57 protein-coding genes and 2 riboswitches (1 of these 59 only partly in view) are annotated in these 57671 nt (G+C 43.0%); of the genes, 24 read left to right on the top strand and 33 right to left on the bottom strand.

Features of this window, described 5'->3' with window-relative positions; all coding sequences use genetic code 11:
• On the bottom strand, positions 1-151 hold the 5' end (the start) of the coding sequence (locus tag LX99_RS07385; protein WP_109607274.1) for a YncE family protein. It extends 908 nt beyond the left edge of the window; 151 of the gene's 1059 nt are visible here — the first part of the coding sequence; the start codon lies at positions 149-151; the stop codon falls past the left edge of the window.
• Positions 152-161: 10 nt separating this feature from the next.
• Positions 162-2135 (bottom strand): TonB-dependent receptor plug domain-containing protein, encoded by a 1974-nt coding sequence (locus tag LX99_RS07380; protein WP_170122652.1) that lies wholly within the window; start codon positions 2133-2135, stop codon positions 162-164.
• A 156-nt stretch (positions 2136-2291) separates the two neighbouring features.
• Positions 2292-2487: riboswitch (cobalamin riboswitch) on the bottom strand.
• A 138-nt stretch (positions 2488-2625) separates the two neighbouring features.
• Between LX99_RS07380 and LX99_RS07375 the strand changes: the two genes are divergently transcribed.
• Entirely contained in the window at positions 2626-3360 is a 735-nt protein-coding gene (locus LX99_RS07375; protein ID WP_109607272.1) for an SRPBCC family protein, read from the top strand.
• Between the two features lie 75 nt (positions 3361-3435).
• Here the strand turns inward: LX99_RS07375 and rplT are convergent, their stop codons facing one another.
• From rplT to LX99_RS07335, 8 genes are all read right to left on the bottom strand, one after another.
• Entirely contained in the window at positions 3436-3780 is a 345-nt protein-coding gene (gene rplT, locus LX99_RS07370; protein ID WP_022829871.1) for a 50S ribosomal protein L20, read from the bottom strand.
• An 81-nt stretch (positions 3781-3861) separates the two neighbouring features.
• Positions 3862-4062, bottom strand: coding sequence for a 50S ribosomal protein L35 (rpmI, locus tag LX99_RS07365; RefSeq protein WP_022829872.1), 201 nt, complete (start codon positions 4060-4062; stop codon positions 3862-3864).
• Positions 4063-4156: 94 nt separating this feature from the next.
• Positions 4157-4723 (bottom strand): translation initiation factor IF-3, encoded by a 567-nt coding sequence (gene infC, locus LX99_RS07360; protein ID WP_109607271.1) that lies wholly within the window; start codon positions 4721-4723, stop codon positions 4157-4159.
• 1 nt (position 4724) lies between these two features.
• Positions 4725-6650 (bottom strand): threonine--tRNA ligase, encoded by a 1926-nt coding sequence (gene thrS, locus LX99_RS07355; protein ID WP_109607270.1) that lies wholly within the window; start codon positions 6648-6650, stop codon positions 4725-4727.
• Positions 6651-6855: 205 nt separating this feature from the next.
• Complete coding sequence (locus LX99_RS07350; RefSeq protein ID WP_109607269.1) at positions 6856-7611, bottom strand: menaquinone biosynthetic enzyme MqnA/MqnD family protein; 756 nt, start codon at positions 7609-7611, stop codon at positions 6856-6858.
• 5 nt (positions 7612-7616) lie between these two features.
• Positions 7617-8243: a histidine phosphatase family protein gene (locus LX99_RS07345; RefSeq protein WP_109607268.1), complete on the bottom strand. Its 627-nt coding sequence runs from the start codon at positions 8241-8243 to the stop codon at positions 7617-7619.
• A gap of 262 nt (positions 8244-8505) precedes the next feature.
• Positions 8506-9699 carry an aminofutalosine synthase MqnE gene (gene mqnE / locus LX99_RS07340; protein WP_109607598.1) on the bottom strand — a complete coding sequence of 398 codons (1194 nt, stop codon included), beginning with the start codon at positions 9697-9699 and terminating at the stop codon, positions 8506-8508.
• 82 nt (positions 9700-9781) lie between these two features.
• Positions 9782-10303: a hypothetical protein gene (locus LX99_RS07335; RefSeq protein ID WP_109607267.1), complete on the bottom strand. Its 522-nt coding sequence runs from the start codon at positions 10301-10303 to the stop codon at positions 9782-9784.
• Positions 10304-10399: 96 nt separating this feature from the next.
• On the opposite strand from LX99_RS07335, the gene LX99_RS07330 reads away from it, so the two are divergent.
• The 5 genes from LX99_RS07330 (at position 10400) to LX99_RS07310 (ending at position 16457) form a co-directional block, all read left to right on the top strand.
• A complete protein-coding gene (locus LX99_RS07330; protein ID WP_109607266.1) occupies positions 10400-11515 on the top strand; it encodes a trans-sulfuration enzyme family protein in 1116 nt (371 codons plus the stop codon).
• Between the two features lie 331 nt (positions 11516-11846).
• Positions 11847-12089 carry a hypothetical protein gene (locus tag LX99_RS07325; protein ID WP_109607265.1) on the top strand — a complete coding sequence of 81 codons (243 nt, stop codon included), beginning with the start codon at positions 11847-11849 and terminating at the stop codon, positions 12087-12089.
• Between the two features lie 224 nt (positions 12090-12313).
• Positions 12314-12424, top strand: a riboswitch (SAM riboswitch).
• 242 nt (positions 12425-12666) lie between these two features.
• Positions 12667-13980 (top strand): O-acetylhomoserine aminocarboxypropyltransferase/cysteine synthase family protein, encoded by a 1314-nt coding sequence (locus LX99_RS07320; protein WP_109607264.1) that lies wholly within the window; start codon positions 12667-12669, stop codon positions 13978-13980.
• Between the two features lie 186 nt (positions 13981-14166).
• Positions 14167-15222, top strand: coding sequence for a homoserine O-acetyltransferase family protein (locus tag LX99_RS07315; protein WP_109607263.1), 1056 nt, complete (start codon positions 14167-14169; stop codon positions 15220-15222).
• On the top strand, positions 15222-16457 hold the full coding sequence (locus LX99_RS07310; RefSeq protein WP_109607262.1) for a homoserine dehydrogenase: 1236 nt from the start codon (positions 15222-15224) through the stop codon (positions 16455-16457). Before LX99_RS07315 ends, LX99_RS07310 begins: the two co-directional genes overlap by 1 nt.
• A gap of 69 nt (positions 16458-16526) precedes the next feature.
• Here the strand turns inward: LX99_RS07310 and LX99_RS07305 are convergent, their stop codons facing one another.
• Complete coding sequence (locus LX99_RS07305; protein ID WP_109607261.1) at positions 16527-17009, bottom strand: hypothetical protein; 483 nt, start codon at positions 17007-17009, stop codon at positions 16527-16529.
• Positions 17010-17097: 88 nt separating this feature from the next.
• Positions 17098-17787, bottom strand: coding sequence for a 2,3-diphosphoglycerate-dependent phosphoglycerate mutase (gpmA, locus tag LX99_RS07300; protein WP_109607260.1), 690 nt, complete (start codon positions 17785-17787; stop codon positions 17098-17100).
• Positions 17788-17988: 201 nt separating this feature from the next.
• On the opposite strand from gpmA, the gene LX99_RS07295 reads away from it, so the two are divergent.
• Together LX99_RS07295 and LX99_RS07290 are read left to right on the top strand one after the other, a co-directional pair.
• Entirely contained in the window at positions 17989-18576 is a 588-nt protein-coding gene (locus LX99_RS07295; RefSeq protein ID WP_109607259.1) for an acetate uptake transporter, read from the top strand.
• Between the two features lie 23 nt (positions 18577-18599).
• A complete protein-coding gene (locus tag LX99_RS07290; protein WP_109607258.1) occupies positions 18600-18986 on the top strand; it encodes an SRPBCC domain-containing protein in 387 nt (128 codons plus the stop codon).
• A gap of 68 nt (positions 18987-19054) precedes the next feature.
• Here the strand turns inward: LX99_RS07290 and LX99_RS07285 are convergent, their stop codons facing one another.
• From LX99_RS07285 to LX99_RS07265, 5 genes are all read right to left on the bottom strand, one after another.
• On the bottom strand, positions 19055-20428 hold the full coding sequence (locus tag LX99_RS07285; protein WP_109607257.1) for an OmpA family protein: 1374 nt from the start codon (positions 20426-20428) through the stop codon (positions 19055-19057).
• Positions 20429-20734: 306 nt separating this feature from the next.
• Positions 20735-21574, bottom strand: a complete 840-nt coding sequence (locus tag LX99_RS07280) for a maleylpyruvate isomerase N-terminal domain-containing protein (protein WP_109607256.1) — start codon at positions 21572-21574, stop codon at positions 20735-20737.
• A gap of 19 nt (positions 21575-21593) precedes the next feature.
• Positions 21594-22022 (bottom strand): OsmC family protein, encoded by a 429-nt coding sequence (locus tag LX99_RS07275; protein ID WP_109607255.1) that lies wholly within the window; start codon positions 22020-22022, stop codon positions 21594-21596.
• A 92-nt stretch (positions 22023-22114) separates the two neighbouring features.
• Entirely contained in the window at positions 22115-22531 is a 417-nt protein-coding gene (locus LX99_RS07270) for a DUF3052 family protein (RefSeq protein WP_109607254.1), read from the bottom strand.
• Positions 22531-22965 (bottom strand): DinB family protein, encoded by a 435-nt coding sequence (locus LX99_RS07265; RefSeq protein WP_109607253.1) that lies wholly within the window; start codon positions 22963-22965, stop codon positions 22531-22533. Before LX99_RS07265 ends, LX99_RS07270 begins: the two co-directional genes overlap by 1 nt.
• Positions 22966-23029: 64 nt before the next feature.
• On the opposite strand from LX99_RS07265, the gene LX99_RS07260 reads away from it, so the two are divergent.
• The 3 genes from LX99_RS07260 (at position 23030) to LX99_RS07250 (ending at position 25212) form a co-directional block, all read left to right on the top strand.
• A complete protein-coding gene (locus LX99_RS07260; RefSeq protein WP_109607597.1) occupies positions 23030-24277 on the top strand; it encodes a nucleoside recognition domain-containing protein in 1248 nt (415 codons plus the stop codon).
• 91 nt (positions 24278-24368) lie between these two features.
• Entirely contained in the window at positions 24369-24788 is a 420-nt protein-coding gene (locus LX99_RS07255) for a hypothetical protein (protein WP_109607252.1), read from the top strand.
• A gap of 7 nt (positions 24789-24795) precedes the next feature.
• The gene (locus tag LX99_RS07250; RefSeq protein WP_245927864.1) at positions 24796-25212 is read left to right on the top strand and encodes an OsmC family protein; all 417 of its coding nucleotides are present in this window, start codon (positions 24796-24798) and stop codon (positions 25210-25212) included.
• 287 nt (positions 25213-25499) lie between these two features.
• Here LX99_RS07250 and LX99_RS07245 read toward each other — a convergent pair whose 3' ends face one another.
• Positions 25500-26117 carry a TetR/AcrR family transcriptional regulator gene (locus LX99_RS07245; protein ID WP_109607251.1) on the bottom strand — a complete coding sequence of 206 codons (618 nt, stop codon included), beginning with the start codon at positions 26115-26117 and terminating at the stop codon, positions 25500-25502.
• 179 nt (positions 26118-26296) lie between these two features.
• On the opposite strand from LX99_RS07245, the gene LX99_RS07240 reads away from it, so the two are divergent.
• Entirely contained in the window at positions 26297-27421 is a 1125-nt protein-coding gene (locus LX99_RS07240; RefSeq protein WP_109607250.1) for a mechanosensitive ion channel family protein, read from the top strand.
• On the opposite strand, the gene LX99_RS07235 is transcribed toward LX99_RS07240, so the two are convergent.
• The 5 genes from LX99_RS07235 to LX99_RS07215 form a co-directional block, all read right to left on the bottom strand.
• Positions 27418-27903, bottom strand: coding sequence for a DUF4126 family protein (locus tag LX99_RS07235; RefSeq protein WP_109607249.1), 486 nt, complete (start codon positions 27901-27903; stop codon positions 27418-27420). The genes LX99_RS07240 and LX99_RS07235 overlap by 4 nt on opposite strands.
• A gap of 140 nt (positions 27904-28043) precedes the next feature.
• Entirely contained in the window at positions 28044-31466 is a 3423-nt protein-coding gene (locus tag LX99_RS07230; protein WP_109607248.1) for an efflux RND transporter permease subunit, read from the bottom strand.
• 24 nt (positions 31467-31490) lie between these two features.
• A complete protein-coding gene (locus LX99_RS07225) occupies positions 31491-32594 on the bottom strand; it encodes an efflux RND transporter periplasmic adaptor subunit (RefSeq protein ID WP_109607595.1) in 1104 nt (367 codons plus the stop codon).
• Positions 32595-32625: 31 nt separating this feature from the next.
• Positions 32626-33975, bottom strand: a complete 1350-nt coding sequence (locus LX99_RS07220) for a TolC family protein (protein ID WP_109607247.1) — start codon at positions 33973-33975, stop codon at positions 32626-32628.
• 81 nt (positions 33976-34056) lie between these two features.
• Positions 34057-34668 (bottom strand): TetR/AcrR family transcriptional regulator, encoded by a 612-nt coding sequence (locus tag LX99_RS07215; protein ID WP_109607246.1) that lies wholly within the window; start codon positions 34666-34668, stop codon positions 34057-34059.
• Between the two features lie 208 nt (positions 34669-34876).
• Between LX99_RS07215 and purB the strand changes: the two genes are divergently transcribed.
• From purB to LX99_RS07200, 3 genes are all read left to right on the top strand, one after another.
• Positions 34877-36220 carry an adenylosuccinate lyase gene (gene purB / locus LX99_RS07210; protein ID WP_109607245.1) on the top strand — a complete coding sequence of 448 codons (1344 nt, stop codon included), beginning with the start codon at positions 34877-34879 and terminating at the stop codon, positions 36218-36220.
• A 246-nt stretch (positions 36221-36466) separates the two neighbouring features.
• On the top strand, positions 36467-37018 hold the full coding sequence (locus tag LX99_RS07205; RefSeq protein ID WP_022832498.1) for a NifU family protein: 552 nt from the start codon (positions 36467-36469) through the stop codon (positions 37016-37018).
• Between the two features lie 155 nt (positions 37019-37173).
• Positions 37174-37992, top strand: coding sequence for a hypothetical protein (locus tag LX99_RS07200; RefSeq protein WP_109607244.1), 819 nt, complete (start codon positions 37174-37176; stop codon positions 37990-37992).
• Between the two features lie 20 nt (positions 37993-38012).
• On the opposite strand, the gene LX99_RS07195 is transcribed toward LX99_RS07200, so the two are convergent.
• From LX99_RS07195 to mtaB, 4 genes are read right to left on the bottom strand one after another with little or no spacing between them, the layout of a single operon-like run.
• Positions 38013-38804 carry an inositol monophosphatase family protein gene (locus LX99_RS07195; protein WP_109607243.1) on the bottom strand — a complete coding sequence of 264 codons (792 nt, stop codon included), beginning with the start codon at positions 38802-38804 and terminating at the stop codon, positions 38013-38015.
• Positions 38770-39258 carry a GtrA family protein gene (locus LX99_RS07190; RefSeq protein ID WP_109607242.1) on the bottom strand — a complete coding sequence of 163 codons (489 nt, stop codon included), beginning with the start codon at positions 39256-39258 and terminating at the stop codon, positions 38770-38772. The genes LX99_RS07195 and LX99_RS07190 overlap by 35 nt, the downstream gene beginning before the upstream one ends.
• Positions 39251-40420, bottom strand: coding sequence for a prolipoprotein diacylglyceryl transferase (locus tag LX99_RS07185; RefSeq protein ID WP_109607241.1), 1170 nt, complete (start codon positions 40418-40420; stop codon positions 39251-39253). Before LX99_RS07185 ends, LX99_RS07190 begins: the two co-directional genes overlap by 8 nt.
• A 28-nt stretch (positions 40421-40448) precedes the next feature.
• Complete coding sequence (gene mtaB / locus LX99_RS07180; RefSeq protein ID WP_109607240.1) at positions 40449-41768, bottom strand: tRNA (N(6)-L-threonylcarbamoyladenosine(37)-C(2))-methylthiotransferase MtaB; 1320 nt, start codon at positions 41766-41768, stop codon at positions 40449-40451.
• 171 nt (positions 41769-41939) lie between these two features.
• On the opposite strand from mtaB, the gene LX99_RS07175 reads away from it, so the two are divergent.
• The 3 genes from LX99_RS07175 (at position 41940) to LX99_RS07165 (ending at position 44532) form a co-directional block, all read left to right on the top strand.
• On the top strand, positions 41940-42704 hold the full coding sequence (locus tag LX99_RS07175; RefSeq protein WP_109607239.1) for a hypothetical protein: 765 nt from the start codon (positions 41940-41942) through the stop codon (positions 42702-42704).
• A gap of 97 nt (positions 42705-42801) precedes the next feature.
• A complete protein-coding gene (locus tag LX99_RS07170) occupies positions 42802-43410 on the top strand; it encodes a hypothetical protein (protein WP_109607238.1) in 609 nt (202 codons plus the stop codon).
• 9 nt (positions 43411-43419) lie between these two features.
• Positions 43420-44532 (top strand): hypothetical protein, encoded by a 1113-nt coding sequence (locus LX99_RS07165; RefSeq protein WP_109607237.1) that lies wholly within the window; start codon positions 43420-43422, stop codon positions 44530-44532.
• Positions 44533-44537: 5 nt separating this feature from the next.
• Here LX99_RS07165 and LX99_RS07160 read toward each other — a convergent pair whose 3' ends face one another.
• On the bottom strand, positions 44538-45266 hold the full coding sequence (locus LX99_RS07160; protein WP_109607236.1) for a (Fe-S)-binding protein: 729 nt from the start codon (positions 45264-45266) through the stop codon (positions 44538-44540).
• A 9-nt stretch (positions 45267-45275) separates the two neighbouring features.
• Positions 45276-46601: an MFS transporter gene (locus LX99_RS07155; protein ID WP_109607235.1), complete on the bottom strand. Its 1326-nt coding sequence runs from the start codon at positions 46599-46601 to the stop codon at positions 45276-45278.
• Between the two features lie 258 nt (positions 46602-46859).
• On the opposite strand from LX99_RS07155, the gene LX99_RS07150 reads away from it, so the two are divergent.
• Together LX99_RS07150 and LX99_RS07145 are read left to right on the top strand one after the other, a co-directional pair.
• Positions 46860-48167, top strand: a complete 1308-nt coding sequence (locus tag LX99_RS07150; protein WP_109607234.1) for a cytochrome ubiquinol oxidase subunit I — start codon at positions 46860-46862, stop codon at positions 48165-48167.
• An 11-nt stretch (positions 48168-48178) separates the two neighbouring features.
• Positions 48179-49189: a cytochrome d ubiquinol oxidase subunit II gene (locus LX99_RS07145; RefSeq protein WP_109607233.1), complete on the top strand. Its 1011-nt coding sequence runs from the start codon at positions 48179-48181 to the stop codon at positions 49187-49189.
• 87 nt (positions 49190-49276) lie between these two features.
• On the opposite strand, the gene LX99_RS07140 is transcribed toward LX99_RS07145, so the two are convergent.
• On the bottom strand, positions 49277-50935 hold the full coding sequence (locus tag LX99_RS07140) for an alpha-L-rhamnosidase-related protein (RefSeq protein WP_109607232.1): 1659 nt from the start codon (positions 50933-50935) through the stop codon (positions 49277-49279).
• Between the two features lie 138 nt (positions 50936-51073).
• Between LX99_RS07140 and LX99_RS07135 the strand changes: the two genes are divergently transcribed.
• Complete coding sequence (locus LX99_RS07135; protein WP_109607231.1) at positions 51074-52102, top strand: GntR family transcriptional regulator; 1029 nt, start codon at positions 51074-51076, stop codon at positions 52100-52102.
• 141 nt (positions 52103-52243) lie between these two features.
• Here LX99_RS07135 and LX99_RS07130 read toward each other — a convergent pair whose 3' ends face one another.
• The 3 genes from LX99_RS07130 to LX99_RS07120 all read right to left on the bottom strand — a co-directional run bounded on the left by LX99_RS07130 (position 52244) and on the right by LX99_RS07120 (position 56044).
• Positions 52244-53605: a 3-keto-disaccharide hydrolase gene (locus LX99_RS07130; RefSeq protein ID WP_022830409.1), complete on the bottom strand. Its 1362-nt coding sequence runs from the start codon at positions 53603-53605 to the stop codon at positions 52244-52246.
• 362 nt (positions 53606-53967) lie between these two features.
• Positions 53968-54786: a peptidoglycan-binding domain-containing protein gene (locus LX99_RS07125; RefSeq protein WP_109607230.1), complete on the bottom strand. Its 819-nt coding sequence runs from the start codon at positions 54784-54786 to the stop codon at positions 53968-53970.
• Between the two features lie 226 nt (positions 54787-55012).
• Positions 55013-56044 carry an aldo/keto reductase gene (locus LX99_RS07120; RefSeq protein WP_109607229.1) on the bottom strand — a complete coding sequence of 344 codons (1032 nt, stop codon included), beginning with the start codon at positions 56042-56044 and terminating at the stop codon, positions 55013-55015.
• 136 nt (positions 56045-56180) lie between these two features.
• On the opposite strand from LX99_RS07120, the gene LX99_RS07115 reads away from it, so the two are divergent.
• The 3 genes from LX99_RS07115 (at position 56181) to LX99_RS07105 (ending at position 57632) form a co-directional block, all read left to right on the top strand.
• Positions 56181-56414 (top strand): hypothetical protein, encoded by a 234-nt coding sequence (locus LX99_RS07115; protein ID WP_146203076.1) that lies wholly within the window; start codon positions 56181-56183, stop codon positions 56412-56414.
• Between the two features lie 98 nt (positions 56415-56512).
• Positions 56513-56737, top strand: coding sequence for a CDGSH iron-sulfur domain-containing protein (locus LX99_RS07110; protein ID WP_109607227.1), 225 nt, complete (start codon positions 56513-56515; stop codon positions 56735-56737).
• Between the two features lie 97 nt (positions 56738-56834).
• A complete protein-coding gene (locus LX99_RS07105) occupies positions 56835-57632 on the top strand; it encodes a tRNA pseudouridine synthase A (protein WP_109607226.1) in 798 nt (265 codons plus the stop codon).
• Positions 57633-57671 lie beyond the last annotated feature (39 nt).

The raw sequence follows: 57671 nt of genomic DNA, 5'->3' as shown, positions 1-57671 counted from the left end.
TGTTTGGTAAGCCAAGATTACCCTGGTTTAAAACATACAGGTCGGCCGTGGGTTTGTCTTCGGGAACTACCTTTTTATCTTTATGGCACGCTGTTAAACTTAACGCTACGGCACATGCTAAAAGTAAATTTTGGAGTTTGATTGATTTCATGAATTTTATATTAAATAGTTATTTGAAATGTAAGCCGGTATGACCTGCCGGGCATCGGGTAGCTGTTTATTACAGCGTAACTCTTATTAAACAGGTTATTTACTTCTACCGAAAGCATAACAGGTTTGCTTACAGCTATGAAATTATACACTAACGACGCATCGCTTACCGAATATCCGGGCAAATAATATTCGGGTACGTTGTTGCTGTTTTGGTATCTTGATGATGAAAAGATTTCATTATAATAAATACCGAACTGCTTGCGCGTAAAACCGGCATTTAAAGCAAGCGTTTGTTTAGGCGTATATGGAATCTGTTCAAGGTAATACAGATCGGTTCGATTGGTTACATCAAGCGCCTGCTGATAGGTATAGTTAACGCTCAGTACCCCCTTCCAGTTATCAATGGTTTTAAAACCTGTTTTCAATACGACATCAATGCCTTTGATATCAACCTTACCAAGGTTAACAACCGAGGGTGTTTCGGGAGAACGTGTAGGGATATACGATATTTTATCCTTTACATGATTATAGTACGCATCTGCGCTGATATTTACGAAATCAATAATCCCTGCAAAGCTTTTGGTATAGGCCGCGCCAAGATTATATTGATTGGTATACTCAGGCCTCAGCGGGCGGGGAACAACGGCATAATAATACTGCTCGGCAAAGGTTGTGTTACGGAACGTCCTTTTATAATAGGCCCTGAAAAGCAGGTTTTGCCCAATAAAAGGTTTAAACGTAGCAATGACCGCAGGTGTAAATGCTGATCTTGAATCCGCCGCAACGCCGCTCTTTACCTCATCGTGAATGTAAGTGTTTAACAAATTGGCCTGCAGCCGCCATTTACCGGCGTTAAAATCGGTTGCCAATACATTAAACAGACTTGTGCGCGTTGGAAAGGCATATTGATAAACATCAGATTTCAGGTTACTGATATCCGCGTCAGACGAATAGGATATCTTCCAGTTTGATACAATGTCATAGGAAACAGCCCCCGAAAAATAAAAGTCGTTCTGGCGATAATGCTCGTCAATAAAACCCGAGGTGTTGTATACGCCAGTGTCGAGGTACCTAACATAACTATGGGCGTATTTAGCATTGAATAATAAGCTTACGCTGTTTTTGTATCGATGCAGATACCCTGATTGCAAAAAGAAGTCGGTGTTTTGTAAACGCTGACTGGTTGGTGCCGCGTAGTAAACAACCGGCCCGGGCAGCCCCCGTTTTGAATTATAAAAATTAAACAGAATATTGAATTTGTTGCTATCTGATTTAACCCAGTACAACCCGCCGTCGGCCTGTTGAATATGCACATCCCCGTTTCTTCTTATCGCAAGCGTATCTGATCCATCGCGGCTTTCATGATATTTGTACCTGCCATCGGCCTGCTGCACATTACTGTTGATTACCAATCCCCAGTGCTTGCTAAAACTTTGCTTCCATTGCAGGTAAGGATTAAATAACCCAAATGAACCTCCTTTTATGCCCAAAATCATGCCGGAATTTTTTTTGGAATCATAAACCGGCCGGATAGTTTTAACGGCAAGTACACTGGCTGATGCATAAGCCCTGGCAGTCTGCAAAAGTTCGGCTGGTTGGGCATTATACAATAATACCTCTTCAACATTGTATAAATTGAACTTACTTAGATCTATTTGTCCGTTTTGTGCATCGTTAAGCTGTATGCCATTGTATAACACAGCGGTATTATTAGCACCAAGGCTGCGTACTGACACCGTTTTTAACCCGCCTATGCCTCCATAATCTTTGATACTAACCCCCGAAAAGTTTTTTATTGCATCTGCAAGGCTGTAAGATGAGGTTCGTTTAAAATCGGCGGAGGTAATTGATTGTATTGGTGTAGCGGATTGTCTTTGAGGGATAAGGGAGGATGATACCCTTACCTCGTCGAGCTTTTTGGTGGTATCAGATTGCGCAACTACGTTGCTGGTGAAAATTGGTAGTGTAAAAAAAAGAAACAAACCGCTCTTTTTAATAAGAGACAATTGACTGCGAAAGTTTACACGTAGAAATTTCACCATTCTTGATATAATCAATTGATAACCGGAAGATTTTGAAATGAAAATACACCAAAAGATGAGCATTCACATTCAAGCTTCAATCCGCGAAAGCTTTGAATAACATATAACGCTAAGGCAGGTATTCTGACTTACTCCCCGTTTAGCCGGCCTTCCCCCCTGCTTTTATAGAGAGTGACCATACAGATTTGGCAACGGTTACAGAGCTTACAGCTGCGGGACAGTTACGGATTTACACCGTATTCCCTTTTAATTCATTAAACAGTTTAATGAAACCTAAAGCGGTTCAAAGGTATGCCAAGTATAGCACATACACAAATTTGATGTCAACTATCTGTAAATGGCATTATCTTACACTATAAAGCAATAAAATTCACTTAAAAAAAACCTTAACTATAGCTATACTGTTCTGAAAACATAACTTTTAAAACCTATGGCAACTACAATAGTAAAATATACCGACAATTATCCCGTACTGTACGGCGATGACCGCATAAACCTGAACTGGCCCGAACGCCTTACCTCGATAGCCGGGGGAATGAAAATCGGTTTTTCAGGTTTTAAAACCCTCTTCAGTAACCCGCTTGCAAGCATTGTAAAAATTGGCGCGGGTGGGTATTTATTAAACCGCGGCATCACCGGCCATTGCGAATTATATAAACGCATCGGCAAACTATCAACCCACCCGATCAACGTAAATATTCGCTCATCTTTCACGGTTAATAAGCCGCGCGAAAAGGTTTATCAATTTTGGCGCAAGCTTGATAACCTGCCGTTATTTATGAAACACCTGGAAAGCGTGGAGGTGATTGATTCCAAGTATTCGTATTGGGTGTTGAAGTTACCGCAAAATGTAGCCACGGTAAGCTGGCATGCCGAAATTGTTCATGATGAACCAAACGAGGTGATTGGGTGGAGTTCCCTTCCCGATTCTATGATCAACAATGCCGGGAAGATCCGCTTCCAGGATAGCGTTGATGGTACAGGGACCGTGGTGGATGTGGTAATCAGCTACCAGCCCCCGGCCGGCGGCATTGGCGCTGGGATAGCCAAAGTATTAAATCCTGTATTTAAAAAAATGGTTGATAAGGATATCCAAAACTTTAAGCAATACATGGATATTAACAATGATGCGGATGAATTTACCGAGGTGATTATCATTGAATGATAAAAATATCATCGACCGTCATAGACTAAAAAAGGCCGCAATTGCGGCCTTTTCTGGATATTATCTAAACGATATTTATTTTACTGCATCAACAACTGCTTTGAAAGCATCCGGGTTGTTCATTGCTAAGTCGGCTAATACTTTGCGGTTTAGGCCGATTTCTTTAGCAGCTAATTTACCCATTAACTGAGAGTAAGAAATTCCGTGCTGACGTGCACCGGCGTTGATACGCTGGATCCATAAAGCCCTGAACTCTCTCTTTTTGGTTTTACGGTCGCGGTAAGCGTACTGTAAACCTTTTTCAACTGTGTTTTTTGCAATGGTATAAACCTTGCTGCGTGAACCCCAATAACCTTTGGCGAGGTTCATGATCCTTTTCCTGCGTCTTCTCGACGCTACTGCGTTAACTGAACGTGGCATCTTGTTTGTTTTTTGGTAGTGAGTGCCTGCATTTTAAATGCCGGACTTAAAACTCTAATACCTGGTTTTAAAATTTGTGAATTACTTTCCGATACAAAGCATACGTTTTACGTTACCCATATCAGCATCAGATACTAAGCTGGTGTGACCAAGGGCACGCTTACGTTTAGTTGACATCTTGGTTAAGATGTGGCTTTTGTATGCGTTTTTTCTTGCGATTTTACCGGTTCCAGTAAGCTTAAAGCGCTTTTTTGCACTGGAATTGGTTTTCATTTTTGGCATAACTCTATTTATTTGTGTTTAGATAATTAACGTTTCTCAACGTTTTATTTTCCGGCATCCGCACATCTTTAATCTGTACATCTGCAACTATAATCTACTTTTTAGCTGCTTTAGGAGCAAGGGTTAAAAACATCCTTTTTCCTTCAAGCTTTGGCAATTGCTCTACTTTACCTACTTCTTCCAAGGCCTGTGCAAAACGGAGCAGCAAAATCTCGCCTTGCTCCTTGTAAACAATGGCACGACCTTTAAAGTGTACATAAGCCCTTACCTTCTCACCCGATTCCAGGAACTTGATGGCATGCTTCAGTTTAAACTCAAAGTCATGGTCATCAGTGTTCGGTCCGAAACGGATCTCTTTAATAACCGTTTGCTTGGCATTACTTTTTATCTCCTTAAGCTTCTTCTTTTGCTCGTAAATAAACTTATTGTAATCAGTTACTTTACAAACGGGAGGTACTGCGTTTGGAGATATTTCAACCAGATCCAACTCAAGGTCGGCGGCAATGGCCAGTGCGTCTCTTAACGAGTATACGCCCTGTTCAACGTTATCACCTACAAGGCGAACTTCCTGGGCCCTGATGAATTGGTTAATGTTGTGTTCAGCTTCTTTCTTCTTAAAAGGAAGCCTTGGTCCTCTATTGAAAGGTTTGTTTAATGCCAAGTTATACTGTTATTTCTTTTGTTATTTGTTCTTTAAATTCTTCTATGCTCATACTTCCCAGATCGCCGGCGCCGTGTTTACGAACAGAAACCAACCCTTCGGCCGCTTCCTTCTCACCTACAATCAGCATATAAGGGATTTTTTTAACTTCAGCATCACGTATCTTTCTGCCTATTTTCTCGTCCCTGAAGTCGATTAGCCCGCAAATATCGGAATCTTTTAATATATCAGAAAGTTTTTTTGCATATTCTTCATATTTTTCTGATATAGGTAAGATGATAAACTGCTCGGGCGATAGCCACAGCGGGAAATTGCCGGCGCAATGCTCAATCAACACCGCAATAAAGCGTTCCATCGACCCAAAAGGCGCCCTATGGATCATTACCGGACGGTGCTTCATGTTGTCGCTGCCGGTATATTCCAATTCGAAACGCTCCGGCAGGTTATAATCTACCTGGATAGTACCCAACTGCCATTTACGGCCCAAGGCATCTTTCACCATAAAGTCAAGCTTCGGGCCGTAAAACGCTGCTTCACCGTATTCCACTACAGTTGGCAAGCCTTTTTCGGCCGCAGCTTCAATAATCGCGTTTTCGGCTAAAGCCCAGTTTTCGTCTGTACCAATATATTTAGCACGATTTTCCGGATCGCGCAATGATACCTGTGCTATGTAGTTATCAAAGCCTAAAGCTTTAAATACGTACAGTACCAGGTCAATCACTTTTTTAAACTCATCCTTTACCTGATCCGGACGGCAGAATAAGTGCGCGTCGTCCTGGGTAAAGCCACGTACACGGGTTAAACCGTGCAACTCTCCGCTTTGCTCGTAACGGTATACGGTACCAAACTCGGCAAAACGAACCGGAAGGTCCTTATACGAGCGTGGTTTTGTTTTATAGATCTCGCAATGGTGCGGGCAGTTCATCGGTTTCAGGAAAAACTCCTCTCCTTCCTGCGGTGTTTTGATCGGCTGGAACGAATCGGCACCATATTTTTCGTAGTGGCCCGAAGTTACATACAGATTTTTGTGACCGATATGCGGGGTGATCACCTGCTCATAACCTGCTTTAACCTGTGCTTTTTGCAGAAAGGTAACCAAGCGTTCCCGCAAAGCAGTTCCCTTAGGCAACCACAATGGTAAGCCCATCCCTACTTTTTCCGAAAAGGCGAACAACTCCAATTCTTTACCTAACTTACGGTGATCGCGCTTTTTAGCTTCTTCGATCATGTGCAGGTATTCAGTCAGTTCGCTGGCTTTGGGGAAAGTAACACCGTAAATACGGGTTAACTGTTTGCGTGTTTCATCGCCGCGCCAGTAGGCACCGGCAACACTCATCAGTTTAACCGCTTTAATAAAACCTGTGTTAGGGATATGTGGTCCGCGGCACAAATCGGTAAAGTTACCTTGCGAATAAAAAGTGATAGCACCGTCTGGCAGATCTTTGATCAAATCCAGCTTGTACTCATCGCCTTTTTCGGTGAAATATTCAATCGCATCGGCTTTGCTTACCGGCTTGCGGATAAATTCTTCTTTGGTTTTAGCAAGCTCGATCATTTTATCCTCGATCTGTTTAAACTCATCAGAAGATAAAACCTTGTCGCCAAAATCAACATCGTAATAAAAACCGGTTTCAATAGCCGGACCAATACCGAATTTGGTACCCGGATACAGCGCTTCCAATGCTTCGGCCATTAAGTGGGCCGATGAATGCCAGAATGTTGATTTGCCGTCGGCATCGTTCCAGGTTAACAGTTTTACATGCGCGTCCTGTTCAATAGGCCTGCTTGCATCCCAAACCTGGCCGTCAACTTCGGCCGCTAATACGTTACGTGCTAATCCTTCGGAGATCGATAGGGCGATCTGCGCGGAAGTGATTCCCTTGTCGTACTGACGAACGGAACCATCAGGAAGTGTAATGTTAATCATCTACAACTATGATTTTTAATTTATAAAATTACGTTTAACCGGTCACCTACAAAGTGACCTTATTTTTTGTGGATACAAAAATAGAATTTTTGTTGATAGCTGAAAGCAAAAAGCTTAAGGCAAAAAGCCTAATGCAAAAGCGTAAAGCACAAGGCTGAAAGCTTTTTGCATTAGGCTGACAAATCCCTTAAAAAGCTTTAGGCTTTTAGCTTTCAGCGTTAAGCTTTTTAATGTAATCCAAAAACATATAAAGCGCTTTCTTCTTATCCTCGGTCAAATCATAATCTATCTTCACCATTAAATAATCCACCAGATCAAAGTCATTGCGCATGTCCATCTCTTTAAAAAGATCTTCGCGATGATCCAATCCATATTTAAGGGCCCGATTAAACTCATCCATAAACTCCTGCGGGATGGGCTTGTTGGCTATCCAGGCTGCAAAAGTAAACGGCAAACCGGTCATTTTTTGCCACTCTTCGGCAAGATCATAAACATATTTGTACTGATCTTTTTTACCGAATGTGCGGTCGCCTATTTGCACAAAAGCGGCGTGTTCATCGGTTGATTGCGAGTAGTCGGGAGCGTTAACGATCTGTTCCGGGTTTACCTGCCAGTGATTTTTCATCAGCACACGGGCAAGGTTATTGGACGAGCGCGACTCCGGATCGAGCTGGATGGTTTTCACATCCTTAATATCACAATTACTAAAAATGAAAACCGAATTGACAGCGCCAACAGCACCGATGCAATAGTCGGAAACTATTTCCCATTGGGGCAGGTTCAAAGCGGCTGCTACGGGGATGAGGCCGATATCAACCACATCGTCAATGAGCTTCTGTGCGCAATCGGCCGGCATATCGAGGCTCAGGTCGATCTTGTTAATAATGTCGGTATGTTGGATGCCGTATAAAAAGGGTTTGGTATTAGTGTAGCTTACCGCTGATATTCTGATCTTGTTCACAATAGCTATTTCTGTTCTTCAGAGTGTTTTAAATGTTCGGCGTTGTTAAAATCGATGATCTCGAATTTTTCGCCGTTATAAATTACCTTATAAAGCACAAGGTTTTGATGCGGGAAGGTATCCATTTCGGACAGGGGTTTACCTGTTAAGATACAAAGCAGCAAACGCATAGCCCTGCCATGCATGCAGATCAGCACTGTTTTTTCTTCAGGATGACTCATGATCACCTCCAGGGCCTCACGCTGACGTTTCTCTACCTCCAACGGACTTTCGCCTCCCTCAAATTTGCTGTCCAGTTTGCCGTCCAGCCAATCACGCATAATTTGCAAAAACGCGGCTTTGTTATCAGTTGTAGGTGCCTGCCCTTCATGCACCCCCCAGGCCAGCTCGTCTAAACCCGAGAGTTTTTCGAACGGGATGCCCAGATCGATAAAAGGCTGGATGCTTTGTTGCGTACGCTTCAGCGCCGATATGTAGATCTTGTCAAACGGCACTGTTTTGTAAGCTTCAAAAAACTGGCAGGCCTGTTTACGGCCCTCGTCGTTCAGGTCGGTATTAACTCCCCTACCTTGAATAATGCCTAACTTGTTAAACTCCGTTTGCCCGTGGCGTACTATGTATAGGGTTTTCATATCTGAGCTGAAAGCTGAAAGCGTAAGGCCGAAAGCTATCTTGCGTGTTTTTTCTGTTTTGCTTTAAGCTTTGAGCATTCGGCTTTCAGCTTATTTTCAAATTGGTTTAAGCGTTGAGACTTTTGCTTTAAGCTTATTCCTTTCCTGCTTTAAGCTTTCGGCCTTCGGCTTTCAGCTTATTTTCAATTTGCTTTAAGCGTTGAACTCTTTGCTTTAAGCTTATTACTTTCCTGCTTTAAGCTTTCGGCCTTCGGCTTTTAGCTTAGTTAATAACCGGTAACTTGTAATACTGAGGTTTGGGTTCGTTTTCAAACTCAAAATTAGTGTAATCGGTCACTACATTATATAGTGTATCGCGCTCTATGGGTTGACGGCCTACGTGCTTAATCAACTCAACCAATTGTTTGGTGCTCATGCCCGGGTGCTGTTCTTCGGCGCCGGCCATCGAGTATATCTTAGTGGTATCATCTAAAGTACCATCAATATCATCTACACCAAAATTAAGTGAAAGCTGCGCGGTGTTACGACTGATCATCGCCCAGTATGCCTTGATATGGTCAAAATTATCCAGATAGATCCGGGCAACGGCATAGTTGCGTAAATCCTCAATAACCGAAACTTCGGCCACGTGCGACATCTGGTTATCCTTATTCCTGAACTTTAAGGGGATAAAAGTCTGGAAGCCGCCGGTTTTATCTTGCAATTGGCGCAGGCGTTCCATGTGGTCGATACGGTGCTTAAACTCTTCGATATGCCCGTAAAGCATGGTAGCATTTGATCTTCCGCCTAATTTATGCCACTCCTCGTGAATAGCGAGCCACTGATCGGCGGTGCATTTATCTTTGGAGATCTGATCCCTAATTTCCGGATCGAAGATCTCGGCACCACCGCCGGGGATGGAGCCCAACCCGGCCTCCATCATAAGGCGCATGCCTGTGGCGTAATCAATTTTGGCTTTTTTGAAAATGTAATGGTATTCAACCGGAGTAAGCGCCTTGATATGCAATTCGGGCCTGTGGGCACGGATGCGGGCGAACAACTGCTGGTAGAACGGCACATCATATTGGGGCAATACCCCGCCTACTATGTGTACTTCGGTAACCGGTTCGCCATCATATTTGGTTACCATATCAAACATCTCATCCATGGTGTACTCCCAACCTTCCGATTTTTGTTTCAGCAGGCGCGAATACGAACAAAATTTGCAATCGTAAACGCAAAGGTTGGTCGGCTCGATATGAAAATTGCGGTTGAAATAAGTTTTGTCGCCGTGGCGCTCCTCGCGGATAAAGTTGGCTAAAGCGCCAAGATATCCAAGCTCGCCCTGCTCATAAAGCAAAACGCCTTCATCAAATGTGATGCGTTGTTTATTTAGTACCTTTTGGGCAATGTGCTTTAAGTCGGCAGATAAATTCGGATCGTTGATTAAAACCTGTAAATTATCTGAATTTTGCATCATTATAAATTTCTGCCAAAGTTACTAAAAAGCACAATACGAATGTGCGTTATAACGCATATCGGCCAAAATTACAATAAGGTTACAGTGCCTTGATCTCAGTGATGCGGATACCTACCGAACAATCGTCCTGGCAACCGTTAGGTACATAACCGGCATCTGATATCACCCCGTTGTTATTGGCTTCAAAGTAAATACTGTTTTCTTTTTTATTAACGGCAAGCCATTCGTTTTTGGCTTTTTGATAAACCTGGTCGAGGGTAAGCAGGGCAGCGCCGGAATGGTGTTGCCCCAACAACGTCTTATTCTCCTGCCATTGTTCGGTTGTGGTTTTAACCGGAGGCGTGGTTGAAGATGTGTAATCTAATTTATAAGCATAATACTCGCGGGCTATCACACTTCCGTTTTGAACGGTGATCTTTGTTTCAGAACCAAATCCGAATACCGAACCCGAGCTCACGGTATAGATGTATGAATTTTTACTTTCAATTTTAAAACTTTGCCAGGCTTTATAGCTTTTATCGTAAGCGGTATCATTAGCGTCTTTTTTGCAGGCAGATAAACCAGCGATAACGAACAGGATCAGTGCAATGGCTTTTTTCATAATGACGAGGTTTATAGCCTATTCGGTTAAAAATCATAAAACGCTACAGCTAATCACAATATTCTTTTTTATTTTGGGCGCCATCACACGATAACCATGAAAACAGAAACTATAGCCATACACGCCGGCAACCATGTTGATGAAGCAACAAGGGCCGTAATCCAACCTATTATTATGTCCACAACGTTTGAGCGTGGCGACGACGGTGGTTTCCCGGCCGGTTATATTTACAGCCGCTCGGCCAACCCCAACAGGCATGCGCTGGAGCATGTTTTAGCAAAATTGGAGGGCGGTGTTGAAGCAGCTTCATTTTCATCGGGTAACGCTGCGGGCATGTCGGTATTTCAATCGCTTCAGCCGGGCACACATATTATCGCGCCCGATGATATGTATCATGGCTTGCGCAACCAGCTTAAAAATCTGTTTGCGGGCATCCTTAGCTTTGACTTTATCGACGTGAATGACGAAGCAGTTTTGCAACAACACATCAAACCCGAAACCGGATTAATTTGGGTTGAAACGCCATCAAACCCGCTGCTTAAAATAACCGATATTAAAAAGGTTGTAGCTATAGCTAAAGCAAATGGCATTAAAGTTTTGTGCGATAATACCTTCGCCACCCCTATTTGCCAGCGTCCGCTTGACTTAGGTGCCGATATGGTGATGCATTCGGCCACTAAATATTTTGGTGGGCACAGCGACTTAATGGGCGGCGCGTTAATTACTGCTGAGAAAAGCGACTGGTGGGCAAAAATACGCCAGGTACAGGAAATGGGCGGCGCCATCCCCTCGCCTATGGATTGCTATTACCTGGTTCGCAGCATTAAAACGTTACCATACCGCGTAAAAGGTCACGTATGCAACGCCCAATTACTGGCCGAATACCTGGAACAACATCCCAATGTAGAAAAAGTGCTGTACCCCGGCTTACCATCTCACCCGCAGCACGATATTGCTAAAGACCAGATGCTGGCTTTTGGGGGGATGTTATCTTTTATTGTTAAGGGAGATGAGAACGACACACATAACATCATCAATAAATTAAAACTGTTTATCAAAGCTACCAGCCTGGGCGGCGTGGAAAGTTTGATTGAACACCGCGCTACCGTGGAGGGACCTGATACTAAAACACCGCGTAACCTGTTGAGGGTTTCGGTTGGATTGGAGCATATTGATGATTTGATAGCTGATTTGGAACAAGCCCTGGCTTAATGAGGCGAAAGGATAAAGGTAAAAGGCGAAAGGTAGAAGCACTTGTGGAGTTTAAAATACTCGTCTCATAAAAACCTTTTGCCTTTGACCTTAAAGCCTGTGGTCGGTGTTTTCACCGTACCACATGATCTAAAGAAATTACACCAATTGAAACGACAACATCATGGCCCGAAAGTGGTACGGTGAAAACACCGACCACAAGCTCCCAAACCGCAGTCTTTATAACTAATTTACAAATTAACACGATGAAAAGCCGATAATCAAAGAAGGGCGTTTTGCCAATTTGATAACGAATGATATTTATCTTATGTTTATATAAAAAGCGAATTATATGACAAATTTTATAACAACATTAGAGAAATTAGGGTTTCAAAATATCCCGAACGGCAACATGGATAGAAATGAGTGGGGGTTTGAAAATTTTAAATTAGTATTAACTAAAGACTCTTGGTATCTGATGAAGGGTTATGATAACAAACGTATTCATATAGAATCAGGATTTGATCCACACAATTTAATTGTTGCATTTTTAGACGCACGCTCAAGTCAGGCCAATGAACAGGGACAAGCGTAGAGATTTAAAACACACCCACGAGCGTAAAATTAAATGCGAAAGATTAGAGGAATTTTTGGTAGGATGAAATATCAGTCTTACAAAGACCTTTAATCTTTCGCCTTTAACCTTTCACCTCTAATAAAAATAAAATTTGGTACATATCCCTATAACCACTTATATTCGCAACATTATTTGGTAGCGATACCAATATCGATCAATACTCCGCACGTAGTTCGGGTTTTGATTTATAAAGAAGCGGCGAGAGATCAGGCTCAATGACCCGCTGGCAACCCTTCAATGTTGAAGAAGGTGCCAATTCCTGTCCCGGCAAATAACACCGGGGAATATAAATTTATAACCATGAAAAGTTTAATTAAATTTACGCAACGCAACACTTTTTATACCGCAAACGGTAAAGTACAACATATTAGCTCTATTGCCAGCTGTATTTGTATGTGTTGCTGCTGTTAATGCACGGCACGCCCCTATTTTTCAATCTCCTGAAAAAGGCGTGTATTGTTAAACCGGTTATTTTCTGAACCGGTTTGTCAAAATTCAACTAACATTTAAAATCTAAATTAAACAACAAAAAACTATGTCTGCTTTAAAATTCGAAACACTACAGTTACATGCCGGTCAGGAAGTTGATCCAACAACAGGTTCACGCGCTGTGCCGCTTTATCAAACTACTTCGTACGTATTTAACAGCGCCGAGCATGGCGCTAACCTTTTCGCGCTAAAAGAGTTTGGCAATATTTATACCCGCATCATGAACCCCACTACCGATGTGTTTGAAAAACGCATCGCAGCTTTGGAGGGAGGTGTTGCGGCCTTGGCTACCGCATCAGGACAGGCCGCGCAATTCCTGGCTTTGAATAATATTTTACAGGCCGGCGATAACTTTGTTACTTCTCCCTTTTTATATGGGGGCACCTACAACCAGTTTAAAGTTGCTTTTAAACGCTTGGGGATTGATGTGCGTTTTGCCAAAGATGATACAGCCGAAAGCATTGAAGCGCTCATTGACGATAAAACCAAAGCCATTTATTTAGAAACCATAGGCAACCCGGGTTTTACCATTGCCGATTTTGAAAAAGTGAGCGCCGTTGCCAAAAATCATGATCTGCCCTTAATAGTTGATAATACTTTTGGCGCCGGCGGTTACCTCTTCCGCCCTATCGAGCATGGCGCCAACGTAGTTGTAGAGTCGACCACCAAATGGATTGGCGGGCACGGCACCAGCATAGGCGGCGTTATTGTTGATGCCGGTAATTACAACTGGGGCAACGGCAAGTTCCCGCAGTTTACCGAGCCGTCTGAAGGTTATCATGGCCTGGTATTTAACGATGTATTTGGAATCGGCGGCCCATTTGGCAACATCCAGTTCATTATTCGTGCCCGCGTTGAGGGCTTGAGAGATTTCGGTCCGTCGCAATCGCCGTTCAATTCTTGGTTAACCATCCAGGGATTAGAAACGCTGTCGCTCCGTGTGCAGCGCCACGTGGATAACGCTTTGCAACTGGCCAAATGGCTGGAACAGCACCCACAGGTGGCCAATGTTAACTATCCGGGCCTGGAATCATCGCCATACCATGGTTTGGCAAAAAAATATCTGAAGAACGGTTTCGGCGGTGTGTTATCGTTCGAGATTAAAGGTGATAAAGAACAGGCCAGCCAATTCATCAATAACCTGAAACTGGTAAGCCATTTAGCCAATGTGGGCGATGCAAAAACATTAATCATTCAGCCATCGGCAACAACACATCAGCAATTATCTGATGCCGAGCAACTATCGGCAGGTGTTACACCGACGTCATTGCGTGTAGCAGTAGGTATTGAACATATTGACGATATCAAGGCCGATTTTGAGCAGGCCTTCGCAAAGATCAGGGAGGGTGAATTAGTTTAACAATGTATATTTTTTAAAGTGATATAGTAAACGTTGGTTGTGTTTAAGTCTTAAGTTATAAGCCCAAAGTTAAAAGTCCAAATTTTAAGTCGAAAGTCAAATAAACCTTGACTTTCGGCTTAAGGCTAAAGACTTAAAACTTAAGACTAAAAACTTTTGACTTAGCACAATACAACAAACAAAAGAATGAACGCAGAGATATTTAAATACACTGATACTTTTGAGTTTGAATCGGGCCAAACGCTGGATGGTTTAGAGATAGGCTTCCATACTTACGGCCGGTTAAATAAAGAGAAAAACAATGTGGTTTGGGTTTGCCACGCGCTTACCGCCAACAGCGATGTGTTTGACTGGTGGAAAGGCCTGATTGGAGAGGGTTACTTTTTTAACCCCGAAGAGCATTTTATTGTTTGTGCCAACATTTTAGGTTCACCATATGGTACTACCAGTCCGCTAAGCATTAACCCCGCTACCGGCGAACCTTATTATCTTACCTATCCGCAGTTTACTACGCGCGATATGGTGAAGGCGCATCAGCTACTTGCGCAGCACCTGCAAATTGGCAATATCAGTGTATTGATAGGCGGCTCATTAGGTGGGCAGCAGGCCATGGAATGGGCAATTATTGAACCGGAGCGCATCAAAAACCTCATCCTGATCGCTACCAACGCCAAACACTCGCCATGGGGTATCGCCTTTAATGAGTCGCAGCGCCTGGCTATCAGTGCCGACCCCTCGTTCAATAATAACACGCCCGATGGTGGCCGAAATGGTTTAAAAGCGGCACGGAGCATAGCGCTGCTAAGTTATCGTACTTATAAAACCTATGGCCTTACCCAACAGGAAGAAAGTGATGATGTAAAGGATAATTTCCGTTCGTCATCCTACCAAAACTACCAGGGGCAAAAACTGGTGAACCGTTACAATGCCTACAGCTACTGGTACCTGACTAAAGTAATGGATTCGCATAACGTAGGCCGGGGCCGTAACGGGGTTGAGAAGGCTTTAAGCCAGATCAAGGCTAAAACCCTGGTGATCGGTATCTCATCCGACGTGTTGTTCCCTATTGAAGAGCAGCAATTCCTGTTCAGGCAGATTCCTAAAGCCGCATTTGCCCAACTGGATTCGTTTTATGGGCACGATGGATTTTTAATTGAAACAGAAGCATTAACAAACATATTCACCTCGTTTTTTAAAACCGATGTGAAAGGAAAAATTATAGAACTGCAACGTACAGCGTAATGAGTAAAAAGTTAAATATCGGCCTCTTCGGATTTGGAGTTGTAGGCCAGGGTTTATATGACATCATCAAAACAAAAAACTTAAACATCGAGATTGTAAAATTCGCCATTAAGGATCCAAACAAAAAGCGGTCGCTACCGGCCGAATTATTTACTACCGATAAAGAAGAACTGCTTAACAACCCCGAGATCAATACTATTGTTGAGCTGATCAATGATACCGAAGCTGCTTTTGAAATTGTTTCAAGGGCTTTAAAATCGGGTAAAAACGTTGTTTCGGCCAGCAAAAAAATGATTGCCCTGCATTTAGACGAACTGATCGAGATCCAGCACCAATACGGCACTTCATTATTGTATGAAGGCGCGGTTTGCGGCAGCATCCCAATTATCCGTAACCTGGAAGAATATTATGATAACGAGTTGCTGCACTCTATCAGCGGTATCTTCAACGGGTCATCCAACTATATTTTATCAAAAGGTTTTATTGAGGGCCTGGATTACGATAGCGCCCTTAAACAAGCGCAGGATTTGGGCTTTGCCGAAACCGACCCAACCAGTGATGTAGGCGGTTTCGACGCCAAATACAAACTGGTTATCGCAGCAGCCCATGCCTACGGCGTAGTGGTACAGCCGGATGAGGTATTTAACCTCGGCATCCAGAACCTGGCCGCAGCCGATCTGCAATACGCCCGCGAGAAGAACCTGAAAATTAAGCTTGTGCCGGTAGCTAAAGAATTAGACGATCGTAACGTAGCCTTGTTTGTGTTACCTAAATTTGTAAACGATACGGAGTTTTTATACAATGTAGAGTACGAATACAACGGCGTAACCGTACAGGCGGCCTTTGCCGATCAGCAATTCTTTTTCGGAAAAGGCGCCGGCGGCCACCCTACCGGCTCGGCTGTATTATCAGACATTGCCGCTTTACGTTATAATTACCAGTACGAGTATAAAAAAGCAAAGGAAAAAACCGATCTCAGCTTTACCAACAACATTGAATTAACCGTTTATTTACGTTATGACGACGAGGACTTGGTAGAGGCGCTGAACTTCGAGCATATTAACGAGCGCTATTATTCAGGAAGTTACAAATTTGTTATCGGAAAAATCAATTTGCAAAATCTGATTGCCAATCAACAACGTATATCTGATAGCAAGGCTTTCGTAGCCTTTGCCGATCAGCTCACGGGGGTCAGCTTAGCATCGGCAGCTAAACAATCAGCCGAAGTTTTTTAGTAGATTCTTCGGCTAATAACCAAAAAGGCTTCTCAGTTGGGAAGCCTTTTTTGGTTGCAATAATTCGCGCTATTTGGCAAAATAAGCGCCTAACCGTTTTGCAAAAACAACCGTGATAATACCAATAAATATTTTTGCCCCCGCCGAGATCACGATGCTTTGATCATTAACACTGATGAGGTTATATAAATGGTATAAAAAATCGGGGATGGTGCCAACCAGCAGCAAACCGCCAATGATCATTAAAGCTATTTCAAATATTACCTTGCGTTCGGCAAATAGTTTCGCGTTTTCCTGGTAGTCTGACGGGTGGGTAAGCCATCGGGTTATTGTTTTTGTGTAGGCTATAAGGAATATAGCCAGTACAATCAGGAAAATGAAATTAAGGCCGTTAACCAGCAATAAATTACCTTGCTCGCTGCCCTGTTCTGTTGTTGAAGCCACATGGTTGCCCATAAACGTGAGCAGCCCCGGCAACTTGGAAATATCGGCCACCAGCAGATAGATGCCCAGGATCTTGATAGCGACCTCATAAATGTCGGATTTTTTCATTCTTTTTAATCAGGGTTAAAATTGGTTTATGGCTTACAAGATAAACAATTGTACCGCAACTAAAAGAGAAATAAAGCCTGCAGCGTTATTATTCGAGATAGTAATGCCTAATCCTGTTTAAACCCTCGTCCAGTTCATAAACCAGTGGTACCGCTGTAGGTATCTCCAGGTTGGTAACCTCATCATCGCTCAAATTATCGATATATTTTATCAAAGAGCGCAGGCTATTGCCATGAGCAGCCACAATAACCTTTTGATTGCGGCGCATAGCCCTCACTATCCTTTCATTCCAAAAAGGCAATACCCTGTCCATGGTTTCGCTTAGGTTTTCGGTTAAGGGTAATTCACGTTCAGTTAACTCCTTGTACCTCAAATCATGTCCGGGGTAACGCGGATCTTCTTTGGTTACTGCAGGTGGGTGCTCGTTCGGATCGCGCCGCCATTTCCTTACCTGTTCTTCGCCATATTTGGTTATAGTTTCATCCTTGTTCAAGCCCTGCAAAGCTCCGTAAAAGCGTTCGTTCAGGCGCCATGATTTCTCCACCGGGATCCAAAGGTGATCAAGTTCTTCTAATATGTAGTGGAGCGTTTTGATGGAGCGCTTTAAATATGATGTAAAGCCTGCATCAAAGTTATAACCATTTTTATGAAGGATTTTCCCCGCTTGCAGGGCTTGTTCAAACCCTTTGTCGGATAGGTCTACATCTTCCCAGCCTGTAAACCGATTTTGTTGATTAAAAATGCTTTCGCCGTGGCGGATCAATACTATTTTGTGCATAAGCCCCCGTCCAAATCTCCCCAAAAAAGGAGAGACTTCTTTTGTTAGTTGTGTAATTTGTTAATTGTCCGTTAAAAGCCCTCCCTTTCAGGAATGGTTAAGTAGGCTTAACGCAAAAGTAAACTATAGGTTGTAAAAAACTTGCTTAACATTTATAAATCAATTAGATTGCAGTTGAAACCAATTAAACCAAAGCTTATTATGAGTATTCCTGATGCACCGGCTAAGGATGGCGTTGCCAATCCCGCTCCGCTTGGGTTATGCGCCTTTGGCATGACCACCGTTCTGCTCAACATTCACAACGCAGGCTTTTTTGAAATGAATACCATGATCTTGGGCATGGGTATTTTTTACGGCGGCCTGGCGCAGGTTATTGCCGGGGTTATAGAGGCTAAAAAGAATAATACTTTCGGCTTAACTGCCTTTACCTCTTACGGCTTTTTCTGGCTTTCATTAGTAGGATTACTGGTAATGCCCAAACTCGGCTGGGGGACAGCGCCCTCTGAAGGTGCTATGGTTGCCTATTTAAGTGTGTGGGGAGTATTCACATTGTTATTGTTTTTTGGCACATTAAAGCTAAGCCGCGCTTTACAATTTATTTTCGCATCGCTAACCATACTATTTTTCCTGCTGGTAGCCGGCGATGCCACAGGTAACGCAACCATTAAACATTTTGCCGGTTATGAGGGCATTGTATGCGGTGCTTCGGCCATTTACGCCGGGATAGCCCAGGTTTTGAATGAGCTTTATGGTAAAACTGTTTTGCCATTAGGCCCGGTAAAGGATTAAATTAATTGTGCTAAATTGCACCGGTGAAAGATTACAAAAAATATTACAGCATACCGGCCACTCCCGAAGAGATATACATGGCCATTACCAATCCCGTTACTATCGAACTATGGACAGGTGAAGTAGCCGAAATGTCTACCGAGCCGGGCAGTGAATTTTCGATGTGGGACGGCAGTATAGTTGGTAAAAACATCGAATTCGAACCCAATAAAAAAGTAGTACAGCAATGGTATTTTGAGGGCGCGAGCGATAACTCTGTGGTAACCATTAAACTTCACCCGGATAAAAACGGCAGCACCTCGGCCGAATTGAGACATACCAACATTCCCGACAGCGATTACGATGATATTGTTGCAGGATGGAACGACAGTTACTTTGGCGGCCTGATCGATTTTTTTGAAGGATATTAAACCGCAGCTTATTAAACAACAAAAGCCGCACAATCGTGCGGCTTTTGTTGTTTAAAGCGACTTACCTATTAATATAAAGTAAACTCAACCCTGCGGTTAGCCTGGCGGCCTGCCGCTGTTTTGTTGGTTGCAATAGGTTGTGTTTGACCATAACCTGTTGCTTCAATACGTGATGGGTTAGCACCTTTGCTTACCAGGTACGATTTAACTGATTCTGCACGATCTTTTGATAAACGCATGTTCAGATCGGCTGAACCGGTATTATCGGTATGACCGGCCAGTTTAAGGCTGAAGTTTTTATCAACCAATAATTGTGCTACCCTATCCAGACTTGCATATGAGTGTGCGCGGATTGTGGCTTTGCCTAAATCAAATTCAAGATTTTTGATAGCGTCTTTAACTACTTTCCTGTCTTCTTCGGTAACTACAATTACCGGTTTAGCTAATGGACAACCAGAACCGTCTACCTTTTGACCGGAAGGTGTATTTGGACATTTATCATTTACATCCACCACGCCGTCACCGTCGCTATCGGTAGTTAGCTTGGCAAGATTAGCATTGGTCGCAGCCAAATCGCTTGCCAGTTGAGCATTTTTAGCTTTTTCCGCATCAATTTGCATTTGCAGTTCGGCACGGGTACGTTGATTTTCAACCATGTATTCGGTACGCATTGATGATACCGGGTTGTGAACCGCCATTTGTGGTTTCTTCCTGCTACCCAAGGCAAACTCTAAACCTACGTGGGCATATGAAAACCTGTCATCGCCCGAGCCGAAGTTGTAACCGTCAAAATTATCTGATTGAACAAAATTAACCTGATAGCCCATATCAAGGTTTACACCAGGGGCAAGGTTAAATTTCAAACCCAAGCCAACCGGGATAAATACTTCGCCTATATGACCATTATCAGTTTGCTTAAAATTTTGCTGCTGACCACCGGCTGGCGTGATCCTCGGCGTGTAGTTCATGTAGCCTGCACCTGCGGTCAAGTACGGCTGGATAAACGGCCTGTCGTGACGCCAATTGATATTAGCCAATGTGAAATTGGCACTCAAAGCCGCCGACCAGTTTAATTTTGTAGAGTAAGAATCATAAGTGTTGGTACCCAACGAGGTTACGTGGCTATTGGAAGCAGACACTTCGCCGCGAAGGAAATCGGCTTGTAAGCCAAATGATGGTAAAATTTGTTTTTTAATGTAAGCGCCATATCCAAACTCGTTATTTGGATGTGTAAAATCCTGACGGCTATTGCGGCCGAAAATAGTATAAGGCGTTAATAAACCGCCGTGTACACCTACCGACCAGGTGCGAAATTGATCTCCACCCGAAAATGGCTTAACATAATCTTTAGTTAACAATGTATCGGGCGATTGAGCGAATAACTTGCTGCCTACCAAAACTCCGGTAAGGAGTAGCGAGGCTTTCTTTAAATTTGTTTTCATATTATTAATTTAATTATACGTTTAACTTTCATTAAAACGTACAACCTTTAAGTCAACATTGATGCCATCAAATAAAAACATGCTTAAACAAGGCTAAAAGATGCCTCCCGATTCGAAAAAACAAAGGACTTTGAATTTCATATAAAATGCTGATACACTATGCTAAACTATCGTGTTTTTATGACACAATTCAGGTTAATTAGCATTGGATTTGAGCAAACGAGATTTGACTTTTTGTACAGCCAGGTCAGTGCGTTGAAAAGAATACAGTTTTGTACTGTTATGGGATAAATAAACAAAAATGTTTTAAGCCATTACAGCTACCATATTGAATAAATTTTCTCCAAGGTTAAAATTTCCGCTGATTTTTGAAACATCAATAGCAAGTTGAGGGGCTATAGCTTTGGTGAATACCTTCCAGGCGGTATCTGGCGAAAGGGTTACAATAACATCGGGAGTTGAAACGGCTGTTTTGCCAAGCACCCATTTGCCTGGTATTCTATTCAGAAACCAGGCGCCGCCTATCTCCCCGGCAACATCTATTTTAATCAACGCGCCTGTATCCGCTTCAATATCTCTGTAAGCATGCGGTAAACCTTGCATAAAAGTATCTAAGCAGGGATAAAATAATTCGGCGGTCATGATGCCGGGTTTTCCTACCGCATCACGAATTTGTTGCTGATGATGAAATTTCTCTGTGTATTCGCGGGCTACATGAAACCAGTTTAACGATTGCTCCTCTCCCGCCCAGGCCACCGAATATTGGGCTTGCGCAAAGGGATTGAGCGAAGCCATCACTTCGGCGTGTTGTTTACCCGTTGTTTCCAAAAAACCGGTCAACAATTGCGGGCTTACCCTTTTCATCGCCTGCACCCAGGTAGCATTTAAGCCGTTTAAAAAATCAACCAAATCGGCATAACTGTTTATGGGCGCTGAGGGCGGAGGTTCCGTGAAATTTTGGGAAGCCGATATGGCGCGCACGTTGGTATCTAACAGATGTGCCGCAACATCTTTAACGGTCCACAGGCGGGCAACTGTGGGTTTGTTCCAGTCATCAGTTGATAGCGAGCTAAGCAACTCTATCAGCTTTTGATGTAAAATGGCGAAAAGGTGAGCTGTTTTGATAGGTATCTCCCGTTCCGCCATTTATAAAAAATTAAAAGTATTATTGAGCAGGGTGAACTACTACTTTCCACTTGATTTCAGCGCCGGCTTTGGCAAGCGTAGCGGCTACCGAACAGTATTTATTGATAGAAAGTTCGGCCGCGCGGATGGCTTTATCCTCATCTACATTGCCGTAAATATGAAACTCAATATCTACATCCTGCCATAATGATGGCTCAACACCAGCTTCGCGTTCGCCGTTTACCATCATTTTATAATCGGTTACATCCTGCCGTTGCTTTTTAAGGATGCTGATCACGTCGATTGCAGAACAGCCTGCAAGGCCCATTAATAACATTTGCATCGGGCGGACGCCATAATCCTGCCCACCACTTTCCGGACTGCTGTCCATTTTTACCGTATGACCGTTAGCATCAACAGCCTCAAAGCCGAAGTCGCCATGTACACGTTTTAATTCAATCTGAGCCATAGTATTTAGATATTACAATACGAAGTTATACAATTGTAACCGTATGCTAAAACAAGCCGCTCATGGTTTAACAGGTTTTAACCAAAAATGACTTAATCGGTATATTTACGATTTTTTAAGGGTATTACAAGTTTCAACCCCGACCAAATTTCATCAACGGCACAAACTTTTATATCAACCAGGCCTCTTGCCAAAGCATAATTCCGGATCGCATCTTCGGTTACATCAGTAACCACTTTTGATGCTTTTTTTGGCCACGACACCCAAATCATTCCATCAGGTTTAATCTGCTTTATTAAGCCGGGAAGCGTTTGCTTAAACTCATCGAGGCTCCTGGTAAAAAAATGAATCACATCTTTCCGCAAAACATCATCATCAACAAAACTCGCATCCACGGGCATATCGCTGAATAACTCCCAATAATGTTGCGGCGGATTTATAAGCGTTACCACCGATTTTGATTTAATGCCAAGTTTCCTGGCCAGCGGCGTTGATGAGTATCCTGCCATTACAGTATGTTTTTTAAGTGATGCAGCATATGCTCAACATAATCGGCCGCGAGCCATTCCACTGTTTGTAAATTGGGTTCCTGTTTGCTGTTATCGCATTTTGAGTTTAATCTGTCAGCAGGATAATTTGCCAGCACCCTTATAATTTGCAAATTCAGCAATGCCCATAAATCTATCAACTCACCAATATCCGCCTGTTGATAACGGGCTGCCTGCACCCATTCAACCTGTTCATAAGTGAGCCTGAAACCTTCTTCATAGGTGCAGCGCACAAAACGCTGTAAATTGATCTGCGCGCTATCAATCAAATGACCTGTTATTTCCTTTTTCGACCATTTTGCAGGCGATTCCTTATGCTCCCAATCAACGGTTTGGAGTTCTAATTGCTTAACAGCTTTAACCGCTTCCTTGAGTTTGTTGATGGACAGGTTCATTGACTGGGTACATTATTTCATATTAAACAACAAAAGCACTAACTTCAAAGCCTTAAACATTACTATGGCCCTTAACTACATCTGGATAGCGTTTTTTGTAATCGCCTTTATTGTATCGTTCACAAAATTAGTTTTTTTTGGCGATACCGAAGCGTTCAAACTGCTGGTTGAGGGGATGTTTAACTCGTCAAAATCATCGGTAATGGATATAGCGTTGCCGTTGGCAGGTAATATGGCCTTTTGGCTAGGCATTTTGAATATCGGTGAAAAAGCAGGGGCTATTAATTTTTTGTCAAGGATAGTTGGACCGTTCTTTAGCCGTTTATTTCCCGATGTTCCCAAAGACCACCCTGCCACCGGGCAAATGATGATGAATTTTTCGGCCAATTTAATGGGACTTGACAACGCAGCTACCCCCCTTGGTTTAAAAGCGATGGGAAGTTTACAGGAGTTAAATAATGATAAGGAAACAGCCTCTAACGCCCAGATCATGTTTTTGGTGTTGCATACGTCGGGCCTTCAGTTATTACCTGTAACCATCATAGCGCAAAGGGCAATCCTTAACTCCAAAGATCCGGCAGAGGTATTCCTGCCCTGCATCATAGCAACATATGTAGCTACAGTAGTGGGGCTTATAGCCGTTGCCATCAAGCAAAAAATTAACTTATTTGATAAGGTAATCATCGGTTGGCTGGGCGGCGTTACGGCATTTATAACGCTTATGGTTTGGTATTTTACCACCCAGTTAACTAAAGAACAGATTGGCACGGTATCATCAGTAATAAGCAACGTTATGCTTTTTACCATACCGGTGGTTTTTATTGTTGGCGGCCTCATCAAAAAGGTAAATGTATTTGAAGCTTTTGTAGATGGCGCTAAAGGGGGTTTTGAAACCTCGATCAAAATAATCCCTTACCTGGTAGCGATGCTGGTTGGCATCAGCGTTTTCAGAAGCTGCGGCGCGCTCGATTATATGAATGAAGGGCTGCGATGGCTTTGTACGCGGTTTAACCTGGATACCCGCTTTGTTGATGCCATGCCGGTTGCTTACCTCAAACCGCTAAGCGGTTCGGGCTCGAAGGCGATGATGATAAGCGTTATGCAAACTTTTGGTGTCGACAAATTTGCCGGGCGGCTGGCCGGGATCTTTAACGGTTCTGCCGATACTACATTTTACATCGTAGCGCTTTACTTTGGCTCGGTTGGCATTAAAAAATCCCGCTATGCCATCCCTGCCGGCCTAATTGCCGATTTAGCCGGCGTTATAGCAGCGATATTTATAGCCTACCTGTTTTTTGGATACCAACCCTGATAACCGTTTCTGCGTATACAGTAAAAACCAATTTGAATAACAGTTCGTAATTGATTTTATTGTTACTTTTGAATCCCCTGTTATAAACTAAATGGACAAGACTTATCTTAAAGACAAGCACCTCAAAAAAAAGAGGGCTATGAAGGGTGTATACGCTATTGTGGTTGCAGCCATAGTATTTGTATTTATAATGGTGAAATTTGCTACTTCGGGTGGGGTATCTGATATACTTTCGTTCGGTAAAATGCCTAATGCCGATGATGCTTACAGTGTAGCAAAAGAGTTTGTAATTCCAACCATCAAATCAACCAACGTATCTTTCCCTGACGATGGTTTTCAGTTCGGCAAAAAATCAGATTCGGTTTATATCATTAAATCTTATGTTATTTCAACTGATGGCCGGGGCGAAAAAAACCGGACGAATTTTGAAATGATATTAAAATACAACGGCGGACCACCTTCAATGAAGAAAAACTGGTCGGTGGTTGATATAAACGAAAGCACACAATAAACAGGTTATGGAAGATGCGGGAATGGAACTGATCGAGAGCGCCAGCGCGCTAATCGGCCGCGCACGCTATCAAACGGTGGTTAACAGCGGCGGGCACGCCTTAATTGCTGATGAGCCGCAAAGCTCCGGAGGTACCAATACCGGGATGGATCCGTTCAGCTTACTGTTGGCCAGTTTGGCAAGTTGTACCGTTATTACCCTGCGGATGTACATCGATAGAAAAATGTGGCCTGTAGAAGAGATCAAAGCAGATATTGAAATGTTCAAGACCCAAACAGGCACTCAAATTGAAACCAGGCTAAGTTTTAATGGAGAAATCAATACAGAACAACAACAGCGGTTACTGAAAATAGCCGAAGCCTGCCCGGTTCATAAAATACTTGACGGTAATATCTCTATAAATACTACTTTTAACAAAGCCTAAAAAAGCCTGCCGGATATAAACCCGGCAGGCTAAATCACTCTAAAACAATCACCTCTTAAAAGAAGTATTTTAGTATAAATAATTTGCAAAGGCAGATCGAAATCCGCATTGCGATTATTTATATTAACAAAGTTATCGATAAATAACAGGCATAAATCATACCTTCAACCCTTTTGACGACCGACTGACAGTGCGAGGTTTTTATACCTGCAGATGACAGAAAAGATAAACCTTGATCGCGATTGCCTGAGCATGTATTTCAAAAAACAGGCTTTAAAGCCAGTTGACTAATACATCAGCCCTTTGATGAAAATATCTACCAGCAGCAGCTTTTTGGCATGAATTTCTTCGAGGTGTTCTTTGCGGGGAAAATTGGTTTTCTTTTGAGATATGGCCCCTACCCTGATGCCGTGCAAAGCATCTATCAATACATCAACCACTTCTTCGGGATTCCCTACAGCTTTTATCGTACCCTTTTCAACTTCGGCTTTAATGGCATCACTAAGCAATTTAAGTTCGGTGCCGTGTACCTCGCCAACTATTTGCCAGATGTCGTCGGGCAGGTTTTGCTCGTTCAACCTGAAAAAATCAAAAAAATTGTAATTACTTACAATAAACTCGTGGTGTGTGTTTACCTGGAAAGTAAAAGCCTCTTTTAAATCAGCGAATGTACCACTCCTGTTTTCCAGCGTTTTAAGGTAATCATTGGCAAGTTTACGCATCACCGCTATATACAGCTGGCTTTTATCCGGGAAATAATAATAAAGCAAAGCCTTAGACATGGAAAGATCGCCGGCTATCTCGTTCATGGTAGTTTTTGAATAACCGTAATGTAAAAACCGCTGATAAGAGGCCTCTAAAATCTTTTCCCTTTTAATATCCTGCTGGTCATTCGCTGCTGCCATATGGTTGTCAAAATTTTATTAACAGGTAAACACAAAAAACCCAAAATAGATTTCCTGACTTTTTTAACAAAACTATCAAAAATTCACTAAACTGCAGATAACAACATATAAGAGAGGGCATACACTAAAACAATTTTACATTATGACTATTTTACAATCAAAACAAAGCTTTTTGCAAAATGAGTATAGAAAACAAGTTGCCGCCTTATTTGCTTGAATTTTCACAACGGACCCCGGCATTTGCATGGAACCTGATTATCATCGTTTCTGCCATATTAATTGGCCTTGTCACTAAATTTATCATTACCCGGCTATTCAAGATCTATGCTAAACGAAAGGATACGGACTACTCTATCTTCCGGTCTATCATAGTTAACCTTGGCCCGGCGGTGGCATATTTTATCCCTCTTTTCCTGTTCAACCTATTGTCGCCTTTGATGCGGATGGACAAGATCTATTACCAGCCGCTTGATAAGATAGTAGAGATACTGCTTACCATTTCGTTCGCGGGGCTGCTTGTACGTTCGGTAAGGATATTGGAAGACTATATTTATCACACTTATGATCTTAATAAAGTAGATAACCTTAAAGAGCGCAAGGTGCGCACACAGATCCAGTTTATCAGGAAAATAATTGTGGTAACTATTATATTCCTGACTGTTGCTATCATCCTGCTAAGTTTTGAAAGCATGCGAAAAATTGGCACAGGTTTACTCACCGGTGTTGGTATCGGCGGCATCATCGTGGGTTTCGCGGCGCAAACCTCGCTGGGGAACCTGCTTGCCGGTTTCCAGATCGCCTTTACGCAACCTATCCGTATTGATGATGTTTTGGTTGTTGAAGGAGAATGGGGACGCGTAGAAGAAATAACGCTAACCTACGTTGTATTAAAAATATGGGATGAACGCAGGCTTATCCTTCCCATCAACTACTTCATTCAAAAACCATTTCAAAACTGGACACGCACATCGGCGGATATTCTCGGCACGGTATTCCTGTACATGGACCACACGGTGCCCATAGATGCCATTCGCGAAGAATTTGAGCGGCTTATTACAGCAAGCAATCTTTGGGATAAGAGGGTAAAGGTAGTACAGGTTACCGATGTAAAAGAACATACCATCGAAATCAGGGTATTGATGAGTGCCAGCACCTCATCAAACGCCTTTGATCTGCGTTGCTACATCCGTGAACACCTCGTAACCTTTATCCAGAAGAATTACCCGGGCAGCCTGCCGCGTTCACGTAATGACATCAGCAACCTTGGGGTATTGGAAAAATATGTACAGAAGCAGGCGGATTAAATATTAGAACATAGCGCAACACCCGCGCCAATTACTGCAATATCTTCAATGCCGCCAATGAAAGGATCGGCTACACCTGTGCGTTTAACAATTTCTCTGCGTAAAAAATAACTGGCATATGTTGCCGCTACAGCAGTTAAACCACCTATCGCTACGCCTTTCCAGGCATTAATTCCGGAGGCTTTGCAAATGGCTGCACCAGCTAATGCGCCCGATAGTGCCCGGCCTGCCACACCTCCGGTTTCAATACGGTTGGGTGTTGAAGGCAGTTTATCAACCACCAGCTCGCTTACGGATACTATCTTAAAAATAGCGGCTAACGTTGGCGACTGCATAAACTTTAAACGAGAGGTATTGAGTTTGCCGGATGGAGCTATGCTCAAAATATGGGTAGCTATCACCGGTGCTGCGGTTGTACGCATTCCGGCCAAAGCGCCGATAAATGCCGCCTGTAAAAATTGTTTTGATGTAGTTGGTTTCATGATAGCACGTTACAGTATATTAGCATTAACCAATATCATAGCATTATGTTCCATCTGCAGATAACAAACCTCCTTAAAACACAAAAGCCGCCCCAAAATTGGAGCGGCAGTTTTGATGGTTAAGTTGATCTGCTCTTTATTTATACAGTTTCGGCCTCGAAAGCTACTGTACGATTGGGCTCAACAGATTTTTTTCCGAATAACCTCACCTTAAGGTTATAGCGGATGAGGTATAAACACGGAACCAAAATAAGCGTAATAACGGTAGCGAAACCCAAACCGAAGATCATGGTCCAGGCTAAAGGCCCCCAGAAAGCCACATTATCACCACCGAAGTGAATATGCGGTTCGAAATGGGTAAACAATCCCACAAAATCGATATTAAAACCAACTGCCAACGGAATCAAACCTAAAATAGCGGCTGTGGCGGTTAACAATACAGGTGTCATACGGGTGTGGCCGGCTTCCACAACGGCATCATGAATGCTTACGCCTTGCTCCAGCAACATATCGGTAAACTCAACCAGTAAGATACCGTTACGTACCACCACACCGGCAAGGGCGATGATACCTACACCGGTCATTACGATAGACATGGTCATACCAAAGATGCTTACACCGAGCAGTACGCCAATGATACTGAAAAAGATCTCGCTGATAATGATAAGCGTTTTACCTATTGAGTTAAACTGGATCATCAAAATAATCAGGATTAAACCAAATGATACCGCGAGCGCAGAAAGCAGGAAATTCATGGCCTCCATCTGGTCTTCCTGGCCGCCTCCCTGGCGGATTATGACATTATCGGGCTTTTTAAAATTATTTATAGCCTTTAAAATATTGGCGTTAACCTCATTGGCATTATAAGGTTTAATCACGTTAGAGCCCAGCGTTAATACCCGTCGTTGTTGTTTGCGTTTGATGTTACTGTAAGTATTGGTATAACGTACATCTGTAAAAGCAGAAATAGGTACCTGACGAATAGCGCCACCTGTGGCAAGGTCGCGATAAGTAATCTTCATGTTCTTCAACTCATCAATATTACCACGTTGGCTCTCCTGGGCGCGTACCATAATTTTATAATTGTCTTCGCGCGTGTTCCGGAAATCAGCAGCTTTCCAGCCAAATATAGCCGTCAAAAGGTTTTGGGTTATCTGACCTGAGGTGATACCTTCGCGATTTGCACGTTCACGGTCGACATCAAAAACTATTTCGGGTTTATCGCTTTGCACATCGGCAATTAAATTTTCAATACCAGCTATATTTTGTTTAGCCAGGTAACTTTTAAGCCTGTTGCCGGTAGCCACCAAAGTATCAAGATTGTCGCCAACAATTTCTATACTGATATCTTTTTGTACCGGGGGGCCGCTGTTTTCTTGTGCTACGGCTATTTTTGCACCCGGAACCCCCTGAACTGCTGCACGTATATTAGCCAACACCTTTTTGGTATCCTTGCCGTTTCGTTTGCCAAACTCAACAAATGCTACCGTAACTTTACCTTTGTTTTCGTAATCACCCTGGTCTTCATCTGTAGGATCGGCAACACCTTTGGTTACATTTGATATTACTGATGATACGATATCTTTATCTGGCTCAACTACTTGTGCCACACGCCTTTCAATACTTTTAGTTACTTCGTTGGTATAAGCCTGATCTGTACCGATGGGTAAAGTGATATAAACATAAGCAAAGTTAGGATCGCCGGATGGGAAAAACTCCGGCGTTTTACCCCGTACTGCCATCAAGAAAATAGCGAACGCAAAAAGCGCAATTGTACCTATTAAAACAGTTACGGGTCGCTTTACAGCGCGCTCAAGCCATTTGGCATACCAGTTTTGAAACTTAGGCCATGCGTTTTTCTGAAACCTGTCAATAACCCTCAGCAGGAAGAAGTGGTTTAACAGGTACAATACTGTTATCAGCACCATCAGGTTGCCAAATCCAACGTTGATCAGGTACCCTATAACCGTAGCTATAGCCAAAAATACTAACCCGCGTTTTGTAGGACGGTCAAATTTCGGGTTATCGTGCTCGCCATCATGATGCGGCCTCATAAAATCAACCGCGAATACGGGGTTGATAATATATGCTACCACCAATGACGCCAGCAAGGTGATAATAAGCGTTATGGGTAAAAAGAACATAAAATGCCCTATAAGGCTGTTCCAAAACGCCAATGGTACAAACGGGGCCAATGTAGTCATGGTGCCGGAAAAAACGGGAAGGAACACCTCCCCCGCTGCCATTTTTGCAGCTTCTTTAATAGGAACCTTACCATTGGCAAAGATACGGTGGGTATTTTCAATAACCACAATAGCATCATCCACTACAATACCCAGCGCAAGCAGGAACGAGAACAGCACAATCATGTTAAGCGTAAACCCAATAGCGGGCATCACTAAAAAGGCAATAAAACATGATAAAGGAACGGATAGAGCCACAAAGATGGCATTGGTTGTACCCATGAAAAACATCAGGATAACCGTAACCAATAAGAAACCGATAACGATGGTATTAATCAGGTCATTAAGCGTAGTACGGGTTTTATCAGACTGGTCGCCGGTTACTACAATGTCCAAACCTTTAGGAAAAACCGTTTTTTGTTTCAGTTTAATTAGTTCGTTGATCTTATCCGAGGCTTCGATCAGGTTTTCGCCCGACCTTTTACTAATATTAAGTGTAATTACATTCTTAAAATTTGGGTTATCATTTGTTTTTAACCTTGCATAACTCTCCTGCTCCAAAAACGAATCTTTAACATCGGCAATATCACGAAGGTAAACCGCCTGCCCTTTAGGGTTACGAATCACCATAGCGGCAACTTCATCAGCATTCTTGAAGTCCTGTTTAATATCTATAGCCCGGCGTACACCATCGGTTTTTATTGTTCCGGCTGATGAAAGAATATTCTCCCTGCCAATAGCATCCGTAATATCGGTAAAACTTATCTGGGCCGCAGCCATCTTATTCAGGTCAACGTTAACCTGAATCTCAGGAGTTAGCGCTCCTACTTCATCCACTTTCGAAATCTCACGAAACCCTTCGATCTCATCTTTCAAAATATCGGCATATTCCTTTAATTTTTTCAGATCATAATTACCTGATATGTTGATATACAAAATAGGCAAGTCAGCTACGTTGATATCAGATACAGTAGGTTCAGTATAGTTATTATCGTTTTGAGGGAGATCCTTCTTTGCTTTATCGATAGCATCTTTTACGTCAATTTTGGCGTCCTTGATATTTACGTTAGCCTGGAATTCAGCAGTGATAATCGATACATTCTGTACCGAGTTTGAGGTTACTTTTTTTAAACCTTTTAATGATTTAAGCTGCTTCTCTATCTGACGCGTAACCAGGTTCTCGATGTTCTGAGGCGATTGGCCGGCAAAGGTGGTAGTTATAAAAACCTTTGATTGCGCGATATCCGGAAAGTTTTCTTTCGGCAGCCTGTTATAGCTGATGATCCCCAATACCGTAATCAGAAACATCAGCACATAAATAGCCGTCTTATTGTCGATGGCCCAACTTGAGGGGCCAAATTCTTTTTTTACATCTTTCATAATGAACAGATCAATTGATTAATACTAATTGGCTGATTGAACAACCTTGATCTTATCGCCATCTTCTACTTCTGTAGCTCCTTCAACAATTAGCTGATCGCCTGCTTTCAGGCCCGACAACACTTCTGTTTTGCCGCCATAAGTAACACCCGATTTTACGTTAACCTGTTTGGCTGTACCATTTTGGTTAACATACACGTAATCGCCGTTCTCAGATTTCTGGATAGCCTTAACCGGTACAGCTATAGCATTACTTTTGGAGTAATCAGCAATTTTTATAATCGCCGTCATATTAGGACGAAGGCCTGCACGTACCGGCAATTTAATTTCTACGCCAAAACTGCGGGATGTAGGATCAATCGCTTTGGCGGCAAAGGTCACTTTGGTAACCAACGAGTCTTTGGCATCCGGAACTAAAATTTTTACATCATTACCGGTATTTACACTGCTCGCATACGATTCGGGAACATCTGCCTTCACCTTCAAAACATCGGCGTTAACAATACGGATGCCTGTTTGCCCCGGAACCGCAACCTGGCCCAATTTCAAATCCATCTGATCAATAGTGCCGTTGATAGGTGATACGATCCGGAAAAAAGCCGATTGCTTTTTCAATGCGTCTAAAGCCTTTTTGCTGCTTTGTAAAGCAGTTTGGGCTTGCAGGTATTGAACCTCGGTACCTATCTTTTGGTCCCACAGGTTCTTCTGGCGATCAAATAACTGCTGATTCAAACTAACCTGGGCTTCGCTTTGCGCAATATTTTGCTTCATTACACTATTATCCAGTTGAACCAGCGTTTGCCCTTTACTTACGTGCTGTCCTGCTTTTACATAAATGGCAGTTATAGCAGCCTGGGTTTGAGGATAAGCGGTTACGTTATCCTGAGCGTCAATTTTACCCTGTATCTGTACATAATTGGTAAAGCTGCCGGTTTTGACTTCGGTAACGCTTACATCCGTAGTTTTAGCAGAATCGGTTGTACCTATTTCGGCCTGCAGCTTTTCAATTTTCGAGTTGATGTCTGATTGCTGCTTTTTCAGCTCATCAAGCTCGGCCTTTTTATCTTTCGGTTTGCCTGCGCAGGCTGCCAGCAAAACCATTAGTGGTATGTATATCAATCTTTTCATTTTCATTGCTATAAAGTGAGTTTAGTGGTGTTTATTTAATTCGGCCGTAGGCGTTATCAAGGTCAACCTTGCTTACAAGCGCATCGTACAATCCCTGTATATATTGATTATCGGCATCTTCCAAACTGGTTTGGGCCTGGGTAACCTCAATGCTTGAGCCCACACCCTGCTGATATTTTATTTTAGCTACCCGCAATACATCCTGGGCCAGGGCCTGGTTGCGTTTCTGGTTATTAAGTGTTTGCAAGCCGTTGATATAGGATACCGTGGCAACCTTGGCACCAAGATTAATGGAGTTTTTAAGATTAGCCAGCTCATTAGTTGATTTTTGAACCTCGATTTTGGCCTGCCTCACCTGGTTAAGCCGCTGCCCGCCGCTAAAAATGGGCACGTTAAGGGTTAAGCCTATATAACTTGACGGGAATACCTGGCTGTAGAGTTTACTAAAGCTGTTATTTTGGTAGGAAGCCGCATAGCTGCCGCTGGCATTGAGCGACGGCAGGTAATTTGACTTTTTGTTTTGAAGATCAAGTTCGTTCAGTTTTTTCTGGGTTTCCTGCAACGCGTACTCGATACGGTTATGGTAAAAAGAGGTATCTGCCGAAAGGTCGGCTACGTTACTATCTAAATTAACGTCGCTTAACTTGTCGGTAAGTACCAAACTGTTTTCAATCGGCATACCCATCTGAAATTTCAGCATTTCATAGTTCAGCGCCAATGAGCGCACCACATTTTCGCGATTGGTTACCAGGTTATTATATTGAACAGTAATTCGGTCGACATCAATTTTTTCGACAAAGCCCTGTTTGTTTTGCGCTACGGTTTGATCAACCTGCTGTTTTAACTGCGCTATATTTGCATCGTACAGTTTTATTTGTTCGTTACTTACCAGCACCTGGTAATACGCTTTGGTAACCGCAACGTTGGTATTGATTTTTGAACGGGTATAGTTGCGCTGCGACAATTCACGATAAGTTCTTGAAGCTTTTAAACCCACCAGGTAGCTCCCGTTAAACAGGATCTGGTTTAGGCTTAAACCCAGGTTAGACTGGTATTTTACACCGAACTTAACGGGCACAAACGTTCCGGGCGCACCAAAAAACTCGCCGGGTAACAGGGTAGTCGGTATTTTTAAATAATCCTGCAGCGAAGCCGAACCGCTAATTTGCGGCAACCCGATGCCGGTTGTCTCCTTTACCTTATATTCGGCGCTTTTGATATCAAGCCCCGCGTTTACTACCGTGGTTTGATGCTCATAAGCATAGTTAATACAATCCTGTATGCTAAAATTGTACGTTTGCCCGTTTGGCGGTGCCTCCTGCGCATAGCCTTTAAGTGCTATAGCGCAAATAAGCGTTGCTGTGTAAAGTAAATATTTCATTATGTATTGATTGAGTGATTATTTGGTTAAATGGATGGCATCAAATTTCGGGCTATGGTTTGACAGCCTTATGTCAGTATGTTATTCATTATTCTCCTTTTTATATTCATCAAGCAGCTTATAACCCTCAAGGGTACAAATGCCGTAGTTAAAATGATCCAGAAACTGCACCTGCACCTTCCAGGGGCTAAATTCAGCCAACGGGAATATTGAAGTATTAAAACCAAGCTCTACCTGGTTAACCCGCATGCGGGCCATAATTTTTACGTCAATATCCTTACGGATGTAACCCTGGGCCATTCCCTTGGTTAAAAGCTGCTCCATTTTCTGGATCAGGAAATTGGCCTTAAAGTTTTGAAAATCAGTCCATGCTTCGGGATGATATTTTTGAAGGTCATGAATCACCACCGGGTTGATACGGGAAAATATCTCTTCCGAACATTTGGTAGTGTTGATCATTTCTTCAATCACATTGTTTGAGGTTGCTTCTATCTCGTTAATCTGATCTTCATCTTCCTGCAGCTTCTTTTTAGTCAGGGCTACAACCAATTCGTTTTTATCCCTGAAAAACTGGTAAATGGTTTTTTTCGACATGCCGAGGTGCCTGGCGATATCATCCATGGTGATACTGCGGATGCCTGATGTTAAAAACAGGTCTTCGGCGCCTTTAATAATTCTTTCTGTTTGACTCATTGACTTTCCGGGTCAAAACTATGGAAACATTTTTTGATTACAAAGTTTCCTTCGGTTTTTACTTTTTCATTACAAACGTTTTGTTCATTTTTAAATCTGTAGGTTTATGAGCTTAATTTCAGGGCTTTAAACGAGAAGGTTTAATCTGCCGGAGGCTTTTCAAAAATGATTACCTTTGCAAAAATTAACACCCACTCTTTTAATATATATGACGCTTACTTCACTTTCAGCGATCTCGCCTATTGATGGCCGGTATAGAAACACCACAGCCGAACTTGCCGCATATTTCTCAGAGTATGCATTGATCAAGTACCGTGTGTTTGTTGAGATAGAATACTTCATAGCGCTTGCGGAATACCCACTACCTCAGTTACAGTCTTTTGACGGAAATCTATCAGAAAAGTTACGTGATATTTACCGAAATTTTTCGGAAGCTGATGCTGAAAGTATAAAAGTGATCGAAAAAACCACCAACCATGATGTTAAAGCGGTTGAGTATTTTATTAAAGGAGAGTTTGATAAGTTAGGTTTAGAGGCTTTTAAGGAGTTTATCCACTTCGGCCTTACTTCGCAGGATATCAACAACACGGCAATTCCCTACACATTTAAGCTGGCCTTAAATAATAGCTACTACCCTGCCATTGCAGACCTGGTTAATATTTTAAAATCATTCGCTGCTGATTGGAAAGACGTACCGCTGTTGGCCCACACCCATGGCCAGCCTGCATCGCCAACCCGTTTGGGTAAGGAAATTGAAGTTTTTGTTGAGCGTTTGGAAGCCCAGCTCGAACTGTTGAAACCAATTCCTAACTCAGCCAAGTTTGGCGGCGCTACCGGTAACTTTAACGCCCATAACATCGCCTACCCGGCTATCGACTGGAAAGCATTCGGCAACAATTTTGTTAATAATATCCTGGGCCTTAAGCGCTCGCAGTTTACCACCCAGATTGAGCACTACGATAATTTCGCGGCCCAATGCGATGCGCTGAAACGCGTAAACAATATCCTGATTGATCTTGACCGAGATATGTGGACCTACATATCCATGAACTACTTTAAACAAAAGATCAAAGCAGGCGAAGTGGGCTCATCGGCCATGCCGCACAAAGTTAACCCTATCGATTTTGAAAACTCGGAAGGTAACCTGGGCTTAGCCAACGCTTTATTTGAGCACCTTGCAGCCAAACTGCCTGTATCAAGGTTACAACGTGATTTAACCGACTCCACCGTATTGAGGAATATCGGCGTACCTTTTGCCCATACCTTGATCGCCATCAAATCAACCATCCGCGGGCTTAATAAATTGCTGTTAAACACCGATGCCATCAATGCCGACCTTGAAGCCAACTGGCCTGTTGTGGCAGAGGCCATCCAAACTATTTTAAGACGTGAGGGTTATCCGAACCCGTACGAAGCACTAAAAGACCTTACCCGTACCAACCAGCAGATTAACGCCACAACCATAGCCGAATTTGTTGACGGCTTACAGGTAAGCGATGCCGTTAAGGATGAATTAAAAAAGATAACGCCATTAAATTACACAGGGATTTGATCGATGAGAGATGATGGATTGATGTGCAGATGATCGATGTGCAGATGTGCAGATGATTTTATAATGAACGTGGTGATCCGATTTGAGAACTACACATCGATCCATCATCTGCACATCTGGAATCCTCACATTTGCACATCATCTGCACATTTGCACATCAAAGAAATGTCATAACAAAGTTTAGGGTAGTTTTTAATAAAAAAGCTCACTAAATTTGTTAATTAGGATTGATTAAAAACACGAACGATGAATATCAACGTATATACTGAATTAACGCCCAACCCGGCAACTATGAAATTCATAGTTAACAAACTGCTGATTAATGGCAGTGTTGACTTCCCTACTAAGGAAAGCGCCGAAAAATCGCCTTTTGCAAAAGAGCTTTACAAATTTTCATTTGTAAATGGCGTGTTCTTTGCCAGCAACTTTGTAACCATTACCAAAGCCGAGGGCAGCGACTGGGCAGATGTTGAGCCGATTATGAAGGAGTTTGTAAAAGGCGCTGTAGAATCTGAATTAAAGGTACAACTGGAAGAGGAAGCAGAAGCCGGTAACTTTGAAGGTACTGAAACCGAGGTTAAAATACAGCAGATTTTACATGATTACGTTCGCCCGGCTGTTGAGCAGGATGGCGGCGCAATCTCCTACCGCTCATTTAACGAAGGTGTGGTAACTGTGGAGCTTCGCGGTTCATGCAGCGGTTGCCCATCATCAACCGTTACGCTTAAAGCAGGTATCGAGAATTTGTTGAAACGTATGGTGCCTGAGGTTACTGAGGTGGTATCGGAAGCATTGTAATTTTGAAATTTGGAGTTTCGTACTCCATTATTATTTATAGGAAAGCCTTTCATGAAAATGAGAGGCTTTTTTGTTTGTGGCAAATATTACACTGTTAACGTTTTGAAATTGAGAATTAATCTTTATCTGTCAAATTTGTTACTTTTATAGATAGTATGAAAGAGACATTGGATAGCATTTCAAAATTAGGATGGGCCTTTATTGGCTCGCTGATAAGCTTAATAGTTTATATAGTTTTAGAAAGGTTTAAAAATAGAGGAGCACTGTTTAGTTTTTCACGAAAATTTAATTCTTTAGGGACATCCATTAATGATAGCTTTCATGGCAACATAAAGGTTCTTTATGACACCAGAATAGTAAAACATCTAAATTTTGTTACGCTAAACATCACAAACGAAAGTAATAGTGATTTTGAAAACGTAGTTGTTAAATGTTGGGTCGACGTTAATAGTCAATTCCTAAGTTTCAATGCATTTCATGATAATTATCGCACTAATATCAAATTGGAAGATAATTTCTACGAAGAAAGAAACCGAAGAGTTAATGAGATAGATGAATATAATGCTCAAAAGAATGAAGGAGATATAGATCCTCAAGAAATCACAAACAATTATAATTTTATTCTAAAAAACTTAGAATGGAATGTCCCAGTTTGGAATAGAAAAGATTCGGTTACGTTTAATTTTATTATAGAGAATTTTAATGGGGAAGTTCCAATTCTTATGCACCCGATTGAAAAAAAAGGAATTAAATTGATTGAAGCGGAAAGCATAGATCGCAGAAACACAAGATTAGGAAAATGGATGATAATCTTGGGTCACCTCGTTTATGCGCTTTGTGTGTGCACAATATTATTTTCAGAAAACATTGAAAAAAAAGATTTAATTATCTTTTCAATCTTAGGCGGACTGTCTTTATGGATTGGACTGCTTCTTTACAAAATATTTGAATATATTAAATCATTTTTCAAATAGAACTATCTATGATAGATATTCTATCGAAAATACTTTTGTATCACCCCCAACATCTCTTGAGTAATTTTGCCATTAGTAGCTAACAGCTCCCTCGCCTCCAACACTTCACTCCCGCCTTTAAAATTCACAACCTCGCCACCGGCTTGTTTAACAATCACAATGCCGGCTGCAACATCCCAGGCATTCAGGTTATACTCGTAAAAAGCATCAAAACGGCCGCAGGCTGTATAAGCCAGGTCGACCGCTGCCGAGCCCAAGCGCCTTAAGCCGTGGCTACTGCGCATTAGTTCGGTGAATAGTTCGATATAAGCCGCCTGTTTGGTAAAATCGTAATATGGGAAACCGGTTGCCAGCAGACTGGTACCTACTGTAGCGTTTTTACTTACGCTAATCTCTTTGCCATTTAAATATGCCGGGGTATCGTTAGAGGCGTAGAAGCACTCATCAAGGTTAACTTCGTAAACCACGCCCGAAATAAGTTCATTATATTCTTTAAGCGCGATGCTTACCGAAAACGCCGGCACACCGTGAATAAAATTAGTAGTACCATCCAACGGGTCGATGATCCAGTTGTAACGTTCGCCTATTTTGGTGGTGGTTTTTTCTTCGGTGATGAAACCGGCCTCGGGCAGGATCTTGCTCAATCCGGCAACAATCATGTGCTCGGCGGTTTTATCAACGTACGATACCATATCGTTGAGGCCTTTGTACTCAATTTTATCCGGATCAAAGGCTTTACGTTCCTGGCGGATAAAATCGCCTGCTTGTTTTGCAACTTCAGTTACCTGATTGGTTATGTTGGCCGTTTGCATGGTTACGTTTTAATGATAAGCTGAATGAAAAAACTTTATGTATAAAAAAACTGGCGAAAAACAGGCTTAGCGCAGCCGAAACCCTCGCCACGGTAGGATTAAAACTACAGGCCTGGATCAATATTTTAACTACCGTAAGGTTAGCGAAAAAACCCACTGTGGCTACTGTTACAAAGCGGATAAACTGTTTTTGCGGTGCCGATTTCGATTCGTTAAAAACCATATAACGGGTTATCAGGAAGTTAACCAGCACACCCATAAAAAACGAAAGCGCTAATGAGACGGTGTAATTACGAAAGGTAAAGCCTAGTACCTGATAGTTACGCTGCACCAGCAGGTTATGGTAAAACAAATAAAAGGCAGATACATCTACCAAAAAACCGGCGCCTGCCGAAAGTACGAACCTGAAAACCTGATTCTGAAATAAATTACTTGTTGACGCGCTTTTAGCCATTATTTGTAACCGGCGTTTTCTTCTGTTTGTTCAGTCCGTTTACAATAAGCGCGGTGCCGCCCAAAACCATAATTACCGAAATCATTTCGGCCTGGGTAAACGAAATTCCTGCAACTACATATTTGGTGTTAACCCTGATGAGTTCGATCATGAAACGCTCAACACCGGCCAATATCATATATATCCCAAACAAAACGCCCGGAGCTTTAAAATTGTGCCTTATTTTCCATAATACAAAGAAGAGTAATAAACAAATTACACTCTCGTAAAAAGAGGTAGGGTAAACCGGAAGCGGCAATTCATGGCAAAATTTACCTACGCAATTTACCATCTGCACGCCCTCGTCGTTCACGTTATGCGGAAATTTAAAACTCCACATCCAATCCGGCGCCCAGCTCAGCCAAGCCGGTTTTGTCGCTGTATTTACAATACCCCAGTCGCCGTCGCCGCTCATCTGACAGCCAATGCGACCCAAACCATAGCCGAGCATCATACCCGGGCCGCCAATATCCAGCATGTTTAAAGGTTTAACACCGTTTTTATTGGCAATATACAAAACAGCAGCGCCGCCACATATTAGTCCGCCATAAAACGTGAGCCCGCTAAAACCTACCAGCATACCAACCGGGTCTTTCATAAAATCGCCCCAGTTTTCGAGCGCGTTAAAAAGTTTGGCACCTGCAAAACCGAATACTGCGGCCCATAGTAATATACTGCCTAACAGTTCGTGCGGATGTACATCAATTTCTTTGGTTATCGGTTTATCCAGCTTCTGTTTGTTAGCTTCGTGCCAGGCCCAGTATGCGAAAGCCGCAGCCCCTAATAAGCCGCCTATCCAGTTGCCCCTTAACGATAATAAGAAATCCTGCGGATTATCAATAAGCGCATGGTAATTAAGCGCGCAGTCAACAAGTTTATAACCTAATAAAAAGCCGAAAATGCCGTTGCCAACCAATTCGCCTGCAGCAGCAGGCAAGCCTACGGTTACTGTTTTTTTAAACGAATGAATAACACCCAGCGCTTCCTTGCGCTTAAATTCCTGCCCAAAAGCCCAGTAAGCGCCAACAAAGGCGATAGCCACAAAAAAACCAAAAGTTTGGATAGGCAGCGGGAGATGGAAACCAAAAAGGTATTGTAACAGCGAAGTTAACGTAGGGAACATAGGTTAATTTTTAGGGCGAATATAAAGTTTAATGCACTAATATTTCTTCGCCTTCTGTTATTTCAACATCACCATCAGGTGAAATATTGGTTAAGTGAACGGTTTTTAATTCGTTCACCAGTACGGGATCATATTTGGTACGCACTTTTACGTAGTTACGCGTGAAACCATGCATAAAGCCGTCTTTAATATCCCCCTCAAATAAAACTTCTTCATTTTTACCGAGCTGGCTTTCATAGAAAGCGCGGCGTTTCTTGTCAGACAGGATGTGCAGCATTTTGCTCCGCTCACCGCGCGATGAACCCGGAACGGCGCCCGTCATTTGGGCGGCAAGGGTATTTTCCCGTTCAGAGTAGGTAAATACGTGCAGGTATGAAATATCCAGGTCGTTCAGGAAGTTATAGGTATCTATAAAATCTTCACGCGTTTCGCCCGGGAAACCGACGATCACATCCACCCCGATACAGCAATCAGGCATCAGCTCCCTGATTTTGGCCACACGGTTTGCATATAGCTCACGTTTGTAGCGGCGGCGCATTAACCCCAAAATCTTATCCGAACCGGATTGCAGCGGGATATGGAAATGCGGCACAAAACGTTTTGACGTAGCCACAAAAGCTATGATCTCGTCGGTTAATAAATTAGGCTCGATTGAGGAGATCCTGAAACGGTCGATTCCTTCTACCTCATCCAATGCTTTTACCAGGTCGAAAAATTTGTCTTCGCGTTTACCGTTACGAATCCCAAAATCACCCAGGTTTACGCCTGTTAAAACAATTTCCTTAACGCCCGATGCAGCTATTTGCCGGGCCTGCTCCAACACGTTTTCGATAGTATCGCTACGGCTTGCACCACGGGCCAGCGGAATGGTACAGAAAGTACAGGAGTAATCGCAGCCGTCCTGCACTTTTAAAAACGTACGGGTACGGTCGCCAAAGGAATATGCGGGTACAAACTCGTTAGCTTCTGATACAGGTTGATTAAATACCAGCGCCTTAGGCCTTTTAGTTAAATCGCTGATGTGATCAATGATCTGGAATTTTTCGGCAGCGCCAAGCACCATGTCAACACCGGGAATTTCGGCAATTTCCTGCGGTTTCAACTGCGCATAGCAGCCTACAATGGTAACATAGGCATCAGGCGAAATTTTGAGCGCTTCCTTAACTATCTTTTTACACTTTTTATCGGCATTATCAGTAACCGAGCAGGTATTGATTACAAAAACATCCGGCTTATCGGTAAAGCCAACTGTATCATAGCCGGCCTGGTTAAACAGGCGACCAATAGATGAGGTCTCCGAATAATTCAGCTTGCAGCCTAAAGTGTAAAAAGCGACTTTCTTGTTCATTTCAAACGGCAAAGATACAGTTTTTTAAAGAAATGTATAAGCGATTGATTTTCATGTTACGGTAAATGTAGCTATAAATTATAGACGAGTAAGAACGCGCGCCCTACACGAAAAAAACACATCAGCATTTAATTAATATAACTGTTACATTTATAAACTTAATTTTATCACATGGAAATGGCTGTTATATATGGTGCGATAACTTTACACCATGATTATGTTGGCTCTGTAGATTTTATCAAATCGTTGGGAAATGATTTGATGTTCCCCCCAATAAACACTTCTGATTTTGGACTTGGTGATTATAATAACTATCATCACGAAGGGGTACTTATGTATAATTATACATGGGATAATATGGTTATAAGCTATGCTCAAACTATAGGCGCAGCAGTGTTTGATGAGGAGGATTTTAAACTGTTTATCTTAAAAATGGAGCATGTTTTGCGGAATATTGATTTTGTTAAGGCGATATTTCATTTCCAATCGGCCGAATCTCTGGAAACCGCAAACTTATTTTGGGAGAAAAGAGAACATCGCAGTTACAGAAAGCCTGAAGATTTAGAAAAGCATTGTCTGGTAGAAACAGATGAATGGAATTTTGGATTTGGGAATCGTTCATTGAAGGGTTATTTAGATGAACCAGCTGATAAAATCTGGCACTCGTTTAAAAATCATCCATATCCGCCAAGGTTTCCGGAACAATCTGTCCGCGCTTTTTTTGGTCGGATGAACGCATTGATTGACAAATACGGAGCCGCCGAAATCCCGATAGGTAATGAATTTGAATCGGAATTGCCGGGTATTACAACGCGGCAAATTGTCAGTTATTTATTATTCAAAAAAATTATAACGCCTGCTGACACAAATGAAAATTCAAGAATATTTAAAGTAATTAAGCCCGAACTTTTAAATATAGAGAGCCTATACTTATGATTTCCCATTTAAATTGAAACGGCATCAAAAATAGTTATATTATCCCCTCCTATTTCGCTATTTTCGACCGGATAAAAACATCCTAAACCAAAACACCATGATCGTATACGGAACCAGGGGTAAATTACTTAAAAACGAAATCACAACGGATTCATGCCCTAACTGCAATACAGCCAACAGTATTCAGATGAATGTTTTTCAGCGCTGGGCGCACGTTTTCTGGATCCCGTTTTTCCCGATAGGTAAAACCGGGGTATCACAATGTCTTAATTGCAGGCAGGTTTTAAAATTAAAGGAGATGCCGGCCTCGCTCAGGTTAAGTTATGATAACCTTAAGGCACAAACTAAAATCCCTGTCTGGACATTTAGCGGCATCGGCGTACTTATAATAATTGCCATATTCGGGTACTTCGACGGGAAACAAACAGCCAGCCGTGTCAGCCGGTTGATATTAAGCCCTAAACCCAATGATGTGTATCACATCAAATTAAAAAACGAGCATTACACTTTGTATAAAGTAAACCGCGTAGTTGCCGATACCGTATACCTCGCCCTCAACAAATACGAAACGGATCGCGAAGATGGGCTGGATGACATTGCCGCCAAAGGTGATACCGCTTACGATATTGCACAGCAGGGCTTGCCTAAAAGTTTGCTTGCTGATATGGCTAAAGAGGGCAGGATTTTGGATATTGACAGGAAATAAGTCAGCTCAATGCAACCGGAAACAGTCACCCGCTCCTCATGGTTCAGCAAATTTTCTGAGTTTTTTTTAGTTTTAGTAGCAGGTGTGTGCGGTATTTACATGCTGTTTTCATCTTTAGCGCCCGAAATATTTTATATGCGGTTCGGCAACGTGCTTGACGATGCCCTGATTGATGGCTTAGGCGCGGCAGCGTTGCTCGCTCTTCTATATTCAATATCCTGGCACCGCAACGAGCTAAAAGCTAATAAAGATTCAACCGCTAAACATGCCTGGTTCAGGGCCGTTATCCGTTATTTTATTGCTTATACCATTAGTGTTTATGGTTTTGCCAAAATCTGTCAAACACAATTTGGTCATTATTACTTCAGGGATGATATGCAGGCTGGTCATTTAAACGGCTTGTCACTTACCTGGTATTATTTCGGCCATTCCTACACCTTTGCCGTTATTTTGGGCAGCATCCAGATTTTCGGCGGCATACTGCTCATGTTCAGGCGTACTACGTTATTAGGCACTTGCCTGTTATTACCGGTGATGTTGAATATCGTATTGATCAACCTGTTTTATGATATCGCTTTTGGCGCGTTTGTGGTTGCCGCTATATTAACTGTAAGTTTGTTTTTTTTACTACTGTTGCGATGGGACGACCTCAAATTATTGTTTTTAAGCAAATCAATAACTCCGCCAATAAAACTAAGTTTTCTGAAACCGATAGTGATACCTTTAGTATTGGCCACCGCTTTTTACAGCGTGTATCATTATGTTGCCCATAAACCCACTCCGGCTCCGTTTACCGGGATATGGAAAGTAACCGAGTTAAAGCGAAATGGCAAACCCGACGATGAAAACGCGTGGATAAAGCATGCTTCGTCGTTTCATAAAGTTTACGTTGAAAAAGACGGAACGATATCCTTCTCGGCAAATCCGTATGTTTTTGACGATATGAAGGCCTGGTTTAGCTCATACCTGTACGATGCAAACCATCATGTGTTGAATGTATTTTTTAACGGACCGAAAGGTGATACCACCAAAATTGATATCGGCAATCACATCGACCAAAGCATGCAATGGAAAATGGTAATCAACAAAGATACCTTACAAATGAAGCTCTATAAGGAATAAACCCATCACACATTCCCCCACCCCAAAGCCAAAACATCGGCGAGGTGCATGGTTTGTATAGGCAGATTGTTTTTATCGATATAGCCCTGCAAATGCATCAGGCATGAAGCGTCGGTAGAAATAATGTATTCCGCACCGGCTGCAAGCGCATTATCTACCTTTTGTTGTGCCATTGCGGTTGAAATTCCATCAAATTTTACGGCAAAAGTCCCGCCGAAACCACAACAGGTATCTCCATCCTTCAGCTCCAATAATTCGAGACCAAGAACTTTAGAAAGTAGTTTGCGGGGTTCTTCCTTGATCTTGCATTCGCGCAGTGCCGCGCAGCTATCGTGGTAAACGGCTTTACCATCAAGTTCGGCACCGAAATAATCGAACTCGAGGATATTCACTAAAAAATCTGAAAGTTCATAGATATTGCCTTGTATGGCGCGGCAGGTATTGTGTACCGCGGTATTGGTAAACAGATCGTTATAATAATTTTTCACCATGCCCGTGCACGATGCTGATGGTGAAACGATCACGCTGTCCTCCGAAAAATCGCTCAAAAATTTACCGCCTATAGCCTTGGCATCATCCCAGAAACCGGCATTGAAAGCAGGCTGCCCGCAGCAGGTTTGATTGGGGTTATAGCTAACCTTACAACCCGCCTTTTCAAGCACCTTAACCGTATTGAAAGCCGTAGCAGGATACAACTGATCTATAAAACAAGGGATAAACAACTCAACATTCATCGGCAACAATTACTTAAGGGCGCTAAAATCCGAATTTTTATTAATGTTTTTCTCTGCACGTAATAAAGAAAACAATAAAATAAGCCCGATAATAAAAAATATGCCCAGCACCAATACCGAATTGCGGGGGCTGCCCGTAAGTTCTTCAAAAAAGCCAAAGCTAAATACTCCACCTACAATGGCCAGTTTTTCGGTAACATCGTAAAAGCTAAAAAATGACGCCGTATCCGGGATGTTTTCGGGCAGATATTTAGAATAGGTTGAGCGCGACATGGATTGAATCCCTCCCATTACCAGGCCTACAACAACGGCTATGATGTAAAACTGCATTTGGGTGTAAGTGAAATACGCTGCTAAGCAAACCAAAATCCATAAAATAACTACACCAACCAGTACCCTTACATTGCCGTATCTGCCGGATAAGCGCGACATTAACGTGGCACCTGCAATTGCGACTAACTGAATAATCAGGATAATCGTGATCAGCTGCGGCGTTTCCATCTTAAGTTCTTTAGCGGCAAAACCCGTAGCTACCAACATGATAGTTTGAACGCCCATGGAGTAAAAGAAAAATGAAGGCAAAAATCTTTTGAGCAGCGGCATTTGTTTAACTTTTTTCCAAACATGGCCCAACTCAATAAAACCGCCTTTAATGATGTTATGATTGTGGCTTTGCGCGTTAGGGCTGCCTTTAGGAAGAACAGTGAACGGAATAACCGCAAAACCGATCCACCAGAGCCCTACCAGCAAGAACGACAAACGCGGCGCGAAGGTTTTATCTACAATACCAAACCACTCGCCTTTCAATACGAATACGAAACAGATCAACTGCAGTAATACACTGCCAATATAGCCATAAGTAAAACCTTTGGCACTTACCTTATCCTGCATGTCAACGGTAGCTATTTCAGGCAAATAAGAATTATAAAATACAAATCCACCGCTATAGCCTATGGCAGCCAGCGCGAAGCAGATCACACCTGTTTCGAGGTGGTCGCTATTAAAATTGAACAATGCGCAACAGGCAACCGAACCCAACAAGGTAAAAAACAGCATGAAGATTTTTTTATTTCCCTTATAATCAGCTATAGAAGATAGTATAGGCAAAAGCAAAACCATCACCAGGTATGCTACCGAGAGTGCATAATCAGAAAGTGCCGTATTGACAAAACTATGCCCAAAAAAGCTGACCCTATCACCATTGGCCTTATTAGTGGTTATGGCCACGTAATAGGCCGGAAATATGGTTGACGTGATAACGAGGTTATAGGCCGAATTGGCCCAATCAAAAAAAGCCCATGCCCTGATGGTTTTCTTATTGTTTTTGTTTTCCATTTGCAAACTAAATGTATGCAAATTTTAATAGTAACAAAAAACGCAAAGGAATCAATATTTGATAATTCGTAAAATTCTTGTGAAAATTTCTTGCCCCCCTTCGGGCTATTAATCCACCACAAATGTTTACTAAATAATTCTCGCTAATCCAATTTCTTCAAGCAACAAAACCTATTTTAAATTCAATATCGATAAGCATTTAGTTACAAATTTGTTACATTATCATTTAATTTCAGCCATTATTTAAGTATAACACCTATGGATGATTTTTTAGCAGCCAGATCCCAAATGGCCTTATCGTTAGGGTTTCATATCATATACTCCTGCATTGGGATGGTGATGCCGGTTTTTATGGCCATATCACATTATAAATGGATTAAAACACAAAACCCGGTTTATAAAAACATCACCGTTGCCTGGAGCAAGGGCGTAGCCATCTTCTTTGCTACCGGCGCGGTTTCGGGCACCATGCTTTCATTTGAACTGGGCCTGCTTTGGCCGGGCTTTATGAAACATGCCGGGCCGATATTCGGCATGCCGTTTTCATTGGAGGGCGTGGCTTTCTTTATCGAGGCCATAGCCTTAGGACTGTTCCTGTACGGCTGGAACCGCCTCAATAACTGGGTACACTGGACCGCCGGAATTATTGTGGGTATTAGCGGTGTTGCATCAGGAATCCTGGTTGTTTCGGCCAATTCATGGATGAACAGCCCCTCAGGTTTTGATTTTGTAAACGGACAGTATATCAATATCGACCCGGTTAAGGCTATGTTTAACGCGGCCTGGTTTTCCGAGTCGCTCCACATGATCATCGCCGCGTTTTCGGCAACAGGTTTCGCGGTGGCAGGCATCCACGCGCTCATGATCTATCGCAAAAAAAACATTCAATTTCATACCAGGGCTTTTAAAATAGCTATCGTATTCGGTGCCGCAGCCGCTATTATACAACCCTTAAGCGGCGATTTATCAGCCAAAAACGCGGCCAAACGCCAACCGGCCAAACTTGCTGCCATGGAAGCCTATTTCCATACACAGGAATACGCGCCCTTAGTTATTGGTGGCATCCCCGATACAGCTGTAAAAAAAGTGAATTACGGCATCGAGATCCCCGGCCTGTTAAGCTTCCTGGTGCATGATAATTTTAAAACACCGGTAAACGGGTTGGATAAAATACCGGTGCAAAACCAGCCTCCGGTAGCGGTAACCCATTATGCCTTTCAAATTATGGTAGGCATCGGGGTGTTAATGATGCTGATAGGTATAGTTTATTTTTATGAGTTATGGAAAAAGAAAGATCTGTTAAGTAAGCCCTGGTTCCTGAAACTATTTATCTGGGCTACACCACTTGGTTTTATCGCCCTAGAGGCAGGATGGACGGTTACCGAAGTAGGCCGCCAGCCATGGATTATCCAGGGGGTGATGCGCACCAGCGAAGCGGTAACCCCTATGCCGGGCATCCAATACTCGTTTTACCTGTTTAGCTTTATTTATTTTACGCTGAGCGTGGCTGTTATATTTTTATTAAAAAGGCAGATCCAGATGGTGCCTGAATTGTACGACCGTTAAACCCCGAGATCATGCTTTACATCGTCATCCTTTTTCTTTTTGCCGCCATCACCCTCTATTTTTTATTGGGCGGGGCCGATTTTGGCGCCGGCATCATCGAACTGTTTACATCTGCCGATAATAAACACCGCACCCGCAAAATCATGTACCAGGCCATAGGCCCTATCTGGGAAGCAAACCACATGTGGCTGATTATTACCGTGGTGATCCTGTTTGTTGGTTTTCCGGTTATCTACAGCGAAATGTGTATTTACCTGCACATCCCGTTATTAATTATGCTGCTTGGCGTTATCGCCCGAGGTACAGCGTTCTCCTTTCGTAATTACGATGCTGTAAAAGACGAAAAAACGCAGGCCCTTTACACGCGCATCTTTGTTTACTCAAGCTTTGTAACCCCCTTGTTTTTGGGAATCATAGCAGGCAGCGCGCTGTCCGGACAGATCAACCCCAAAGCAACCGACTTTGCCCATGCTTACATCTTCAGCTGGTTTAACTGGTTTTCGGTTGCGGTGGGCCTTTTTACGGTGGCACTCTGCGGTTTCCTTGCGGCAATTTATATAATTGGCGAAACTGATGATGTTGACGAAATCAAACGCTACATCCGCAAGGCGAAGATCATGAACATTGCCGCGGTAATTTGCGGGGCACTGGTATTCCTGGCTTCGTATATTGAAAAGGTGAACCTCGCCAACTGGATCTTTGGTAATCCCGTAAGTTTAGTTGCTGTAATTGCCGCAACCATTTCACTAATAGTTCTTTATTTAATCATATCACATAAAAGAAACCGCCAATGGATCAGGCTTCTGGCCGCGTTCCAGGTTTGTATGATTTTAATTTCGGTTGGGTTTTCCCGCTTCCCGAGATTTGTGATCTTTAAAGATGGCAGCTCGATGTCGTTACTTACCGAGCATGCCAATAGCAACAGTATTGATGATTTGGGTATCGGTCTTTTAGTCGGCAGTTTGTTCATTTTGCCGGCCCTCGGGTACTTATATTATGCGTTTAAGAAGAAAGACCGATGACCCTGAACCGGGATTTTCAGATGACTTTTCGGATTGAAGGATTTTGCCTGAATAAAGATCAAATCTAAAAATCCCCCTAATCCCGGTTCAGTTTTGAAAAATATCCGGGTATTTCCTGATAAAATATACAGGCGTGCAGCTCCATGCATGGCAGTAGCTGTTTACGGGATAAAAGTTATAGGGTGATTTTAGCTCATCGTTCGGGTCGTAAACTTCCCAAAAAGTGTCTGCCCCTTTTTTAACCATGCCGCCCCAGTAGGTCTGCAGGGCCTGCTTAGCTTCAGCTTTCAGGCCGCTTTCAATCAGCGCGGCTACATAATAATGAAACATGTATGGCGCGCCGGGATGCACGGCATCAGCTATATTTGGCAGGGCTTTCAACGCCCTTTGTGCTTCCGCTTTTGAGGCTATGCCACTTAACACCATCCAGGCCTGCGTTCCGTAAGAGATTTGCTTATTGGTACCACTTATAAACAGGCCCTGCTTTTTATCATATAGATTTTTATGGGCCGCATCTTTCAGCTTTCTGGCCAATGTTGGGATATCGGCCACTTCGCTTTCTTTACCCAAAAGCTTGGCAAGTTGATAAGTCTGGTTTAGCGTATATACGGTTAAGCCCTGTAACGGGCCTTGTTTGTCAAGCCCATCCTTCCAGTCAAAAAACACCCACCACTCCTTACCGGCTTTTACATAATCCATCATGCCGTCGGCACCGGCATATTTGCGGGCAATATCCAGTTGTTTTTTGGCGACAGGCCATAGGTCGAGGCCGGTTTGTTTATCGGCGGTGGAGGCTACGTACTCTTTAAGGGCAACGTTATACAAAAAGCAGTAGTCAAGCAGGCGGTTACCAACCTGGGCGTGGGGCTCGGGTGTTTCAAACACGTTCGAGATCAGGATGCCGTCATCGCCCGATAAACCGGCCAGCAGGTAAAAACAGCGACGGGTAAGGTCGTAGTTTTTAAACGAGTACATATTAGCCAGCGATTCGAGGTACAAGTCGCCGATCCAGAGGCGGCGGTCGCGTTTGGGGCCGTCTTCGTATACCGTTTGCATACACTCTTTTAAAGTTGTTAACCCTATCCTGTCAATAGCGGTAATCATAGGTGATGTGCCCGCGGCCAGGGCATGCGGCGTTGTGGTGCCAGATGTTGTAGCTTTAAACTGAATATTGCTGATATGGAAATCAAAATAGGCAGAAGCGCCCAGCAATTCAATTTTCACATAGCGACAGGCCAGCCTGCGCGGGATGGTGATAGTAGCGGGCATTTCTGTTATGGTAAGGATCTCATCCTGCAACCAGGCGCGGCTCAAACCGCCGGGATAAGGATCAAACAGAACCGAAAGCTCCGCGGGTACCTCGCCAAAGGTGAATTTAAGGCGCACCGGCGCGTCCTGCGTACCCTTTAGGGTTTTAATGGTGAAAGTGCAATAACCTGTTAAGTGTTCACCAAAATCGGCAACAACACCGCTGTGTTTCTTAAACGAGTTGTTATACAGCGAATCGATACTTTCACTTTTAACAGCCTTCCAGCCCTGGAATGCCGAAGCGTCCTTTTCCATTTTTACGAGGCCTACCGGTTGTTTTATGGTTTCGGTGAGCTTAGGCTTAAAATCTTCGGCTTTTTTTAGCCAGCTTTGCCGGTACTGCGCGTAAATGTCCTGCGCTTTTGCATTAACTGTAAAGAGTAGTGCGCATGCAGCTATTACAAATGAAATTTTGATTTGGTTGTGGTTCAATGCCATTGGTTTAATCGGGTTTGATCTCCGTAGCCCTGAGGGCTTTAATTGGTTAAGGCAAGATATAAATAAACTGCCTGCCAACTATCTCTATCTGTCTTTTTTACACAATAAGAATATTACACCAAATACTACATTTGTGATGTGAAGAATTATCTTAAAATATTATCCATCGATGAGTACTCCATCACCCCGAAGTACCTGCAGCTCTCTAACGCCATTATCCGGGCTATTGAGAGCGGCCAAATCGTGAAGGATGATATGCTGCCATCTATCAACGATCTGAGCTATGCGCTCGACACTTCACGAAATACGATAGAGCGCGTATATAAAGAATTGAAAGACAAAGGAATTGTCAGTTCAGTTCCGGGCAAGGGTTTCTTTATCTCCAATACTGATTTTCAAAAACCGCTCAAAATTTTCCTGCTGTTCAACAAGTTAAGCGCGCATAAAAAAATTATTTACGATGCCTTTGTGGCTACCATTGGCGAGCAGGCGGCGGTAGACTTTTACATCTATAACAACGATTTTTATTTTTTTAAAAAGATCATCGCCGAGGGGATCCAAAACGATTATGCCAAATACATCGTTATACCGCATTTTTTAGATAATGAAACCAAAGCCCACGAAATTATCAACACCATCCCGAAAGACAAGCTGATATTGCTTGACAACATGGTACCGGGGGTTACAGGTAAATTTGCGGCGATATATGAAGATTTTGCATCAGATGTATACGAGGCCCTGAAAAGCATGCTTGATAACCTGAGTAAATACCATACGCTCAAGCTGATCTTTCCGGGTAAAACCTATCACTCCAAAGAGATAATGAAGGGGTTTGTAAACTTTTGCCGCCAGTATGCTTTTGAATATGAGGTGGTGGAAACCCTGGCAGCTGAAAACATCAACCACAATACTGTATACATCAGCCTTACTGAGGACGACCTGGTTGAGCTGGTCAAAAAAATAATCGCTTCCGATTTAAAAGTGGCGCAGGACGTAGGCGTCATATCCTATAATGAAACCGCGCTTAAAGAAATTATCCTTGACGGAATTACTACCATTTCTACGGATTTTAAGCTAATGGGCGTCAAAACCGCTGAGTTTGCGCTCAGCAGCTGCCACGAGCGTTTTGCTGTGCCGTTTACCGTGCGGTTGAGGAAATCGTTGTAAGGTTTGAAATGAACCCTATAATTAAAAACGTCATTGCGAGGCACGAAGCAATCGCGAACTGTGCAGGGCGAACTTGCCTCCGTGCGATTGCTTCGTGCCTCGCAATGACGTGCTTTACTTAGTAAGTGTCCACAAATCGATCTATTTTAAGTTTCTAACCTTAATGCTTCTGAAAAACACCTCGTTGCCATGGTCTTGTAAAAGTAAATGACCTTCTGCGGCTTCACCAAAGTTTTTCCAGATTTTGTATTTACTGATGGCGACCAAATCGCGGTAAGCCTGCGAGCCGCGATCATATTCCAATACTTTAATACCGTTAAGGTAATGCTCCACATGATTGTTGGGATACACCACTATCCTGCCGGTATTCCAGGCCCCTATGGGATGTACAAAACGCTCTTGCTTATTGGCTTTGATCAGATCGTATAACGAGGCGAGTGTGCGGTCGCCGTCGCGGCCAAGTTTGGCATCGGGGTGCAGTTTATCATCAAGCACCTGATACTCTAAACCAATAGCCGAACCTTTGGTAACTTCAGACAGGGTTACAAAATATTTAACGCCGCTGTTGGCACCCGGTGTAAGCTTAAACTCGAACGAAAGATCGAAAGCGCTGTAATTATCGTTGGTAACAATATCACCACCGCCCGATTCTTCCTGCCCTGCCGAAGCTAATACATGCATGGTACCATCCGCATACTCCCAGCCTTTATCCGGAAAGCCTTTTAAGGTTGCACCGCGCCACCCGGTACTGGTTTTGCCATCGTAAAGCAGTTTCCAACCGGCGGCTTTTTCGGCGGCGGTCAGGCTGTTGGGGGTTAAATTTACCACGTAAACATCTTTAGGAAAAGGCGCGGGTTTTACATTGGTAGTTTTAAGATTTAAGTTTTTAAAATACACCTTTTTACCGGCCTGTTTTTCTTCGCTCACCGCATGTACCTGCAGGGCTATAAAACCTTTGTTATCTACGGTATCAACAACATCGCCGGCCGGCACCCCGTTTATCCAGGTTTTCATTTCATTGCCAATACATTCAATTTTAATGTGATTGTACTCGCCAACCTTGAAGGCATCTTTTGCTTTGGGGTTCAGATCCAGCGGGTACAGCCAGTCGCGGCGGCCTTCATCGTAAATACCGCCTGTCCATTTGCGGCTTGAAGGGTCAATTTCACACTGGCGACCGTAAACCTTGCCTTTACCTTTGTTACCTTCGGGATCAAAATGGCTGCGGGTTTGTATGCCCGAGTTACTTAATTCGCTTTCAATTTTCGCATCAAGTTCCAGGATAAAGTCGCCGTATTCTTTTTCAGTAACTAAAAATGAGTTGCCCGAGTTCAGCACGGTTGTGCCTACAATAGCGCCATCCTCAACTTTATAATCAGCAGTACCGGCAAGGCGTTTCCACCCGTTCAGCGTTTTACCATCAAATAATTTTGTCTGGGCCCTGGCCGGCAAAAATGCCGCTAAGGTTAAAAGTGCAATAGCAGGGTATATTATTTTTTTCATAGCTAATTTTTCAAAACAAAAATCATCAATACTGTCATAGCAATAAAATGGAGCAGTTAGCCTCGTTGCTGCTTTCTGAACAACATACTAATGCCTTTAAAATGCCTGACATACCCGCCAACAGATACACGATTAAAACCGGTATGGTTCAATAGCTTTTGATGGAACAATTTCTATGCAATCCATAGATAGATCAGGTTTATTTGGCTTATTGGGTTGCCCGACAGGCAGTAACGCAAATTAACTAAGTTTTGTAAACGACCGAAAAAATGGGTGCTTTTTTTTAAGCATCCATTGTAATTTAACTGTTACTTAAAAAAAAAGCCCCTGTAAGGAGCTAACGATTCAGCGCATCGGGCAGCTTAAACCAGGGGCTGTATGGAAAATACATCAAGTTTGGAGCTTCGGAAATTGCGTACACGCTTGTAAACACCATTGCCATTGCTGCTTCCATCAGTATTGGTGTTTCCTTCAACAGTCTCAAAAAGATCGCCTTGTACGGCAGTAATAAGACCGGTATGAACCCAATCGTTCGCTGTTTTCTGCAGCAGGAAAATGTCTCCTTGTTTCACAATGCCTGGAGTAGTGCGTACAACATTGTAACGGGTAAGTAAGCCTTTGTGCAGGCCGGTTGTACCTACGGTATCGCAGCTATACGTTAAGGGCATCAGCGTACGGAAATCTTTACCCAAAATGGTTGCAGCCTGGTCAATGATGGTTTGCACAAAGCCCATACACCAAAACCATTCGGTACCTTCGTTATTATCCATATAGGCGCGCACCCAGGGGCCGGTATTGCTTTGCCCTTTTATTACCAGTTCAAACGGAGAGTTTGCCAGATGCTGCAGCGCCGTGTTCACAATCAATTCGCGCAGGCCATTGCCCTGAGCGTTTGAGGAGAAGGCACTGGTCATGGGTTCGCAAAGGGAGGCAAAAACAGCAGCGTTAACTATGCCTGTCTGCGGTATGTTTTTCGCTTTTTGAAAGTTTTTTACCGCGGTTTCGGTAGCCGGGCCAAAATCGCCGTCGATGCCGGTGGCGGTGCCCGCCGAGGGGTGAGTGACGGCATAAAGGTTAAGCCAGCTTTGTATTTTCATTACATCTTTAGTGGTGTTTGAATTGCCGCGCCTTTGCTGAGTTGATGTTATGGCAATTTCTTTAAGGTATTGCTTTTTGATCATTACACATAATTTGATGGTGATAAGGCCTGGGGTTTTATAATAGTTAAAACCCTGTTACCTATAAAGCAAATTTAAACCTTGCGTTTGGATTTAGTCAGCGTATTGGCACGGTAAAAGCGCTATCAGGAGTGCGTAATTTTACGTATTGAGCCTTGCCTGAAACACAAAATGCCATTCCTCTTAATTAAGGAACGGCATTTTACGAAAAGATAGCTTGCGCCTGAAATTAATACTGTATAGGCAACGGAACCAGTTTCAGGTTTTGACGTTGGTGCCAGTATGGGTATATAGGTGGCACTTCACTGGCAGCATCCAGCTTTTTAACCTGGTCTGTACTTAAATTCCAGCCTATAGTGCCAAGGTTTTGCTTCAACTGTTCTTCGTTACGGGCACCGATAACTATATTGGCTACGGTTGGCCGTTGCAGCAACCAGTTCAGGGCAACCTGCGGTACAGACTTACCTGTTTCTTCGGCTACTTCATCCAGGGCGTCGATAATATTATACAAATGATCGAAATTAGTTGCCGGGCCATGTGCCCCGCCCTGCACTGTCCTGGAGTTGGCAGGGATCGGCTGCCCCCTTCTAAACCTACCACTCAACTGGCCCGACGATAGCGGGCTCCAAACAATAGTGCTTACCTTTTTATCGATACCCAGCGGCATCAGTTCCCATTCGAACTCGCGGTTTAACAGCGAATAATAGGCCTGGTGCGCAACATACCGGCTCCAGCCATATCTTTCAGATACCGATAATGATTTCATTAGGTGCCAGCCCGAAAAGTTAGAACAAGCTATATAGCGCACTTTTCCGCTTGTAACCAGATCGTCAAGCGCGCGCAGGGTTTCCTCAACAGGCGTATTGGCGTCAAAACCATGCATATGGTAAATATCGATCCGATCGGTATTGAGGCGTTTGAGGCTTTCTTCGGCCGATTTAATGAGGTGAAAACGCGATGAACCGAAATCGTTAGCGCCATTGCCCATGGTAAAGGTTGCCTTGGTTGATATCAGAACCTCATTACGAATCCCTTCGAGGGCTTTACCCAAAATCTCTTCGGAAATACCATGCGAGTAAACGTTAGCGGTATCAAACAGGTTAACGCCCGCGTCGAGGCAAAGGTTTACCAATTTTTTGGCTTCATCAAGCTGGGTATTGCCCCAGGCTTTAAAAAACTCGTTGCCGCCACCAAAAGTAGCAGTACCAAAACTTAACACGGGCACACGCAGGCCTGATGCTCCCAATTGTCTGTATTCCATAGTGTAGATTTTATTACAGGCTTTACTGCCTGTATTACAAATTTATAATTATAGCGCCCTGCTGTATAAATTTACAAATCATTAATTTGTCATTTATACCCGGCTTTAAACCGCAGTAAATAAAGAAACAGTAGCTTTGGATATGATTGCCGACCCGATTAGTGTTTCCCTTTTTGAAATGAGGCTGGAAGAAATTTACCACCGCGACCCGGTGTTGAAATACCAGGTTAGCCTGCGGGATTTTATAGCGTTATTTCCTGTTAAAAGTAAAAACGATAAGTTATTAAAGCCCGAGCCCCCGGCATCTATTGTGCTGGACAGGGATATATTTTTACAGATCCTGGTGGCTTTCAATCAGTCATTCGCCTGATACTGCCGCCTGGTTTTGTCCAATCAGGAACACTTCTAAATAGTAAATAAACAATTTTAACTTGCCTGCAATCTGTAATTTCGCCCAAAATCTGATACATGGAAAAAACTAAACTTACCATTAACAATAACGGATCTGTAAAAATAGAGGGCGATTTTGAAATTGTAGATACGCAGGGTAACGCCTACGGTTTGCAGGACCGTACCGTAGTTTCAATATGCCGTTGCGGGCTTTCAAAAAACAAACCTTTTTGCGATGGTTCGCATAAAGGCCATTTTGAACATAACGCCATCGCTTTTGATTTGCCGCCTAAAAAAGTGTAAACAATTGTTATCTATATACAAAGCCTGGTGTTTAATTGCACCGGGCTTTTGTTTTATAAAATAATGCGCATTTTTGGCGTTTATACCGGGGTAAATTATGCGCTACTTCTTTCACATAGGTTTTCATGGTACAAAGTATGCAGGATGGCAAAAGCTGTCGAGCGCAATAACGGTTCAGCAAACCATTGAAACCGCGCTTACACGCATTTTAAAATACCCGGTAAATATTGTGGGCTGCGGACGTACAGACGCCGGGGTGCATGCCAGCCAGTTCTTTTTCCATACAGAAATCGCCCACGATCCCGACTTCGACCTATTATTCCGCCTTAACAAGGTACTGCCCGATGATATAGCCGTATTTGATATTATACCCATGCAGGGCGATCCGCACGCGCGTTTTGACGGCGTAAAGCGGAGTTACGATTATTTTATCCATAACTACAAAGATCCCTTCCTGAGCAAGTTCAGCTCTTTTTACCCCGATCAGGACCTTGATCTTGAAGCCATGGCGAAAGCGGTATCCATCCTACCCAAATACAATGATTACCGTGCTTTAAGCAAAACGCCCGACAGGGTTGATCATACCCGCTGCAATGTCATGTCGGCGGCGTTATATATCGATGAACAGGGTTATAAGCTGAGGTTCAGCATCACCGCAAACCGTTTTTTAAACCGCATGATCAGGATAACGATTGGCCGTTTGCTGGAAATTGGCCGCGGGGAAATGAGTGTGGATGAGTTTGAGTTTTATATCGCTAATAAACAGGTACCTAAAATTATTATCCCGGCAAAACCAGAAGGTTTATACCTATCTAAAGTAACTTACCGCTTTCTTGACATAGAGCCGCGCTCGGCGTTTTCATTACTTGGGCAATGTGAATGGCGGCAATTATAATTTTGTACACGAATGCCTGGCAGGCGGTTATATTTAAAC

The sequence above is a fragment of the Mucilaginibacter oryzae genome, from assembly GCF_003148845.1.
In the GTDB taxonomy this organism is placed as follows: domain Bacteria; phylum Bacteroidota; class Bacteroidia; order Sphingobacteriales; family Sphingobacteriaceae; genus Mucilaginibacter; species Mucilaginibacter oryzae.
This window is presented reverse-complemented; position numbering and strand designations above follow the sequence as displayed.

Coding starts and splice junctions, on each gene's coding strand:
- LX99_RS07375 (WP_109607272.1), top strand. CDS start 2,626: ATGGCAACTACAATAGTAAAATATACCGACAATTATCCCGTACTGTAC.
- rplT (WP_022829871.1), bottom strand. CDS start 3,780: ATGCCACGTTCAGTTAACGCAGTAGCGTCGAGAAGACGCAGGAAAAGG.
- rpmI (WP_022829872.1), bottom strand. CDS start 4,062: ATGCCAAAAATGAAAACCAATTCCAGTGCAAAAAAGCGCTTTAAGCTT.
- thrS (WP_109607270.1), bottom strand. CDS start 6,650: ATGATTAACATTACACTTCCTGATGGTTCCGTTCGTCAGTACGACAAG.
- LX99_RS07345 (WP_109607268.1), bottom strand. CDS start 8,243: ATGAAAACCCTATACATAGTACGCCACGGGCAAACGGAGTTTAACAAG.
- mqnE (WP_109607598.1), bottom strand. CDS start 9,699: ATGCAAAATTCAGATAATTTACAGGTTTTAATCAACGATCCGAATTTA.
- LX99_RS07335 (WP_109607267.1), bottom strand. CDS start 10,303: ATGAAAAAAGCCATTGCACTGATCCTGTTCGTTATCGCTGGTTTATCT.
- LX99_RS07330 (WP_109607266.1), top strand. CDS start 10,400: ATGAAAACAGAAACTATAGCCATACACGCCGGCAACCATGTTGATGAA.
- LX99_RS07325 (WP_109607265.1), top strand. CDS start 11,847: ATGACAAATTTTATAACAACATTAGAGAAATTAGGGTTTCAAAATATC.
- LX99_RS07320 (WP_109607264.1), top strand. CDS start 12,667: ATGTCTGCTTTAAAATTCGAAACACTACAGTTACATGCCGGTCAGGAA.
- LX99_RS07315 (WP_109607263.1), top strand. CDS start 14,167: ATGAACGCAGAGATATTTAAATACACTGATACTTTTGAGTTTGAATCG.
- LX99_RS07310 (WP_109607262.1), top strand. CDS start 15,222: ATGAGTAAAAAGTTAAATATCGGCCTCTTCGGATTTGGAGTTGTAGGC.
- LX99_RS07305 (WP_109607261.1), bottom strand. CDS start 17,009: ATGAAAAAATCCGACATTTATGAGGTCGCTATCAAGATCCTGGGCATC.
- gpmA (WP_109607260.1), bottom strand. CDS start 17,787: ATGCACAAAATAGTATTGATCCGCCACGGCGAAAGCATTTTTAATCAA.
- LX99_RS07295 (WP_109607259.1), top strand. CDS start 17,989: ATGAGTATTCCTGATGCACCGGCTAAGGATGGCGTTGCCAATCCCGCT.
- LX99_RS07285 (WP_109607257.1), bottom strand. CDS start 20,428: ATGAAAACAAATTTAAAGAAAGCCTCGCTACTCCTTACCGGAGTTTTG.
- LX99_RS07280 (WP_109607256.1), bottom strand. CDS start 21,574: ATGGCGGAACGGGAGATACCTATCAAAACAGCTCACCTTTTCGCCATT.
- LX99_RS07275 (WP_109607255.1), bottom strand. CDS start 22,022: ATGGCTCAGATTGAATTAAAACGTGTACATGGCGACTTCGGCTTTGAG.
- LX99_RS07270 (WP_109607254.1), bottom strand. CDS start 22,531: ATGGCAGGATACTCATCAACGCCGCTGGCCAGGAAACTTGGCATTAAA.
- LX99_RS07265 (WP_109607253.1), bottom strand. CDS start 22,965: ATGAACCTGTCCATCAACAAACTCAAGGAAGCGGTTAAAGCTGTTAAG.
- LX99_RS07260 (WP_109607597.1), top strand. CDS start 23,030: ATGGCCCTTAACTACATCTGGATAGCGTTTTTTGTAATCGCCTTTATT.
- LX99_RS07255 (WP_109607252.1), top strand. CDS start 24,369: ATGGACAAGACTTATCTTAAAGACAAGCACCTCAAAAAAAAGAGGGCT.
- LX99_RS07250 (WP_245927864.1), top strand. CDS start 24,796: ATGGAAGATGCGGGAATGGAACTGATCGAGAGCGCCAGCGCGCTAATC.
- LX99_RS07245 (WP_109607251.1), bottom strand. CDS start 26,117: ATGGCAGCAGCGAATGACCAGCAGGATATTAAAAGGGAAAAGATTTTA.
- LX99_RS07240 (WP_109607250.1), top strand. CDS start 26,297: ATGAGTATAGAAAACAAGTTGCCGCCTTATTTGCTTGAATTTTCACAA.
- LX99_RS07235 (WP_109607249.1), bottom strand. CDS start 27,903: ATGAAACCAACTACATCAAAACAATTTTTACAGGCGGCATTTATCGGC.
- LX99_RS07230 (WP_109607248.1), bottom strand. CDS start 31,466: ATGAAAGATGTAAAAAAAGAATTTGGCCCCTCAAGTTGGGCCATCGAC.
- LX99_RS07225 (WP_109607595.1), bottom strand. CDS start 32,594: ATGAAAAGATTGATATACATACCACTAATGGTTTTGCTGGCAGCCTGC.
- LX99_RS07220 (WP_109607247.1), bottom strand. CDS start 33,975: ATGAAATATTTACTTTACACAGCAACGCTTATTTGCGCTATAGCACTT.
- LX99_RS07215 (WP_109607246.1), bottom strand. CDS start 34,668: ATGAGTCAAACAGAAAGAATTATTAAAGGCGCCGAAGACCTGTTTTTA.
- purB (WP_109607245.1), top strand. CDS start 34,877: ATGACGCTTACTTCACTTTCAGCGATCTCGCCTATTGATGGCCGGTAT.
- LX99_RS07205 (WP_022832498.1), top strand. CDS start 36,467: ATGAATATCAACGTATATACTGAATTAACGCCCAACCCGGCAACTATG.
- LX99_RS07200 (WP_109607244.1), top strand. CDS start 37,174: ATGAAAGAGACATTGGATAGCATTTCAAAATTAGGATGGGCCTTTATT.
- LX99_RS07195 (WP_109607243.1), bottom strand. CDS start 38,804: ATGCAAACGGCCAACATAACCAATCAGGTAACTGAAGTTGCAAAACAA.
- LX99_RS07190 (WP_109607242.1), bottom strand. CDS start 39,258: ATGGCTAAAAGCGCGTCAACAAGTAATTTATTTCAGAATCAGGTTTTC.
- LX99_RS07185 (WP_109607241.1), bottom strand. CDS start 40,420: ATGTTCCCTACGTTAACTTCGCTGTTACAATACCTTTTTGGTTTCCAT.
- mtaB (WP_109607240.1), bottom strand. CDS start 41,768: ATGAACAAGAAAGTCGCTTTTTACACTTTAGGCTGCAAGCTGAATTAT.
- LX99_RS07175 (WP_109607239.1), top strand. CDS start 41,940: ATGGAAATGGCTGTTATATATGGTGCGATAACTTTACACCATGATTAT.
- LX99_RS07170 (WP_109607238.1), top strand. CDS start 42,802: ATGATCGTATACGGAACCAGGGGTAAATTACTTAAAAACGAAATCACA.
- LX99_RS07165 (WP_109607237.1), top strand. CDS start 43,420: ATGCAACCGGAAACAGTCACCCGCTCCTCATGGTTCAGCAAATTTTCT.
- LX99_RS07160 (WP_109607236.1), bottom strand. CDS start 45,266: ATGAATGTTGAGTTGTTTATCCCTTGTTTTATAGATCAGTTGTATCCT.
- LX99_RS07155 (WP_109607235.1), bottom strand. CDS start 46,601: ATGGAAAACAAAAACAATAAGAAAACCATCAGGGCATGGGCTTTTTTT.
- LX99_RS07150 (WP_109607234.1), top strand. CDS start 46,860: ATGGATGATTTTTTAGCAGCCAGATCCCAAATGGCCTTATCGTTAGGG.
- LX99_RS07145 (WP_109607233.1), top strand. CDS start 48,179: ATGCTTTACATCGTCATCCTTTTTCTTTTTGCCGCCATCACCCTCTAT.
- LX99_RS07140 (WP_109607232.1), bottom strand. CDS start 50,935: ATGGCATTGAACCACAACCAAATCAAAATTTCATTTGTAATAGCTGCA.
- LX99_RS07130 (WP_022830409.1), bottom strand. CDS start 53,605: ATGAAAAAAATAATATACCCTGCTATTGCACTTTTAACCTTAGCGGCA.
- LX99_RS07125 (WP_109607230.1), bottom strand. CDS start 54,786: ATGATCAAAAAGCAATACCTTAAAGAAATTGCCATAACATCAACTCAG.
- LX99_RS07120 (WP_109607229.1), bottom strand. CDS start 56,044: ATGGAATACAGACAATTGGGAGCATCAGGCCTGCGTGTGCCCGTGTTA.
- LX99_RS07110 (WP_109607227.1), top strand. CDS start 56,513: ATGGAAAAAACTAAACTTACCATTAACAATAACGGATCTGTAAAAATA.
- LX99_RS07105 (WP_109607226.1), top strand. CDS start 56,835: ATGCGCTACTTCTTTCACATAGGTTTTCATGGTACAAAGTATGCAGGA.